Raw genomic sequence first — 42,846 nt, 5'->3', positions numbered from 1 at the left:
AATCCAGCCAGCATCTTGAATCACAAATCAGACCAATCCGGAATCCCTTTCGATTCCGTCAAAGCGTGACCCGCTCTAGTCTCAAACGTTTGCGATTCGCCACTGACGGGGATCGACGCTCGCTGCCGATCGCCGATCTGTCAAAATCACTGTATCGACGAACAGGAAGCCGCGTGTCGCTCAGTTGGCTTGCCGCAATTATATGCCGAGCATCGTCTTGGCCTGGTTGAGCGCAGCCTCTGACCCTGCATGATCGCCGGCGGCGTGCAATTTCTCGCCTTGGGCGCGCAGTTCCTTGACCTTGGTCTTATCGGCCTCGGACAGCGTCGCGGTTGGCAACGCCGCGTCGATTGCGGCCATGATGGTCGGGCATGAATTTGCAAAGGCTGTCGCAGGAACGACCGCCAGGAAAACCGCAAGCGAAATTGATCGTAACATGGACGTTTCTCCCTCGCCGGCACACGCCGCATCGGCGCCCGGCGTGGGGATGGTACAGCTAATGCCCGGACGTGCCAATCACGACGATGCCGCTGGGTTGAGGCAGGCTGCGTCCGGTCGCCGCCGACGTCGTCACGTCAAGTCGACCGCCAGTTTTCGCGGCAATCGTCAGATCGCCGCAAAATCCTTCGACCAGAGCGGATCAGGTGGGCTGAACGGATTTGACATTGCCGTCCGTATCCACAAGGCAGCTTGTCTTTTTGCCGCTGGCATCGAGTTCGACCTGATAGGTTTTGGAATCGATCTTGCTCGATGAAACCGGAAGTATTTTGGTGCTATCGGCGCCACTCGCCTTGGCCACCGCGTCGGCGCAAAGCAGCTGGAGGTCCGCCGGGGCCGTCTCGACCTGGGTCCTGGACATCTGGTCCTGAGGCGGCGGCGGCGGCGCGCTGACGCAAGCGCTCAGGCCCCCCGCCAAGAATCCAATTGCTATTGCCCGGATCGAAATTCTCACTGCAGGTTTTGCCGACATTGCTTGTCCCTCTCCGAATGCCGCTTCACACACCCCGGCTTTACACACCCTTGTAAAGTGCCGCCCCCTGCATGAGAACGATGACCTTGGCGCCAACCTTGACGCGCGACGCCAGATCGGTGATGTCGTCGTTCCGCATTCGGATACACCCTGATGACACGTCGAGCCCGATCGTCCACGGCTCCGGCGTGCCGTGTATCCGGTAGATCGTGTCCTGGTCGCGCTCATACAGATAGAGCGCCCTGGCGCCGAGCGGGTTGTCGGGCCCTCCCGGCATGCCTCCCGCATGTTTGACCGCATTCGGGTCGCGAGCGATCATTTCGGCCGGAGGCGTCCAGGTCGGCCATTCCGCCATGCGGCCGACGCGCACGATTCCGGCCCATCCAAAGCCTTCCCGGCCCACCCCGATGCCGTAGCGCATGGCGCGCTGACCCGGCTGCACAAGGTAGAGAAAATGCTGGTTGCCATCGATGATGATCGTACCAGGCACTTCCGCCGTGCGGAACTTGACCATCTGCGGGCGAAACGCCTCTGGCACTTCATTATGCGCGGCATAGTATTTGCGCGCCCTGGTGCGGTCGTAGTCCACCCATTTGCGGGTTTTCGGATCGAAAACCTGTGTTCCGGCAGCCAGCGCCGCCACCGCGACAAGACCGAGCGCTACCGCGACAATTGCCGTCAGGGAGCGACGCTGGAGAGCGGCGCGTCCCGCGATCGTCAGCTTTCCAGTCATGGATTTGCCCACCCTTGCACTCGAGCGCCCTGCGCGGCAACCCATTGTTTGGCGTACTCGTAAGGATCCTGGCGCTCCACCTGGAGCGCATAACTCATCTTGGTAGCGTCCTCGGGCTTGAGGTCGACCCGTTCCAGGAACTCTACCACCTTCGGATATTTCTTGCGCAGCGAGGTGGCGTAAGCGATGTGGAAATGTGCCGTATCCCATGACACCGGCGCGCTTGACTTCGAGACCCAGAGCGGGTCCTCGGAAGGCAGCACGATCTTCCACTTTGCCGGGTCAAAAGGCGGCTCGGTAAGCCGGACAATTTCGTGCAGTTTAAACACGTGATGCGGCGCATAGCAGGCAAACACCATCGGATGAGCCGTGGCAACCGCGGCATCGACAGCGGCCATTCCGACATCCTCCGGCGTCTCCAGCAATGTCATTGTCTCGGCGTAGCCATAGCTGTTGGCGCGGACACGCTCGATCGCCGTCGAGGACCAACCCTCGGCGCCAATCCAGAGTTCTCCGCGTCCGTCCCGATCAGTGTCCAACGCTGCGGTTTTGCGCGGGTCGGCGAGATCCGAAATGTCGCGAATGCCGAATTTGTCGGCAGTTTCGCGGGTAGCGCATATGCCTTGCCATGCCGGCACACCGATGGGGCTGATGGCTACCGTGCCGGCGCCGTCGACATACTTCTTCACCAGATTGTCCAGGTTGGGCAACCAGATTTCGGGATGAATATCCACCTCGCCCGAATCGAGGCCGGCAAAGGCAATAAGCGTCCCCATCTCGCGCACATCGGCATCGAGCCCGAAATGTTGCTTCAGGCTGACCTTGAGAATGTTTGCCGTCGCCTGGCCCGACGGCCAGTTCGGCATCGCAATGACGAGATCAGCCGCGTGGACCGGGACGTTTACCGCCAGCATCAATGCCGCCAGCGACATTCTCCGCAGGCACCGCCGAAATCGGTTGTGCATTTTCTTCCCCCTCGCTTCGGTGCCGAAACGAACCGGGACGGGAACAACTCGTCACGGCAAGCACCGGGTTGTGACACCAGCCCCATCTTCTGACGGCAACTGCTGAAGGTGCGGCAGTGCATTCGCCAAGGAGAGCGCCGTCACATGCCGCCCCGCACGCTACTCGATGACATTCCGTATGGGAAGATGCTCACAACGCGGCCGCCGCGCGCCAACCTCAAGATGTCTGCAGGAATGCGCCTTACGAACCAGGGGGCGTATCAGGACGCCTTGTTGGGTGAGGTCATTCGCAAGGCGACAGCACCTTTGTGTAGCAGCCGATGACCCGGAAACCTAAGGTTTCCAGGAAATCAAGAGCTTACAAAGGGATTGGTGCCCAGAAGAGGACTCGAACCTCCACTCCTTGCGGAACACGGACCTGAACCGTGCGCGTCTACCAATTCCGCCATCTGGGCTGGTGCGGGCTCTTTAGGCGGGCAAACGGTGAGTGTCAACGCGCTTTTTTGAAAGGTGCCCCGCCGGCTCAGCCCTCCAGCACTTCCTTGGATGCCACCGTCGAATCGGCGTTGAGCTTGTAGATGACCGGCACGCCGGTGCCGAGCTCCAGTCTGACGATCTCCTCGCCCGACTTGCCGTCCAGCGCCATGATCAGCGCGCGCAGCGAATTGCCGTGCGCCGCCACCAGCACTGTGCCGCCGCGCAGCACATGCGGCTGCAGGTCGTGCAGATAATAGGGCCAGACGCGCGCGCCGGTGTCCTTCAGGCTTTCGCCGCCGGGCGGCGGCACGTCGTAGGAGCGGCGCCAGACATGCACCTGCTCCTCGCCCCATTTCTGGCGCGCGTCGTCCTTGTTGAGGCCGGAGAGGTCGCCATAGTCGCGCTCGTTCAGCGCCTGGTCGCGGATGGTCTCGAGATCGCTCTGGCCGACCGCGTCGAGAATGTGCTGGCAGGTCTTCTGCGCCCTGATCAGCGACGAGGTGAAGGCGATGTCGAATTTCATGCCGCGCGCCTTCAGCTTTTGGCCCGCCTGCTTGGCCTCGGCGTGGCCCAGTTCGGTCAGGTCGACATCGCGCCAGCCGGTGAAAAGGTTCTTCAGGTTCCATTCGCTCTGGCCATGGCGCACGAGCACGAGAGTTCCCGACATTTTTGCTCCTTCAGTTTGTGGATCAGATCGTCTCAGGCGAGTCCGAGCACGTCGCGCATCGAATACAGTCCCGGCTTCCTGCCGCGCGCCCAAAGTGCTGCCTTGACCGCGCCGCGGGCGAAGATCGCCCGGTCCTCGGCATGATGGGCGAGCGTGATGCGCTCGCCGGTGCCGGCCAGCACCACGGAGTGGTCGCCGACCACCGAGCCGCCGCGCAGCGTGGCGAAGCCGATCGAGCCGGTCTTGCGCACGCCGGTATGGCCGTCGCGCGACCGCACGCTGTTCCCGCCAAGGTCGATGCCGCGCCCAGCGGCGGCGGCTTCACCGAGCAGCAGCGCCGTGCCCGACGGCGCGTCGACCTTGTGCCGGTGGTGCATTTCCAGGATCTCGATATCGAAATCGTCGGCATCGAGCGCGCGCGCCGCCTGCTCCACCAGCACCGCCAGTAGATTCACGCCGAGGCTCATATTGCCTGACTTGACGATCGTCGCGTGGCGCGCCGCAGCAGTGATCCTGGCATTGTCGTCGTCCGAGCAGCCGGTGGTGCCGATGACATGGGCGATGCGCGCCTGCGCCGCGTAGCCGGCGAATTCGACGGTCGCCGCCGGGCTGGTGAAATCGAGGACGCCGTCGGACCTGGCGAAGGCCGGCAGCGGATCGTCGCCGATCACGACGCCGATAGTGCCGATGCCGGCCAGCTCGCCGGCATCCTTGCCGAGATGGGGCGAGCCGGCCCGCTCGATCGCGCCGGCGACGCGGGCGCCCGGATTGGTGTGGATGGCGCGGATCAGCGCCTGGCCCATGCGGCCGGCTGCGCCGACCACCACCAGGCCCATTTCACTGACGGGGTCGTTTGTGGCCGTACCGCTCATAAATTTCTCCCAATCGCTTTTTTCGCGCGCCGCAGCAGAGTTTGGATTGGCTTGCCGTCGTCGACAAGCCCCAGCCCCTTGTTGCCCTGCACCCGGTGGAACCGGGCATAGACGCTGTGCGGGTCGGCCATCAGCGAGGCATGCGTGCCTTGCTCGACCAGCCGGCCCTGTTCCAGCACGATGATATGATCGGCATTGACCACGGTCGACAGCCGGTGCGCAATGACGATGGTCGTGCGCCCCGCCATGATCTGGGTCAGCGCCTGCTGGACGCGCGCTTCCGCTTCGTTGTCGAGCGCCGAGGTCGCCTCGTCGAGCAGCAGGATCGGCGCCTGCCGCACGATGGCGCGGGCGATCGACAGGCGCTGGCGCTGGCCGCCCGACAACGTCAGGCCGCCTTCGCCGACAGGGGTGTCATAGCCCTGCGGCTGCTGGCGGATGAAGCCATCAGCCTCGGCCTGTTGCGCGGCCAGCTCGATCTCGGCGTCGCTGGCGCTCAGCCGCCCGTAGCGAATGTTGTCGCGAATGGAGCCTTCGAACAGATAGGGCTGCTGCGAGACATAGGCGATCGAGCTGCGCAGCGACTGCTTGGTGATCTCTAAAATGTCCTGGCCGTCGACCTCGATGCTGCCCGCATCGACATCATAGAAACGCTGCAACAGCGCCACCAGCGTCGACTTGCCGGCGCCCGAGGCGCCGACGATGGCCGTCATCTTGCCGGCGGCGGCAACGAAGCTGAGATCCTGCAGCACCGGCGCGCCGGCGACATAACCGAATGACACATTGTTGAAGCGCACCTCGCCCCGGGTGATCTTCGCTTCGGCCGCCCCGGGTGCGTCGCCTTGCTGCGGCTCGAGATCGAGCAGCTCGTAAATCATGCGCGCGTTGACCAGCGCCCTTTCCATGCCGACCTGCATGCGCGCCAGCCGCCGGGCCGGGTCGTAGGCGAGCAGCAATGCGGTGATAAAGGCAAAGACGGCGCCCGGCGGCTGGCCGCCGACGGCTGCCCGGTAGCCGGAATAGGCGATGACGCCGGCAACGGCGAAGCCGGCCAGCATTTCGGAGATCGGCGTCAGCCGCTCCGACACGCGGGCGATGCGGTTTGCCCTCTGCTCGGCACTGTCGACAAGACCGCTGATGCGGCGCGACAGCTCGTCCTCCAGCGTAAAGGCCTTGACGATGGCGATGCCTTGCGTTGCCTCCTGCATGGCGCCGATTAGCCGCGAGTTGATCTGCACCGCTTCGCGCGTTGCGCGCCTTATTCTGCGGGTCAGGTAGATCACCGTGTAGATCAGCGGCGGCCCGATCAGCAGCGACATCAGGGACAGCATCGGATCCTGCCAGATCATGACGCCGATCAGCGCGATCAGCGATACGGCGTCACGTGCCACGGAGGTCAGCGTCATCGACAGCAGATCGCGGATGCCGTTGACGTTCTCGTTGATCTGGGCGGCCAGCCGGCCCGAGCGCGTGTCGTTGAAGAAACCGATGCCGAGCTTCATCAGATGAGCGAAGATGCGGCGTTGGTAGCGGGCCACCAGATTGTTGCCGATCCTAGCCAGCGTTACCGCCTGGCCGTAGGTGGCCAGCCCGCGCAGCATGAAGGCGCTCAGGATCGATACGCAGATCAGCGCGATGAGATCGCCGCGCTGCTCGTAGAAGATCTGGTCGACGACATCCTTCATGATCCAGGCGGTGAAGGCGGTCGTGGCCGCAACCGTCACCAGGCACAGAACGGCCAGAACATAATACCAGCGATAGTCGTGGCTGTTCTCGGCGATGATGCGGCGGATCACCGCCACGATCTCGCCGGGCCGGGCTTTGGTTTGGTGGTTTGGCGACTGGTTCAAGTCGGGATCGTTCCAGTGATGTCGGTTCGGCTTCGCGGCCGGACCAATTCGGCAATCCTCTTAGCGCCCCGGTGGCGGCTTGCCTATGGCCGAGGCCGCCAAAACTTCCCCGGGGGCTTAGGCCTGCCAGCGCCGCCCTGCCGTCTGGACGCCGAACAGCGACGGGTTTCTGGCATAGGCCGCGAGCCCGGAAAGCGCTGCCAGCGGATGGGTGATCACATAGACGGGCATGGTACGCATCAGCTCGCTGTGCGGCGCCTTGTCCTCAAAGGCGGCGCGGAAATTGCCGGTTTTCAGCGCCGGCAGGATTTTCTGCGCGATGCCGCCGGTCAGGAAGACGCCGCCGCGGCTCATGAACACCAGCGCAAGGTCGCCGGCGGTGCGCCCGAGGCAGGTGACGAACATCGACAGCGCTTCCTCGGCCACCGGATCTGACTTCGCCAGTGCCGCGGCGGTGACCTCGGCCGGCGTGGTGAACGGCGTCGGCTTGCCGTCCGCCTTGGCCACCGCCCGGTAGGCATTGACCAGGCCGCGTCCGGACAGGATCTGCTCGCCGGAGATTCTGCCCTCGAGCTTCTCGATATGCGGAAAGACCTGGAAATCGCGCGGCGTGCGCGGCCCGATATCCATGTGTCCCCCCTCGCCGGGTACCGGTATCCAGTGGTTCAGCGCATGGACCAGGCCGGCGACGCCAAGCCCGGTTCCGGGGCCGAGCACCACCCGTCCCGCATTGGGCTCCGGCGCATCGCCGCCGATCTTTTCCATATGCTCTTCGCCGAGCGCCACGACGGCCAGCGCCTGCGCCTCGAAATCATTGAGCACCACGACGTCGCTGAGGCCGAGGCTGGCAAACATCTTTCTCGGCTTGACGATCCATGGGCAGTTGGTGAGCGGGGTCTCGTCGCTGTCGACTGGGCCGGCCACCGCCAGCACGGCGGAGTTGGGCCGGACCGACGAGCGGTCGAGCACCGCCGCCTGGATCGCCTCGTCGATGGTGTTGAAATTGGCGGTCTGGACGATCTGCGGTTCGGTGGGTTCCGAGTTCGCGTCGAGCACGATCGAAAAGCGCGCGTTGGTGCCGCCGATGTCGCCGATCAGGACCGGAAACTGCAGCGCTGTCTCGTCGTCGCCTGGCATGCTCTCGTCCGTCCCGGTTCCCAGTGGCGTTCCGCCGTTCCTTCGTTGACTAGCGCATGACCCGGGAAAGGGAAATCAGTTTTCGAAATGCGGCGCCCTAGGATTCAGAGCAAGATGCGGTGAGATTTGGCCTAAACGGGCGCGGACAACCCGGATCGTTGCACCCTTCGACCACCACTGTAACGGCGCAGACCCTGGGATCAATGCCGTCACGTAAGAGCGCCGCTGCGTTTGAGAGCACCCTCGACCGCCTTTCCCCAATATCGCCTCAGTTCCCCGGCCGCGGCCGGGGCAGCGGAATGCCGATCTCGGGCGTTGCCGCGAAGGCGTTGATCGAGGCCGGGAGCGCTGCCGCGCCGCTTGCGGATGCCCGCGCCGGCGCCGGGGCCTTCGTGAGAACGGGTGCCGTCGCGACCGGCACGCCGTCGCCATAATAGGTGACCGCCTCCGCCGAAGCCGGATCTGGCCCGTCGAGCACTGCCTGGCATTCCGCAGGCAGGCTCGCCATCGTCATCAGGTCGCGTGCTTTCGGCCTGTCCGGGTTCTTGTTGGGGCGCCATGGTTCCTCGGTGAACCACCAGGCCAGCGACTGGTCGCAGCCGTCGCCTGGCGCCGTGTTTTCCTGTGCTTTGCATTTGGGCGAGCCGGGCTGGCAGCCGATGCGGATGTGGAAGTGATAGTCGTGGCCCCAGAACGGCCTGACCTTGCGCAGCCATGCGCGGTCGCCTTTCACCGTGTCACAGAGCTTCTTCTTGATGCCGGGATTGACCAGGATTCGCTCGACTTCCGCATAGCTTGCCGCGCGCTTCAGGAGCCGCGTATGCGCCGGTACCCAGAGCTCATCCTTCACCAGGTGGGTCTTTTCGTCGACAAGCAAGGTGGCGCTCATGTTTTCGCGCTGCTCGATCGAAAGCTTGCGGTCGGGCATTGGCGTCAGCCAGATGTCGGCGTCGAGGCCAATCTGGTGCGAGGCATGGCCGGTCAGCATCGGGCCGCCGCGCGGCTGCGAAATGTCGCCGACCAAAAGGCCGGGCCAGCCATCGGCCGCGGCGTCGCGCGACAGTTTCTCGATCAGCGCGATCATCGTCGGATGGCCCCAGCGGCGGTTGCGCGAAGGCCGCATCACCTCCCATTTCGGACCGTTCAGGGGAATGGCGACGCCGCCGGCAAAGCAGCCCTTGGAATAAAAACCGATCGACTGCGGCGCGGCCACGGCCGGCAGCTTTTTGGCGCCGAACAGGTTTTTTGCCAGTTCCTCGGCTGCTGCAGGTCGCGCTGCAAGCCCCGCTATGGCGAGAACGGCGAGTGCTGCTGTCAGCAGCAGCGTTCTGCCGGGCAATGATCGCATCAACGTTTTCATGAGGCAGAACCCCTCTGCGAATTAAGTCGAATCATATCACGCCCGGCGCGACGTTTCGATCACGACCGCTTCATCGGGCTGCGCGCCTCGCCGTCACGCCAGTTGCCGTCAGCCCACATACGGTCGAAGGCCGACCGGTAGTCGGGAAAGCGAAAGCGATAGCCGGCCGCCTTGATCGCAGTGTTGGCGACACGCTTGTTCTCGCCATAGAAGGACCGCGCCATGGGCGAAAGTTGGGCGGTCTCGAACGGAATTTCCGGCGGCGGCTCGATACCCATCAGCCCTGCGGCATAGGTGACGACGTCCTGCGGCGGCGCCGGCACGTCGTCGGTGACGTTGAAGATGCCGCCGCGATTGTCCTGGAGCAGATGCCAGAGCGCCCCCGCAATGTCGTCGCAATGGATGCGGTTGAACACCTGGCCGGGCTTGATTAGCCGCCGCGCAGTGCCGTTGTCCAGATTGACCAAGGCATTGCGGCCCGGCCCGTAAATGCCGGAAAGCCGCAGGATCGCCACCGGCCGGCCGATGTCCCGACCCAGTTTCAGCCAGTCCTGCTCGGCGGCGACACGCATCATCGAACGCTTCGACACCGGCCGGCATTCGGCGGTCTCGTCCACCCAGTCGCCGCCATGGTCGCCATAGACGCCGACGGTGGAGAGATAGGCGATCCATTGGAGCGCCGGCATCTTCGCCGCGATTGTCTCGCGCGCTGCATTCAGCACAGGGTCGCCGGCTTCGTCCGGCGCCACCGAGACGACAAGATGGGTGGTTTTCTCGAGCGCATCGCCGATTTCGGGTGTCAGCGTGCCATCGAAAAGCAGCGGCTGGATTCCGGCTTGCCGCAGCGCTTCGAATTTTTCCGCTGCGCGTGTTGTCCCAAAGATCGTGCCGGCATCCTTGTTGGCGCGTGCAAATGCCTTGCCCGAATAGCCGGCGCCAAAAATGAAGATCTGCTTTTCGCTCATGCATGCGTCTCGATTTGATTTGCCAGCGCCATTCGCCATTCGCGTTGCACGGCCTCGTCGCGTTCTGCTTTCACCGCAGCGGTGGCCCATTTGGCAAATTCCTGAGCCGGCACAAGCCGTGACAGCGCCCATACCGCCGCGCCGCGCACCAGGGGCGAGGCGTCATCGAGCAGGGCACGCACGGCGTTGCCGAGCGAGGGTTCGCCGGAATTGCCGGCGGCGATCAGCACATTGCGGACAAAGCGGTCGCGACCGATGCGCTTGATCGGCGAACCGCTAAAGAACGACCGGAAGGCCGCGTCGTCGAGCGCCAAGAGATCGGCGAGCGGCGGCTCGCGCAAATCGTCGCGAGCGGCAAGTTTCACCTCGGACGCCGCCCGGGCAAACTTGTTCCACGGGCAGGCGGCGAGGCAATCGTCGCAGCCATAGATGCGGTTGCCGATCTTTTCCCGGAACTCGTGCGGGATCGGCCCCTTGTTCTCGATGGTGAGGTAGGAGATGCAGCGTCGCGCATCGAGCCGGTAGGAAGCCGGAAAGGCGTCGGTCGGACAGACGTCGAGACAGGCGCGGCAGGAGCCGCAATGGTCGTCCTCGGGCGTATCGGGTGCAAGCTCGGCCGTCGTGAAGATGGTGCCGAGGAACAGCCAGGAGCCGTGCTCGCGGCTGACCAGATTGGTGTGCTTGCCTTGCCAGCCGAGGCCGGCGGCTTCTGCCAGCGGCTTTTCCATCACCGGAGCGGTGTCGACGAACACTTTTACGTCGCCGCCGGCGCGCACCACGATCTTGCCGGCGATCTCTTTCAGCCGGCCTTTCATCACGTCGTGGTAATCGCGATTCTGCGCATAGACGGAGATCGCGCCGCGGTCGCGCTTTGCCAGCACTGCGCGCGGGTCGTGGTCGGGGCCATAGTTCATGGCCAGCACGATGATCGAGCGAACCTCAGGCCAAAGTGCCGTCGGCTGGCCGCGGCGTTCGAGCGTCTCGGCGATCCAGCCCATAGAGCCGTGGAAGCCGTCGGCGACAAATTCGGCCAGCCGCGCGGGCGCCTGCGGGATGGCATTTGGCGTGGTGACGGCAACAGCATCGAAACCGGCGCGCCGTGCCTCGCGGTCGATCAGCGCGCGCAGGTTTTGCGCTCTAGAAATCGAGGTCCGCATAATGTGACACCGGCGACAGGCCGCGCACCCGGTCGGACAAAAGCGGCCGGAACGATGGCCGTGATTTCACCCGTGCATACCATTCGCGCGCGGCAGCGTGTTCGCGCCAGTCGATCTCGCCGAGATAGTCGAGCACGGACAGCGCAGCCGCAGCCGCGAGGTCGGCATAGGTGACCTTGTTGCCGGCCAGCCAATGGCGGGTGCCGGCCAGCCAGTTGGTGTATTTCATGTGCTGGCGGATATTGGCGCGGGCGGCGCGGATCGCCGCCGAATCGGGCGAACCGCCGCCCGCCGTTTCCGGCATGACCGGCTTCAGCACGCGCTCGCGCACCAGATGCCGGGTAACCTCGCCCTCGGCCTTGTTCAGATACCAGTCGGTCAGCCGGCGGATTTCCGCACGCTCCATCGGGTCTTCGGCGAACAGCCGCTTGTCGCGCTTCAAGACGCCGCGCGTCTCGTCGAGATATTCCGCGATGACGACCGCGCCGACAATCGGCACGTCGCCCTCGGCAAGCAGGATCGGCAGCGTGCCGGCCGGGTTCAGCGCCAGGAATTCCTTGCGCCGCATCCACGGCTTTTCCTCGATCAGCGCCAGCTCCTCGCCATACTCGCCGAAAGCGAGGCGAACGAAGCGGCAGGTGGCGAACATCGGGTGGTGGAAAAGCGTCAGCATGGTCCCGCGATAATAGAGCGCACTGGCAAATCGCCGGCTGCGCCGGTAAGTCTTGGCCGCCCCGAATTCAGGTGGCCGTCAGGGTGCTGCGACCTATAGGAGGAGTTCCGCGCCATGACAAGCAAGCCGTTCTTCAAAGCCCTCACTCGAACGCCGAGGTTTCCATGGAAAGCCAGACCATCGTCGAAGCGTTGCTGCTCGGCATGATCGAGGGCATGACCGAGTTCATTCCGGTCTCGTCGACTGGCCATATCCTGCTTGCCGGCCATTTTCTCGGCTTCCATTCGACCGGCAAGGCATTCGAGATCCTGATCCAGCTCGGCGCCATACTGGCTATCCTCAGCGTCTATTTCCATCGTCTATGGCAGATGCTGGTCGATCTGCCGCGTGATCGGGTGACGCGGCATTTCGTCCTCGGCATCCTCGTCGCCTTCCTGCCGGCCGCCGTCATCGGCGCCCTGGCGCATGGCTTCATCAAGACGGTACTGTTTGAATCGCCGAGGCTGATCTGCATCATGCTGATCATCGGCGGCGTGGTCCTGCTGTGGGTGGATCGCTTCAAGCCGAAGCCGCTCTACCATGACGTCGAGCGGTTTCCGCTCAGGCTCTATCTGCAGATCGGACTGTTCCAGTGCCTTTCGCTGATCCCCGGCACGTCGCGCTCCGGCTCGACGATCGTCGGCGCGCTGCTTCTGGGCGTCGACAAACGCGCGGCTGCAGAATTCTCCTTCTTCCTCGCCATGCCGACAATGGTCGGCGCCTTCGCCTTCGACCTCTTCAAGAACCGCAACGTGCTGACCAGCGCAGATCTGCCGGTCATCACCGCCGGTTTCATCGCCGCCTTCGTCGCGGCGCTTATCGTCGTGCGCTTCCTGCTCAACTACGTCTCGCGCCACGGCTATTCGCTGTTCGGCTGGTGGCGGCTGGTCATCGGCACCGTCGGGCTGGCGGCGCTGTTCGTCTGGGGGTAAGGCGGCACAGTCAGTTTGGAACGGTCGCCCTAGGGTCGGACCAATCACTCTGAACGACCGAGCTCAACCCTTCCTGGACGTTCACCCCACCACAATTCCGGAGGGAACGTCGCATCTGAGCAGACACCCGTGGTGTGGCATGGTACCGTTGCTAACAGGCGATATCTTGCAGGTGCGCCATGTCAGGGCACGAGCATTGGCAACTCGATGGCAGCGCGCCCGAGCTTTACCAGCGCTACCTGGTACCGGCGATCACTTCGATATGGGCAGCCGATCTTATCGATCGCGTGCAGCCAAAGCGCGGAGAAGCCGTACTCGACGTTGCTTGCGGAACTGGCGTGGTGACGCGCCTGGCTGCCGAACGGGTCACGACGGGACGTGTCATCGGGCTTGATTTGAATGAGGGTATGCTCACCGTCGCGCGGTCCGTGCCGCACACAGGTGTGCCAATTGAATGGCTGCAAGGCAGTGCCCTCGCACTCCCGGTTAATGACGGCGCGATCTACCTCGTTCTTTGCCAACTCGGTCTCCAGTTCTTCCCGGATCGAGCCTGCGCTGTCCGCGAGATGAAGCGGGTGCTGGTATCTTCGGGCAGGGTTGCGCTCAGCGTCTATAGCGCCATCGAACGCACACCCGGCGCAGAGGCGTTTGCAAGTGCTCTCGATGAGCGGCTAGGACCGGACGCCTCGAAGATCAAACGTGCCGAGCATATTTTTGCTGACGCGAATGAGGTCGGCGATCTGTTGAGGAAAGAGGGGCTGGATGACGTCGAACTCTACACCGTCACGAAAACGATTAGCTTTCCATCTGTTCTCGACTATGTACGTTTTCAGCTGATCGCTACACCCATGGCTGGCCTCTTGGCCGATTACCAGGCGTCCGAGCGCGACAGCGTGATAGAGGCGGTCGCCTCCGCCACTCGATTGCGCCTTGATCCGAGCATGATGGTCGATAGGCGCTTCTCGTTCCCACAGGAGGCGCATATCGCGATCGCAAGCAAACTCTGACGTAGATTTAGCTGCAGTTTCGGCTATTGGCACTGCTTGCCCGTTCCCGATGGACGAGGCGATGATAACATCCACCTATCTCGGCCATTTGCGGCAGGGCATGGTCTAGTCTCGCCCGTAGAAAACATTCTCGACATGCACCGGCCAGCGCCACGGCAGCACCGCGACCATGTCGAAACGCACCGACAATCGTCCATAGTCGGACTGTCGCGACAGCCAGAGATCGGCGGCGCTTTCGATGCGACGCTCCGATTCGTAGCGAACAGCCTCCATGGCTTCCATCAGTGTGCGGCGCGCCTTCACCTCGACGATCAGCACTAGGTCGCCGCGGCGGGCGATCAGGTCGATCTCGCCGAACCGCGTGCGGTGGCGGCGCGCCAGGATCCGATAGCCCTTCACCATCAATGCCGCAGCCGCCAGCCACTCGCTGTGGTGGCCGTGCCGATAGGCCCGTTGGCGGCTGGCGACCGGGCGTTCAGCCATCGCCGTCTTTCCCGCCCTTCCCGGCGTCCTTGCGTTCGGTGTCTTTGAGTTCAAGCAATCGCCGGTAAAGCGCCTGCTTCTGGCCGCCGGTCATCTTGGCCGCTTCCGCCGCCGCCTTGGAGGCCGGCATCTCGGCGGCAAGCGAAAGCAGCAGCCGGTCGATATCGGCCGGTTCGTCTGCCGCTGCTTCCGACGGGCCGACGCAGATGACGATCTCACCCTTCGGCGTGTCGGCCGCCGCGTAATGATCGGCGAGCGACTCTAAGGTGCCGGTCCGTATCTCCTCGAAGGTCTTGGTCAGCTCGCGGCCGATCGCGGCCTTGCGGGCGCCACCCAACGCCTCGACCATGGCACCGAGCGTTTCGGCCAGCCGGCGCGGCGATTCGAAGAAGATCAGCGTCGCCGGCACGGTCTTCAGCGCTTCCAGCCGCGTCAGCCGCTGGCCGGTCTTAATCGGCAGGAAGCCGGCGAACAGGAAGGCGTCGGAGGGTAGGCCGGAGGCCGTCAACGCCGCGAGTGGCGCCGACGGGCCGGGGATCGGCACGACGCGAATGCCCTGGTCGAGCGCTTCGCCGACCAGTCGGTAGCCGGGATCGGAGATCAGCGGCGTGCCGGCGTCCGAGATCAGCGCCACGCTCTGCCCGGCCAGCAAGGCTGCGATCAGTTTTGGGCCGGCCTCGCCGGCATTGTGCTCGTGATAGGCTGTGGTGCGGCGGCGAATCCCGTAGCGGTCGAGCAGCACGCGGCTGACACGCGTGTCCTCGCAGGCGACGATGTCGGCGGCGGCGAGCGTTTCAAGTGCGCGTAATGTGATGTCGGCGAGATTGCCGATCGGCGTCGCAACCAGGTAGAGCGCCGGCTCGAGCGGCCGGGCCGATATCTCGGTCTGGCCGATCACGTAGCTGCGTCTTGCCAACTCGCCGGTCACCGGTGTTCCCCGTCAGGCTCTGACCATGAATGCATTCTACCCTGTTTGGCACGGCTCACGCCCGGTGGCAAAACCCATGCCGAAGTAAGGCGGCGGCCATGCCTTTGCCACAGTACGGAACGAAACCGTGCCCGGCGGATTTATGCCTGATCTCGGGAGGAGCAGGATGGACAGCCTCAAGATACAGGACGTTTTCGAACCCTACTATGAAGGGCGCAAGCGCTTTGCCGCGCGAACGGACAAGAGCCTGCCTGCCAAAGCCGGCGCCAGCTTGGCTAAAAAGCCGCGAAAGCGTCGTCCGTCAAAGGCAACCAAGCTGAAAATCGAGCCCTCGACCGGCACCGGCAGCACGATGGAGCACTGACCAGACGATGCCCAATCGCTTCGACATTTTCATCACCCGCCTTGAAACCAAAAGCTCCCGCAACGGAGCGCCCCCACATCCGACCAGCGATCGATACCGCGCCCGCCCCGACAAGGGCGACGCCAAGCCGGCGCGCGACGGTGAGGCGGACGCCGAGAAAGGCCACGCCAAGCGCCGCCCCAAGCACGACGCCTGACTACCGCAACCTTCGCGATTGGCCGAGACACTTTCTCTCTAAAGCGTGGGGGGAAACGCTCGGCCACATCATTCAACCCAGATACTTCGAGACGCGCGCTTCCAGCAGACGCACCAGACCTGGGTCCATGGACTCATTAGTCGTCCGGAATGTCGAGGCAGATCACGCGCGCCTTCTTCAGGCTGGCCTTGAATTTCTTCTGCAGTTTGGCGCGGTGCGCCTTTCCATCACGAAGATGATGTCGGCCCAGGAGACGAGGTCGTGCGTCAACGGGGTGTCGGCATCGTGGTTGGTGCCGGCCGATGCGACTTCGATATCCCTAACGCTCCGTGTTAAGATTGCACCTGCGTGCGCGCTTGAGCGTACGGGAGAGGATCGTGTCGGCAACTTTAACCGCACTGGGCAACAGCGAGGCCTATAGGCTGGGAGATTTCAACCTGATTGGTCGTGGCGAACATGCCACCATACGCCTGGCCGACGGGGAAGTTTCGCGCCAGCATGCAACGATCCGGCGCGACGGCGCGAACTACTGGGTTGTTGACGTCGGCAGTGCCAATGGCAGTTATGTGAATGACGTGGCGCTCACAACCGCGCGTGTGCTGCACAGCGGCGATCGCGTCCAGTTCGGCAGATCGATTTTTCTTTTCGAACAGGGCACGACTGCCCCCGATCTGGATTCGCAAGCGGCGAACACAAAAACTCAATGGGGCAACCCGGCAGCCCCCAAGAGCCGGCCGGCCACCCTGTTCGTCGCTGATTTGAAGGGGTTTACCGGAATCAGCGCAAGGCTGTCCCCGGAACAGGTGGCGGCCCTCCTGGCCGAGTGGTATATGGACTGCAATATGATTTTGACGCACTACGGTGCCTCAATCGACAAATTCATTGGTGATTGTGTATTTGCTTACTGGCACGGGACGGCAGCGGATGTCTGTGTCTCTGCGGTTCAGGCTGCCCAGGCGCTCCGCGCTGCGGAAGACGCGGCTACGTCGCCAACCCGAGTACTGGTCAGGGAACAACAAGACATCGTACTCGACTGCCGCATTGGCCTTCATGTGGGTGAAGTTGCTATCGGCGCTTTGGGCAAAGGCATCAACACCGCGCTGGGCGATGCGGTCAATTTGGCCTTTCGTATTGAGGGATTGACGCGAAAACTGGACAAGCCGCTGTTGGTCAGCGCCCAGTTCGTCGAGCAGTGGCCCGAAGGTAGACAATATTTCAAGTCCTGCGGCTATCACGAGGTCAAAGGGCGCGCCGAGATGATCGAGGTATTCAGCCTAATATAGGCGCGCCAGCAGTTGGATTTTCGAAACGCAGCTCACACGCCTAACACCTATTCCCATGTTGACACCAATGCTTTTCCTGCTCAGGCTTTGCTAGGGCAGAGAGGCAGCCATGGGGCTCAGAAATCTTCAGACATTTCTATTTTTTCTGCTTCTGATGGTGCTGGGCCTTTCAGCGCCGCTAAGCGCTGCGGAAGGTAAGCGCCTTGCGTTGGTAGTCGGGAATTCTGCCTACACGGCGACAACGCCGTTGGCGAACGCCGCCGCCGACGCCCGTGCCTTTACAGCGTTCCTGAAGGAAAACGGCTTCGAGGTAGACAGTCTGATCAATGTCGACCGGGCCGGTTTCGCGAGAGGACTCTCTAATTTTTCAAAGAAGATCGGGCCAGCCGACACCGCCTTGTTCTACTTCGCTGGCCACGGGATGCAGCTGAAAGGCGAAAATTTTCTGCTCGGGCTCGATGCCGAGCTGCTGTCGGAGTTTGATGTCGACGCCGAAGCCATCGCGCTGAATTCCATTATAAGCATTATGGAGCGGAAAGCCTCGCTCTCGCTTCTTTTCGTCGATGCCTGTCGCAATAATCCGATCGCCGACCGGCTGAATGCAAGCGTCGAAGGCGTCACCCGCGGCGCTGCGTTGAAGGGGCTGGCGCCGGTGAGTTCCACCGGCTCGGGAACGATGATCGCCTTCTCCGCTTCGCCTGGCCAGGTCGCCTACGATGGAGTCGGTGAGAACTCGCCTTTCACGACGGCCTTAGTTGAACATCTGGCCAGCCCTTCGCTAGAGGTAGGTACGGCTTTCAAGCGTGTGATCCGCGATGTCCGGATAAAGACGAACAACGTCCAATCGCCGCAGATTGTCTCGAACATTGCCGCTGAATTTTACTTCAACGCCAGCGCGCCGGCGACCGCTGTCGCCGCATCCGATTTTCTCGCCCAGATAGATTTCGAAAAAGCCGAGCGCATTGCCACTGCACGCGGCTGGCAGCTTTACTTGGCCAAGCACCAATCCGGCTCTTTCTCCGACAGCGCGCGCGCTGCGCTGCGCCTGCTCGAAGGTGGCGGCGATGGCCTCGTGTCGCCGCAGGAAGCTGAAAGCCGTATGAGGCTGACGCAGTCTCAACGCAAGGAAATCCAGCTGACGCTTTCCGACCTCGGATATGACATAGGCGCGGTGGACGGGAATTTCGGTCAAAAGACTCGCAGGGCGATCTCTCGATACCAGAAGGCGCTGGGGCTCACCGAGACCGGATATATCAATAGCGTCGTCGCCAACAGGCTGGAACTGGTTGGCGTCACGAGCACGAATTCCGTCGTATCTGCCGACGAGGCGCGGCTCTTCGAACCCGAGGATTTGAAAGGGCTCGAAACCGATGAGCGCATTATTCGCGCCGCGCAATGCCTCAGGGGCAAAGAAATCATCTACGGCGAGTTTGGGAGCCGCCTCTATGTGGCGGTTTACGATCGCCACTCGTCTTGGCAGACCGCCAAATCTGCTGCCCAGCGGTGTAAAGCGCATCTGGCGTCGATCTCGTCAAAGGCGGAGAACGACTTTGTTTACGGACTGTTCGAGGCTGATGACCGGATGTTCGAAACTGGCTTCGACGGAAATGTGTCCTACAAGATGGGTCCGTGGATCGGCCTTGAGCAGGATCCGGGGGGACGCGAGCCTCGTGGCGGCTGGCGATGGCTGACCGGCGAGGCAATGACTTACAACAATTGGCTTCCCAACCACCCCAACGAGCACAAGCAGGGTGATGATTTTGCGATGTTTTATGCTCATCTGGACGGCAACCGGGACACGGCCGACCTCAAGGCGAGCACGTGGGACGATATGGGTCCGCAAAACAGCTCGCACGGCTACATTATTGAGTTTCGATAGGACGAGGTGGAAGATGGGAGCGCCAGCATACCTCTCTGCTGCCGCTTACCGGTTCTCACCGGCTTCAACACGGCTCGTGGCCGCTGAGCGACGCCAGATCGGCAACCTCTGCCGACACATCACTCGCAAATTGTAATTGGATCGCGGCAGAAGCCGCTGCCCCGGCGAGCCCCGGCGCTGCAAACGCGAGCTGGCCTGCTCGCGCTCGGAGTAGCGGCGGCACGCTTCTGTTCCGCTATTGGTCGTGGCCGGGTGTTCGGGTTGTTCGCATGGCGGGGTGCTTCTATCGAATTCGGCCGGGCAACCACCGGACACACGCGAGCTGTGCTTTCTTCCAATTTCTTCAAAGCAATTGTTGTCGGTTTCGCCATGTCGATCTCAGCGCCGGAGTATCGAGCGAAACGGCGCAACGCCTCCCGGGTTCTTCCACCCCAGATGCCCTCTGGGTTTCCCGGATTACACCCAACGCGGCCAAGCTCGCGCGTGAGTCGATAAATTGTCTGTGACAGTTCAGCTCCTGGCCTATGCTTTACCGCGCCAGGTCCGCCACCACGGCGTCGAGCACGATCATGCCGGCCGGGGTGGCGCGCAGGCGGGCATTGCCGATCGGCGCCACCAGCCCCTCGCCCTGCAGCATCGATAGCCGCGCCGTCGACAGGCTGCGCCCGGAAAACGCTTCGTAGCGCAAGAGATCGATGCCCTCGGCCAGCCTCAGCCCCATTAAGAGGAACTCGTCGGCCTCTTCCGAGCGCGTCAGGGTCTCGCCGCCGGTGACGCCATGGCCCTTGGCCTCGACCAGATTGGCCCAGGTTTCCGGCATTCTTTCGGCGATCGTCACCACGCGGCGGCCATTCTCGACGAAGCGGCCATGCGCGCCGGGACCGACGCCGACATATTCGCCATAGCGCCAATAGGTGAGATTGTGCCGGCTTTCGGCGCCTGATCTGGCGTGGTTGGAAATCTCGTAGGCCGGCAGCCCATGTGCGGCGGTGATCTCCTGCGTCAGCGCATAGAGATCGGCGGCATGGTCATTGTCGGGAATAGCGAATTTCTTGGCCGCATGCAGCGCGTGGAACGGCGTGCCTTCCTCGATGGTCAGCTGGTAGAGCGACAGATGGTCGGCGGCGCGGCCGATAGCCTGTTCGAGCTCCGCCTGCCACGCCTCAGGTGTCTGGCCGGGCCGTGCGTAGATCAGGTCGAAGGACAGCCGCGGAAAGATCTCACGCGCCAGGCCGATCGCCTGCAGCGCTTCATCGACATTGTGCAAGCGGCCGAGGAAGCGCAGATCCTTGTCGTTCAGCGCCTGGACGCCGAGCGACACGCGGTTGACGCCTGCGGCCCGGTAGCCGCGAAAGCGCACGGACTCGACCGAGGAGGGGTTGGCTTCCAGCGTCACCTCGATGCCGGCGGGCACCGTCCAGTTCTTCGCCACGGCGTCCAGCACCGTCGCCACGGTTTCCGGCTTCATCAGCGATGGCGTGCCGCCGCCGAGGAAAATGCTGGTCACCTCGCGCGGTCCGGTGCGGTGGCGCATTGTCGCAAGCTCGGTCTCGAAGGCGCGCGCAAAACGCTCCTGGTCGACCGTCTGGTGGCGGACATGGCTGTTGAAGTCGCAATAGGGGCACTTGGCCGCGCAGAACGGCCAGTGGATGTAGACGCCGAAGCCGGGGCTGCGGTCGAGCAGCATGGTCATTTCACGGCCGATCGTGCCAAATCCAGTCTGGCTTGCGCGAATTTCTGGAAGGCGCGGGCGCGATGCGACAATGCCGTCGGCTGACCGGGCTTCCAGCCATGTTTTTCCTCTGCGGTCATCTCGCCGAAGGTCTTTTCGAAACCGTCCGGCACGAACACCGGGTCGTAGCCGAAGCCGAGTTCGCCGCGCGGCGGCCATACCAGCGTGCCCTCGACCTCGCCGCGGAAATATTCGGCCGCGCCGTCGGGAAAGGCCAGGCAGATGACGGCGACGAAGCGGCCCTTACGCTGCGCAGGCGCAACCGCGCCGACTTCCTGCAACGCCACTTCCGCTCGCTGCATCGCCATGCCGAAATCGCGGGACCCGTCCGGCGCCTCGGCCCAATTGGCGGTATAGACGCCGGGCGCCCCGCCCAGAGCATCGACACACAGGCCGGAATCGTCCGACAATGCGGGCAGGCCTGTCGCCTTGGCGGCGGCAAAAGCCTTGAGATAGGCGTTCTCCTCGAAGGTGGTGCCGGTCTCGTCCGGCTCCGGCAGGCCGTATTCCTTGGCCGACTTCGCTTCTATGCCGAATGGCGCCATCAGATCGGCGAACTCGCGCAGTTTGCCGGCATTGTGGCTGGCTACGACAATTCTGTGCCCATCAAGCGAATGCATCAGAGGCCCCAGATTCTTGGCTCGGCGAATTCGATCGAATTGCCGGAAGGGTCGCGAATATAGATCGAGCGGCCGCCTTGCGGCCATTCGAACTCGCTTTCGATGGCAATCTTCTTCGCTGCCAGATGCGCTCTCCAGCGCACGATCTCGTCCGCGCTTGCTGCAAAGCAGAGATGGCCGTCGCCGACAGCGCCGTGCGGCGGCACTTTCAGCCTGGCATCAGGCGCCGGCGGCACCTTGGTCGCCTCGGCGTTGAAGACGAGCAGCACGCCGTCGCCGCAACGGAAGAAAAGATGCCTGCCGTCGACCTTGCCCAGCAGATCGAGCCCAAGCACGCCGGAATAGAATTCTTCCGCGGCATTGAGGTCGGTCACGTAGAGGGCTGATTCGAGGATGGCGGAAGGAGTCATGACAGGGTTAAGCTACAGCCATCTGTTGCAGGCTGACCAGTCGCTGGATGCCTTTCTTGGCCAATTCCATTAGCGCCGTGAACTGCTCTTCTGAGAAAGGCTCGCCCTCGGCCGTGCCCTGGATCTCGACGATGCCGCCCTTGCCGGTCATGACGAAGTTGGCGTCGGTGCCGGCCGAGGAATCCTCGAGATAGTCGAGATCGATGACCGGCTGGCCGTCATGGATGCCGCAGGAGATAGCCGCGACATGATCCTTCAGCACCTTGGCGACGCTGGCCATCTGCCGGGCTTCCATCCAGCGCAGGCAATCGTAAAGCGCCACCCAACCGCCGGTGATCGAGGCTGTGCGCGTGCCGCCATCGGCCTGAATCACGTCGCAGTCGACGGTGATCTGCTGCTCGCCGAGCGCCTGCAGATCGACCACGGCGCGCAGCGAACGGCCGATCAGCCGCTGGATTTCCAGCGTGCGGCCGCCTTGCTTGCCGGCCGAAGCTTCGCGGCGCATGCGCTCGCCGGTCGAGCGCGGCAGCATGCCGTATTCCGCCGTCACCCAGCCCTTGCCGGAATTGCGCATCCAGCCCGGCACCTTTTCCTCGAGGCTGGCCGTGCACAGCACATGCGTGTCGCCGAACTTCACCAGGCACGAACCTTCCGCGTGCTTGGAGACGCCGCGTTCGAAGGAGATGGCGCGCATTTCGTCGAATTGGCGTTTGGAAGGGCGCATTCAGGCTTTTATCCTATTTTTCGGAATCGTGGCCGGCTTGTAGCCGCACGCGACGAGAGGCGCAAAGGAAAATGGACCAGTTGCGCCGGCGTGGCCGAAGTCTATATCTTTGGGCCGGAGGTGTTTGGCTCGAAATGACCAAGGCAGTCGATCCCAATTCCCAGTCGGCGGCAGTGCTCCAGTCCCCTGCGCTTCAATCGCTCGACATGCGCTCGCGCGACATCTTTCGGCGCATTGTCGATTCCTATCTGAAGGACGGCGAGCCGGTCGGCTCACGTAGCCTGTCGCGTATCCTGCCGTCTTCGCTGTCGCCCGCCACCATCCGCAACGTGATGAGTGATCTCGAGCATCTCGGCCTGATCTATGCGCCGCATATCTCGGCCGGCCGACTGCCGACCCAGGCCGGCCTGCGCTTCTTCGTCGATGCTTTCATGGAGCTTGGCGATCTCTCCGACGAGGAGCGCCGCACCATCGAGGCGCAGGTGCGCGCCTCCGGCTCTGGCGCGACGCTGGAGCACATGCTCATCGAGGCCAGCCAGATGCTGTCCGGCATGTCGCGCGGCGCCGGCCTCGTGCTTGCCGCCAAGAACGAGGTGGCGCTCAAGCACATCGAATTCATCCAACTCGAGCCGACCAAGGCGCTGGCCGTGCTGGTGTCGCAGAACGGCGACGTCGAAAATCGCGTCGTCGACCTGCCGGCCGGCATCACCGTCTCGCAATTGCATGAAGCCTCGAACTTCCTCAATGCCCACATCCGTGGCCGCACGCTGGCCGAGGCGCGGATCGAGATCGCCCGCATCAAGGAAGAGACCAAGGCCGCCCTCGACACGCTGTCGCAGGATCTGGTGGAGAAGGGCCTTGCGGTCTGGGCGGGCGCCGAGAGCGGCCTGCCGGCGCGTCTCATCGTGCGCGGCCGCGCCAACCTGCTGGAAAATGTCACCGCGCAGGCCGACATCGAGCTGCTGCGGCATTTGTTCGAGGATCTGGAGACGCAGAACGGGCTGATCCAGCTTCTCGACCTCGCCGAGGAAGGCTCCGGCGTGCGCATCTTCATCGGCTCGGAAAACAAGCTGTTTTCGCTGTCGGGCTCGTCGCTGGTCGTGGCGCCCTATCGCGACAAGGACGCCCGCGTCATCGGCGCGCTCGGCGTCATCGGCCCGACCCGGCTGAACTACGCACGCATCGTGCCGATGGTCGACTATACCGCGCAGCTTATTTCGCGCATGCTGCGGTAATACATGTCGCCCAAAACCAAAGCGCGTCGCCCGTATCCCTTCAAACGCGACACGCTTTCGGGGACCAAGGAGAAAAAAATGGCGCTGGAATCATTCAAAGCCCAGATCAGCCTATTGCTCGAGCAGATGATCAACCAGCCCGAGGATCAGCATGAAGTGCAGGAACAACTGCGCGAAAAGCTGAGGGAGATGCGCGCCATGGGCCTGCCGCTGCCGGCCGATCTCGTCGCGCTGGAAAAGCGCCTCGACGACGATTTCTACGCAGCCGGAAACTGAGCCCGAAAAACCATACGGTCGATTTGCCGGCGCGTCACTTACGGCAAAGCCCGTCTTGATCGGCGCGTTCGCCTGGCCGGCGGCGCTGGTGCAATCGAAACCGTCCCTCAGGGAGTACACGCCTGCCCACCTTTGTGCGACAAGGCCCCAGTCTTAAAAGGCTCAGTCTAAAAGGTCGATCCCGTTTTTTGGGGTCATGCGCTAAGGCCGAAACCATGACCCTCACCGGATTCCTCGCTTATAGCGCGGCCCTCGGCATCGCCGCTGCCATCCCCGGCCCGGGGCTCACCGCCCTTATTGCGCGTGCGCTTGGGTCGGGCTTTCGCTCGGCGCTCGCCATGTCCTTCGGGCTGATGCTCGGCGATCTCACCTACCTCACCGCCGTGGTGCTCGGCCTCGCGCTCGTCGCGCAGACCTTCGGCATGGCCTTCCTGGCGATCAAATGGCTGGGCGTCGCCTATCTCGGTTTCCTGGGCTGGCGCTTTTGGACGAGCGGCATCGCGCCCGAAATGGTGGCGGCGAAGAAAGGCAGGGGCGGGCTGGTGTCGAGCTTTATTGCCGGGCTCGCCGTCACGCTCGGCAATCCGAAGACGATGATCTTCTATCTCGCCATCACGCCGACCATCGTCGATCTGAAGACCATTACGCTCGCCGACTACGGCATCCTCGTCGCGCTGACGCTCGTCGTGTTGCTGGTGGTGCTGGTGCCCTATCTGGCGCTGGCGGCCAAGGCGCGCGGGCTTTTGAAGTCGCCGCGCGCGCTGAGGGCGCTGAACCGCACCGCCGCCGCCTTCATGGTCGGGGCGGCGGCTGCGATCGCCGCCCGGCAATAGGCCAGTTTTGGCCACGCCTGAATGCTTTTCCCGGGCGAGGGTGTTTTCAGAATGCGTTCCAGTCGGATATTTTCAAACGGCAGACTATCTTGCGCGGCCGAAGGCTTTATCCTGCCTTGTCGAGACTTATGCCCATCTGACTCTTGCCCGCCTAACTCTTGGGAGCGAAACCAATGAACAAGCCCGCCACCACCGAGCACGCGCCGGGCCGCGGCCGCATCTACAATTCGATCACCGAGACGATCGGCGACACGCCGCTGGTACGGCTCGACAAATTCGCCAATGAAAAGGGCGTCGTTGCCAATCTGCTGGCCAAGCTCGAATTCTTCAACCCGATCGCCTCGGTCAAGGACCGCATCGGCGTCTCGATGATCGAGGCGCTGGAGGCATCGGGCAGGATTGCACCCGGCAGGACGACGCTGATCGAGCCGACCTCGGGCAACACCGGCATCGCGCTCGCCTTTGCTGCTGCCGCCAAGGGCTACAAACTGATCCTGACGATGCCGGAAACCATGTCGGTCGAGCGCCGCAAGATGCTGGCGCTGCTCGGCGCCGAACTGGTGCTGACCGAAGGGCCGAAAGGCATGAAGGGCGCCATCGCCAAGGCCGACGAGCTGGCCGCGACGCTGCCCGACGCCATTATTCCGCAGCAGTTCGAAAATCCGGCCAACCCGGAGATCCACCGCCGCACCACGGCCGAGGAAATCTGGAACGACACCCATGGCGAGGTCGACATCTTCGTGGCCGGCATCGGCACCGGTGGCACCATCACCGGCGTCGGCCAGGTGCTGAAGCAGCGCAAGCCCTCCGTGCATGTCGTCGCCGTCGAGCCGGAAGCCTCGCCGGTGCTGTCGGGCGGCCAGCCCGGTCCGCACAAGATCCAGGGCATCGGCGCCGGCTTCGCGCCGAAGATACTCGACACGACGATCTACGACGAGATCGTCAAGGTCTCCAACGAGGATTCGGTCGCCAATGCGCGGCTCGTCGCGCGCCTCGAAGGCGTGCCGGTCGGCATCTCGTCGGGCGCTGCCCTGCAGGCGGCGATCGTCGTCGGCTCGCGGCCGGAGAACAATGGCAAGAACCTCGTGGTGGTCGTCCCGTCCTTCGCCGAGCGCTATCTGTCGACAATCCTGTTCGAAGGGCTGGGGGCTTAGGTCCCTCGACGGAGGTAGGTGGGCTTCAGCTAATCTCGAAAGTTGCGCTAGTCCACCTAAGGAGCGACAGGCTCCAGCCGTGCGCCGAGGACCCAGATGGCAGCGCTGGACCGCTGAAAAAACACCTGTGGCGGCCGTGGCTCGCTTGAGTGGAGCGGCGCTTCCGGTTCAGATCGTCGCCGGCCTTGCACCGGCTGGCGGAGGATTTCATGTACAAGCTCTATACCCGTGCCAATACCGGCGGCGTTGTCGTCGAGGCGGCGCTGATACTGGCGGGTGCGCCTTTCGACCAGATCGATGTTCCGAAGTCGAACCCGCCCGACCAGGCCTTCCTCGACATCAGCCCCTTGAACCAGGTGCCAGTCCTGATCTTGCCGGACGGAAGTTCGATGACCGAATCGGCGGCGATCTGCATCCTGCTTGCCGAGCGCCACCCGGAAGCGAACTTGGCGCCGGCAGCGAACTCGCCTGACCGCGCCGACTTCCTGCGCTGGATGACGTTCATGTCGTCGGTCATCTATCAGGCTGACCTGCGGTTCTTCTATGCTCATCGCTACACAGCCGATCCCGGCGGCGTGGACGCAGTCAAGCAGGCGGCGATCTCGGAATTGGATCGCGGCTTGGCCATTCTCGATGCTGCCCTCGAAGGCCGCGACTGGCTGGTCGGCGACCAGCTCTCGCTGGCCGACATCTATCTCGTCATGCTGGTGGCCTGGCATCCCGAGGTCGGAAAAGTCCGCACCGCCTGGCCGAACATCGAACGCCTGTGGGCCAAATTGCGGGAGCACCAGGTGATGAGGAAGCTGAACGCCTCCCACGCCATGTGGCCGGCCTGAACCGATCGCCTTGTCTCAGTCTGCTTCCGCGCGGCCGAGCCCCGCCCGTCGTTCCTGTAGGAACCGGCGCACAGCCGGGTCGCGTTCGAGGCCGATCGCCCGGTCATAGGCTGCGGCCGCTTCCCGGGTTTTGTCGATCCTGGCCAGAAGGCCCGCGCGCGCGGCCCAATAAGGCTGATAATCATGCAGCCGTTTGTCGTCGCCAAGCTCATCAAGTGCACTCAATCCCGCCGCGGCGCCGTCGGCCTCGGCAATGGCCACCGCGCGGTTGATCGAAATCACCGGCGAGCCGGCAACCATCGACAGCGCGTCGTAGAGATGTTTGATCGCAATCCAGTCGGTCCGGCCGGTCAGCCGCCGGGTCGTATGGGCGGATTGCACGGCCGCCTCGAGCTGGTAGCGACCGACAACGCCCTTGGCCGCGGCGCGCCTGAGCAGCGTCTCCGCTTCGTCGATCAAGGCGCCGTCCCACAGCGCAAGCTCCTGCTCGGCCAATGGCACATAGTCTCCGGCGGCGTTGCGCCGCGCCGCACGCCGCGCCTCGGCAAACAGCATCAGCGCCAGCAGGCCGAGCGCTTCCGGCTCATCCGGCATCAACGACGCCACCAGCCGGCCGAGCCAGATGCCTTCGGTCGCGAGATTGCGCCGCCGGGTTTCGGTGCCGGCCGGGTCGGACCAGCCTTCGGCGAACGCGGCGTAGATCGCTTCCAGCACCGCATCCAGCCGCTCGCCGAGCTCGGCCCGCTCCGGCACACGGAACGGAATGCCGGTCTCGCGGATGCGGTTTTTGGCGCGCACCAGGCGCTGGCCCATCGTTGCCGGCGACACCAGGAATGCAGAGGCGATCGTCGCGGCGTCGAAGCCCAGAATCGCTTGCAGAATCAGCGGCGCGCGCACGCCGGCCTCGATCGCCGGATGGGCGCAGGCAAACATCAGCCGCAGCCGTTCGTCGGGCAGGTCTTCATCGGCCATGCGGGCCTCGATCTCCTCGGCGATCAACCTGAGATGGTCGCGGCCCGCCTCGCTGGTCAGCCGCCGCCGGATCGCGTCGACGCTACGTTTTCGTGCCACCGCCAGCAGCCAGGCTTCCGGCTTCTCAGGCACGCCGGTTTGCGGCCAGCGTTCGAGCGCCGCCGCAAAGGCGTCGGCCAGCGCGTCCTCGGCGCCGGCCACATCGCGGATGCGCGCGGCCAGATAGGCGACCAGCTTGCCGTAGCTTTGGCGGGCGGCTGCATCCGCCGCCGCCCGTGCGATCTCCGGACGACTGTCCATCACATGGTCATTTCTCAGATAAGTACTCCGTCATTTCCCAGATCGGTCGCACCTCGACCGTGCCAGTGCTGGCTGCTGGACAACGTGCAGCCCATTCGATGGCCGTGTCGATGTCCGCCGCCTCGATCATGTAGAAGCCGGCAAGTTGCTCCTTGGTATCGGCATACGGGCCGTCGAGCACGTTGGTCTTGCCGTTAGCCATCCGTACAGAGGTGGCCGCCTGGGTCGGTCTCAGCCGGTCGCCGGCCAGCCATACGCCTGATTTCTTCAACGCTTCGGTATAAGCGCCATAGGCCGCGAGGGTCTGCTCGGTGCTCTCGCGTGGCGCATTCGCCATTGCGGCTTCGTTTCCGTAGATCAAAAGCATGTATCGCATGGTCTTCTCTCGTGGTTTCGAAGGCCGCGTCGTTGCCGGCCGAACCAATGTCGCGCGTCCTCGCCCGAATTCGACAGGCGCTGCAAAAATCTTTCGGCCCGGATGGCATCTCGCGCAAGCCTGCATGTCCAGCGGCATCGACCGTTGGTCTAATCGGCGCAATTGCGGGTTGGCATTTCCCGCCCGCTGTCTAAACTCGCCTCGGGTCGTGCCGTGGCAAATATTTCAGGGAGGAAAACACATGCTCAATTTCAGGACGAAGTTTGTTGCCGCCGGCGCGCTGGCGCTGTCGCTGGGCATTGGCGCGGTTTCGGCCAAGGCGCAGGAATTCATCAACGTGCTGACCGGCGGCACCTCGGGCGTCTATTATCCGCTCGGTGTCGCGCTGTCGGAAATCTACGGGAAGGGCATCGAAGGCGCCCGCACCCAGGTGCAGGCGACGAAAGCTTCGGTCGAGAATCTCAACCTGCTGCAGCAGGGCAAAGGCGAGATCGCCTTCGCGCTCGGCGATGCCGTCAAACTGGCCGCCGAGGGCAATACCGAAGCCGGCTACCCGGGCAAGCTCGACAAGCTGCGCGGCATCGCCGCCATCTATCCCAACTACATCCAGATCGTTGCCAGCAAGGAATCCGGCATCAAGACGCTTGCCGACCTCAAGGGCAAGAGCCTGTCTGTCGGCGCGCCGGCCTCCGGCACCGAGCTCAACGCCCGCGCCATCTTCGCGGCCGCCGGGCTGAAATACGAAGACCTTGGACGGGTCGAGTATCTGCCCTTCGCCGAATCGGTCGAGCTCATCAAGAACCGCCAGCTCGACGCCACGCTGCAATCGGCCGGCCTCGGCGTCGCATCGATCCGCGACCTCGCCACCTCGGTGCCGATCAACGTCGTTGCAGTACCGGCGGAGGACGTCGCCAAGATCGGCTCGCCCTATCTTTCGGTAGCCATTCCCAAGGGCACCTATGAAGGCCAGACCGAGGATGTCGCGACCGCCGCCGTCGGTAATTTCCTCATCACCCATGCCGACGTCTCCGACGAGACCGCCTATCAGATGACCAAGCTGCTGTTCGAAAATCTCGACCAGCTCGCCGCCGCCCACGCCGCCGCCAAGGCGATCGACATGACCAAGGCGCTCGACGGCATGCCGGTGCCGCTGCATCCCGGCGCCGAGCGGTACTACAAGGAAAAGGGGCTGGTGAAGTAGGGCACTCCCTCCCCCTCGAGGGGAGGGTGGCCCGCAGGGCCGGGAGGGGTCCTCGGTGACGCACTCCGTCTTTTCAGTCAAAGGTCGAGGCAGTTGAGGTTACCCCACCCGTCCATCCGCCTTCGGCGGCTGTCCACCCTCCCCTCAAGGGGGAGGGGAACGCCCCGCCAGGAACCCCGCCAATGACCGACGCCCCGACCGTTCTTTCCCCCACCGCCGAAGCCCCGGTCGAAGGCCTGCCGTCGGGTTTCGGCGAAGGCATCGCCGGCAAGGCCGCCTTTCTCATCGCCATCGCCTTTTCTATCTTCCAGATCTACATCGCCGCCTATGGCAGCCTTCCGAGCCAGGTGGTGCGCGCCATGCATGTCGGCTTCTTGCTGCTGCTCGGCTTTGCCCTGATCGCCAATCTGCGCGCCACAAGCACACCGGCGAAAGCAGCGTTCTGGGCGCTCGGCGTGCTCGGCTTTGCCACCGGCCTCTACAATTGGGTGTTCTATACCGACCTCATCCGCCGCTCCGGCTTCCTCACCACGCCGGACCTGATCATCGGCACGGTGCTGGTCGTGCTGGTCTTCGAGGCGGCACGGCGGCTGATGGGGCTGCCGCTTGCCCTGATCGCTCTGATCTTTCTCGCCTACGCTTTCTTCGGCAATCACCTGCCGCCGCCCTTCATCCATCGCGGCTATGATTTCGCCCAGCTCATCGACACCTTCGCCTTTGGCACCGAAGGCATATACGGCACGCCGGTCTACGTCTCGGCCGCCTATATCTTCATCTTCGTCGTCTTCGCTGCCTTTCTCGAACGCGCCGGCATGATCGCACTGTTCAACGATTTCGCCCTTGGCCTGGTCGGCTCGTGGCGCGGCGGCCCGGCCCAGGTCTGCGTTCTGTCCTCGGCGTTGATGGGCACCATTTCCGGCTCTGGCGTCGCCAATGTGGTGGCCTCCGGCCAGTTCACCATCCCGCTGATGAAGCGCTTCGGCTTCCGTTCGGCTTTCGCCGGCGCCGTCGAGGCAACCTCGTCAATGGGCGGCCAGATCATGCCGCCGGTGATGGGCGCCGTCGCCTTCATCATGGCCGAGACGCTGAACATTCCCTATGCCGAGGTGGTCAAGGCGGCGATCATCCCGGCGCTGCTCTATTTCGGCGCCTGCTTCTGGCAGGTGTACCTGGAAGCCGGCAAGGCCGGCCTACAGGGCATGGCCAAGGCGGACCTGCCCAATCCGTGGGACGCGGTGAGAAGACATTGGCCGCTGGTGCTGCCGCTGGCCGCGCTTATCTATCTGCTGTTTGCCGGCTATACGCCGATCTTTGCCGGCACCATGGGTCTGGCGCTGACCATCGTGCTCATCCTCGGCACGCCGCTGGCGGCGTTGATCGGGCCGCTTGCCTTCCGCATCGTCTTCTGGCTGGCGTTGGGACTTGCCGCCGCCTCTTTCATGAAATTCGGCGTCAATATCCTCAGTCTTGTGATCGCCGGGCTAATTGTCGCCTGCGTCACCTTCAAGGGCGGTCGCGAGACGCTGCAGATATGCGTAGATTCGCTTGCCGAGGGAGCAAAGAACGCGCTGCCGGTCGGCATCGCCTGCGCCATCGTTGGCGTTGTCATCGGCACTTTGACGCTCACCGGCATCGCCTCGACTTTCATCGGCTGGATCATCTCCATCGGCGAGAACAATCTGTTCCTGTCACTGGTGCTGACCATGCTGACCTGCCTGGTGCTCGGCATGGGCATACCGACGATCCCCAACTACATCATCACCTCGTCGCTGGTCGGACCGGCATTGCTGTCGCTCGGCGTGCCGCTGGTGGTCAGCCATATGTTCGTCTTCTATTTCGGCATCATGGCCGACCTCACACCGCCGGTGGCGCTGGCGGCCTTCGCCGCCGCGCCCATGGCCAAGGAGAGCGGCCTCAAGATCGGCATCCAAGCCACCAAGCTTGCCGTCGCCGGCTTCGTCGTGCCGTTCATGGCGGTCTACACCCCGGCGCTGATGTTGCAGGACCCCGGCCCGATCGCCGCCCAGTTCGGCTATCCCGTCGAGGTCGCCTATGTCGTCGCCAAGGCTTGCGTGGGCATTGCCCTGTGGGGCGCAGCCACCGTCGGGTTCCTCGCCCGGCGCATGGCCTGGTGGGAACGTCTCGTCGCCTTCGCCGCCGGCGTGCTGCTGGTTGCGGCGCTGCCAGTCACCGACGAAGCTGGCTGGGCGCTCTCTGTCGCCTGGATCGGCTGGCATTGCTGGCGTGCGCGGCAGGCCACCGGCACCGCATGAGCCTCTGTATCCTCGCCGCCGGCAAGACGGTGACGCTCACTGTGGCTGCGTTCACGCTCGCCTGGACGCATTCGGTGGAAAAGACGCGTTGGCAGGAAGACTGGAAAGTGATGCCTTCCGGCTTGCAGATCGCCGAGGCGCGGATCAAGGGCTCGGGCGCCGGCATGGAGCCGCCGGAAGGCTCGGTGCTGCGGGACGGTTGGTGGGTCTATAAACCCAAGATGGCGCCGCAGCGGCGCCTTGTGCTCGCGGCCTCTGGCGCGACGGGCTGGACGCTGTGCACGATTCAGGGCTGCCGCGAACTCGCCAGGGCGGCAGGCGACGCGATCTTGCTGGAGCCTTGCGAAGCTTCGAGCCAGCCGCGATAACGGATGATTCCGGCAAAGAGGGGTGCCGATCCGACCGCGGTATCGGGCAGGATAGAACCTTTGCAGTGGCCGGCCTAGCCAATCAGCCGCCCTTTCAACTCGGCGGACGGGATCTCGCAGCTCTCTTTCCTGCCGAACAGCGCGTAACGATTCTTCGCAACGCGATCGTAGAGCCAGTCGCGAAGCGGGCGCGGCAGCAGGAGTAAAGATCTCGCCGCCCGCCACGGCCAGCCCAGTTCCGCCATCACGGCAATGAAACTGTCCAGCCGCGTGAAGGCGGCACCGTCGATGAGGGCCAGATTGGTCTCGTAGCTGTCCGTCCGCAGCCCGTATTTTCGGAACAGCGCTTCGCCGAGCGGCGACTGCGCCGTGGCGAAACGGAAGCGGCTTTTGCGGTCGAGCCTGACCACCATGCGCACAAAGCCAGAGCACAGCACGCAGACGCCGTCGAACACGATCAGAGGCTGGCTTGCATCGAAGGCTGGCTTTTCGGGAGGATGGTCTGGCTGGGCGGTCACACGAGTCCCGGCTTCTTGGTGTCAAACGACACTAAGCTTGCCGGCGGCGAGATCAAAGCCCCTGAATCTCAAAGCCCTAGAATCTCAGAACCTTGGCGTTGTCGCACGCCGCCTGTCGGCGAGCCCAGGACGTTCCGCGCGATAGGTCGTCGCACGGTGATCGGCGGCCGGCCTGCAGATCCGGCTGTCGTGACGGCCTTCCATGGTCGTCATCAGTGCGCGCTGATGCCGAGCGTGTGGCCGCGGCGTGCGCAAGCGGGGCCGGGGCCGCGCATGTAATAGCGCTCCGGCCGGTAGGTCGGCGCGACGAATTCGCGGATGGCGGCAGCGTAGCCGATGAGGTGCGTCAAGAAGTTCATTGTCCCTGTCCCTGTCCCGATTTCGGATGTCCCTTCCGAATTGCGGGCATCATAGCGTCGAGGCGTGAATAGTCGGTGAACACGATGTTAATCTTTGGTCAAAAAGGCCTTGGTTCGTGGCTGGAATGCGGCTGATTCGGGGTCTTTCCATGCAGTTCGTCGGCATTCCGGCTAGTGTGACTTTTGCATCACATATGTTTCGTTTGGATGTCGCTGCGGCGCGCTTGTGTTTCAACTTTGGCCGGCGCCGCGAAATTTCCGTGCGTGCTCGGGGAAAGCCAGGAACCCGTCCGATAGCCGCACGTTGACGCTAAAAGCCGGGACCAACCCGGCCCACCAGGCAGCGGCTTCCGTGCGGAACCGCCGCCAGGACCCCGCACAGCTAGAACAATGGAAAGGCAAAGCCATGGGTTTCTTTTCGAAAGACATCAAGACCCTGGACGACCTCTTCGTCCACACGCTTCGCGACATCTATTACGCCGAAAAACAGATCGAGAAGTCGCTGCCGAAGATGATCGACAAGGCGACCGATCCGCAGCTGAAAGCCGGCCTGGAGAAGCACCTCGGCCAGACCAAAGGCCAGATCGAGCGGGTCGAGAAGGTGTTCGAACTGCATGGCGTGAAGGCCAAGACGGTCAACTGTCCGGCTATCGACGGCATTCTCGAGGAAGCCGATGAAGTCAGCGGCGACATCGACGACAAGGACGTTCTCGACGCCGCCCTGATCGCATCCGCGCAAGCGGTCGAGCACTACGAGATAACCCGTTACGGCACCCTGATCGCCTGGGCCAAGCAGCTTGGCCGTACCGACTGTGCCAATGTCCTGGCCAACAACATCAAGGAAGAGCAGGCGACCGACCGCAAGCTTACCGAGATTGCGGAAGCCAAGGTCAACCTTCAGGCCGCGGAATAGCACCCGCGATCGAGGCAAGGCCGGACAACCCGGCTTTGCCTCACTTTCCGTACCTGGACGTCGACCGTATAATGCGCCACGCCTCGTTCCAGATTGCGCGAGGACAAACCGGCGGAGGAAGTCGTGCAGGAAAAGCCGAAGGCACCCGCAGGCAAGGCCGACACCAAGGCAAAGCCTGCCGGGGGCAAGGGCGAGACCTCTGTCAAATCCGCCGGGAGGGCAAAAACCGTCGTAAAACTTTCTCATCCCGACAAGCTTCTGTGGCCGCAGGAGAAGGTCTCTAAGCAGGGGCTGCTCGATCATTACGCTTTGGTCTGGCCGCGCATGCAACAATACGTTGTCAATCGGCCGCTCAGCCTTGTACGGGCGCCGGACGGCGTCGGCGGCCAACGCTTCTTCCAAAAGCATGCGTCCGCAGGCATGCACGAAAAAATCGCCAGGATGAAGGATCCGATGGACGGCGAGGAGATATTGTTCATCCGCGATTTCGATGGTGTCGCTGCCTTAGTCCAGCTCGGCGTGGTCGAGATCCATATCTGGGGCTGCACCATCGACGAACTGGACAAGCCGGACCAGATCATCTTCGATCTCGATCCCGACGAAGGCGTCGACGTGAAAGCGGTGCGCGCGGCGGCGCTCCAAATCCGGGGCCAGCTCGATGAGCTGTCATTGCCGCATTTCGTCAAGACCTCCGGCGGCAAGGGCTATCATGTCGTCGTGCCGCTGAAACCGTCGGCGGATTGGGATGAGGTGAAGGACTTCGCTCACGATTTCGCCCGCGCCCTCGAGCAGGCCGCCCCTGATCGGTATACAGCGACGCTGTCGAAGAAGGCGCGCACCGGCAAGATCTTCGTCGACTATCTGCGCAATGGCCGCGGCTCGACCACGGTGGCACCGTATTCGTCGCGGGCCAAGAAAGGCGCTACGGTCTCGATGCCGGCGACCTGGGCGGAGATCGAGGCCGGGTTGGCGCCGAACGCCTTTCCGGTCGGCGACAAGACGACGCTGAAGCAGTTGGCGAAAGCCGATCCCTGGGCGGATTTTTTCAAGCAGGGCAAGCCGCTCAAGGGCGGCTGATCATCTTTCAGCCGAGAAAAACCGTCTCGAAGGCCTGCTTGCCCATCGGCGAAAAGATCACCGCGCGGCTGTCCTTTTCGCGCCGCGCCCATTTTTCCAAAAGGATCTTGTCGAGAATGGCCGCGCCCAGCGTGCCGGCCAGATGCGAGCGCCGCACGCTCCAGTCGAGGCAGGCCCGACACACGGGTCGCCGCGCCTTGCTCTCGACATCGATGCCGATCTCGGCGAAATGCGCGGCGGCTGACGGCCCAAGCCTGATCTCCTTATCGTCGCGGATGAGGACTTTTTTGCCGACAAGACGATCCAGCATCGCCACTGCCTGTTCTCCGGCGAGGTGGTCGTAGCAAACCCGCGCCGCGCGCATGGCCGCATCACGCGGACCCGGCCGCACCCGTTGCGGCCCGACCGCAGCGGCGACGCCGGTGATCGCCTCGATCATGCCCGCCACCTGCGGTCCGGCGAGGCCGTAGTAGCGATGCCGCCCCTGGCTTGCCAGCGTCAGCAGCCCGCCCTCCATCAGTTTCGACAGATGCGAGCTGGCAGTCGGCAGCGAAACGCCGGCCTCGAGCGCCAGTTCGCTCGCCGTCAGTGCCGTGCCGCCCATTAGCGCGGTCAGCATGTTTGCTCGCGCCGGATCGCCGACCAGGCTGGCGATGCGGGCTATATCTGGTCCTTCACGCATAGTTCGTTCCCCATCGAAGCATTGTCGTCAGATAACCACTATCCTCCGCTGAGATCAAGGAGACAACGATGACCGCAAGAACCATTCCCCACACCGTGCTTGTCAGGCGCTTCGGCCGTCGGCCGTTTCCGTTCATTATCTTGCGCAGGTTGCATCTGCGGCTCCTGGCGCGGTGGTACGACCGCCATCTGCAGCGCCTCGACCTCGCCGAGATTGACGAGCACCTCTTGCGCGATGTTGGCCTGACGCCAGAAGACGTTCGCCGCGAATGCGCGAAGTGCTTCTGGCAAGCGTGACCACCAGAGAAATTGCCTAGCACATCGGTCCGCCGAACGTTTCGACCCCACTCGAACTGTCGCTGCAACAAACAAATCCAGCAAGGAGACAAAAGATGACCATCACCTGCTTCATCCGTTACGAGATCGACCCGTTCGGCAAGGCGGCATTCGAGGAATATGCCCGCAACTGGGGCGAGGCCATCCCGCGCTGCGGCGCCGATCTGATCGGCTATTTTGCGCCGCATGAGGGCTCGGCCACCACCGCCTACGCCGCTTACAATATCGACAGCCTGGCGGCTTACGAAGCCTACCGCATCAGGCTCGCCGCCGATCCGGTCGGCCGGGCGAATTACGAATTCGCCCGGCGTGAAAGATTCATCCTGAAGGAGGATCGGACGTTTCTGAAACTCGCGTCCGGGCCGCACGCACCGAAGCATGATGCCCAGAAGTTGCAGACTTTTCAGACCGAGATCATGCCTGAAGGAAAGGTGAAACTATGATCGCCGTCATTTTCGAAGTCGAGCCGGCAGCGGGCAAGCGCGACGCCTATCTCGGCCTCGCAGCCGACCTGCGTCCGCTGCTCGACGGCATAGACGGGTTTCTCACCATCGAGCGCTTTCAGAGCCTCACCGACCCGAACCGCATCCTGTCGCTGTCGTTCTGGCGCGACGAGGAGGCGGTGAAGGCCTGGCGCAACACGGAGAAACATAGGCAGGCGCAGAAGGCCGGCCGTGGCGGGATCTTTGCCGGCTATCGTCTGCGCATCGCCCATGTCGTGCGCGACTACGGCCTGACCGAACGCGCCGAGGCGCCTGAGGACAGCCGGGCGGTGAATGGGTAGCGCTTTCTAGGCATTCCCGATCAGCACTCCAGCCGCAAACACCAGCGCGCCGCCCAGCACCACCTGGAAGGCGGCGCGCCAGAATGGCGTCTGCATGTAACGGTTCTGCACAAAGGCGATCGCCCACAGCTCGAAGAACACCACCACGACCGCGAGAATTGTCGCGGTCCAGAAATAAGGAATGAGGTAGGGCAAGGCGTGACCGAGACCGCCCAGCGCCGTCATGACGCCTGTGGTAATGCCGCGTTTAACCGGCGAGCCGCGCCCCGACAGCTTGCCGTCGTCGGAGGCGACCTCGGTGAAGCCCATCGAGATGCCGGCGCCGATCGAGGCGGCAAGCCCGACCAGGAAGGTCTGGAACGTGTCGTGCGTGGCGAAGGCGGCGGCGAAGATCGGCGCCAGCGTCGACACCGATCCGTCCATCAGACCGGCCAGTCCCGGCTGCACATAGGTCAGGATGAACTGGCGCTGCTCGGCCGCGGCTTCCTCATCCTTCACCGCACCCGGCACATGCTTTTTCTCCAGCCGCTGCGCCAACGTCTCGTGGCCCTGTTCGGCGACCGCCAGATCGTCGAGCAGCTTTCGCGTCGAGGCATCGCTGGTGCGTTTCGCTGCCTCGACATAAAACAGATAGGCTTGCCGCTCCATCGTTTCAGCCTGTTGGCGCACATGCTCGATGCCGAGCGGCCTGACCAGCCAGTCGGGCCTGCGCTCGTAATAGCCCTTCACATGCTCGCGCCGGATGAGCGGAATGCGTTCGCCGAAACGTTCGCGGTGAAGCTCGATTAGCGAGTCGCGATGGCCGTCCTCTTCCTCGGCCATCTCCTCGAACACTTTGGCCGAATGCGGAAAGCTACCCGCCAGCCCGTCGGCATAGGCGCGGTAGATGCGCCCGTCATCCTCCTCGGAAGAGATGGCGAGCGCCAGGATCTCTTGCTCCGAGAGCGACTCGAAAGGACGGCGGCCAAAACCGAAAACACGAGAAAGCATGAGAAATTCACCCCAGTTTAGAATAATTCTAAACTAGGGTTTGGTGCGCTCTTGGTCAATCGCGCCCGTCGGCCGGACGTTCAAAATTAGCGACTCCGGGATTCTTCCGCCACCTCTTCTTCATTGGCGAATGTTCACCTATATAGCCGAACTTAAGCCAAGAGAAAGGAAACCGTAAATGCCGGCAAAATTGCCCACCCATGCATTTGACCCGAAACCCGTTCTCGACCTCATCGCCAGCATCGAGGGGGACCTGCAGCGCCTTAAAGGCTTGGTCGAGCAGCAGGTCGAAAAATTCGATCCGGCCAATCCGCACAACAAAGCGCCCGACGGCAAGCTGACAGAGGAGGGCGTCGAGTGCTGCTACCGCATGTTCGACGAGGGCAAATCGCGCTATTCGGTTGCCCAGCAGATGAAGATCTCCTTCGCCGCCGCCACCCATCGCTTCAACACTTGGCGCAAGATGGGCGGCGCCAAACGGAAAAGGACGCTTTTGGGGTGAGAACCCGGTTCGTCGCAGGCGAATTGAAAAGGTCCAGCGGACCTTTCAAAGGATTCGAACCCGGGGAGCTGCCGCCGGCAGCGGCCTCCGGCTGAGGCAATCAGCTACCAGACCGGGGCAATTGACAGCCATTCGTCAATTGAAGAACGCCCGAAGCCATAGCGGAGGGCCGGAGCGGCCAGTTCGCCGCAGGCCCAAGGCCCCATGGCCGTCGCGATATTTTGGAGCCTCCCAAGCAGTCCATGCAGGCGCGACGGCGTGGTGGCGTGGTGGCGCTGGTGATGCGCGGATTGACTCGACGCGTTATCGGTTCAGACCTCGAGTTCGAGCGGCGAGGCTTTGAGGGATTTGAGCTTCAGCCTGCCGGGGTTGTGCTGTTTGGCCTCGGCGAGGAGAGCCTCGACCGCCTTCAAATGAGCGATGTTCTTGTCGAGCTCGGTGGAGCGCGTGCCCTTCTTCGCAATGTAGGCGGCCTGCTGCTTGTCGAGATAGTGGGTGCTGCAGTTGAGCCATATGGTGAAGGGCTGGCCGGCTTCCGCGTTCGGGGAGAGCTTGTCGGCAACGCCCAGCCGGGAATCGAGCAGCACCTCGAGGACACGCAGGTCGGGGTTTTTGTCCTTGCCGTTGGCGCAGATCAGGTAGTGATCGGCGGTGATGCGCCTGGCGAAGGCGCGGTGCAGATTGTGCTCGGAACCGTGGTGCTGGAGCTTCAGCACGTCGACATGCAGCCCGGCGCCATCGGCGAGGCGGCCGTGATGGGTGAGGCCGGCGAGGATATCGTCGGCATGGCCATCGCCGGTCATGATGACGCGGGTGACACCGCCGCTAGCCTTCGGCTCCTCGAGCAGCAGCATGAGCGAGGCGAGGTTGGGCTCGGTGACGTCCTTGCGGTGGCCCAGTTCGTCGTCGATGGACACGCCGAAGCCGGGCGGGATCGGACCGTCGTTTTCTTCCAGCCACTCCTCGAGGTCCTGCAGCGAGCCCGCCTTCTTAGGGTTGTTGAGCCAGTTCTTCCAGTATTTGCGGAGGACTTCGAGATCCTTTTCGAACGGGCCGATGACGCGGATGGCGAGGGAGCTGTTGGCCGCGAGGCTGATCACCTCGTGGCCGCGGACCATGGCGAGGAGCTTGCCGAACTCGCCATTAAGAGGGATGTTCAACTGGTCGGCGGCGATGCGGCGGGACACCTTGATCGCCTCGGGGATCGAGTTGGCGATGCTGCGGAAGGCGTCGGCGAGCCGAAGCAGTGACGGGTTGGCCGAACTGGACAGCGTGTTAGCGCGGGCGGCGAGGACAGTGCCGATCGCCTCGGACTCAGCCACCATGAGCTTGAAGGCGTTGTGCCAGATACGCTTGACCTTGGGCGGTCTCCTGAACGGTGGCTTGCCGGAGGACTGGCCGTTGGCGTGCTTGTGGTCGAAAACGCGCCATTGCACTGTGTCCTCGAGCAGCTGCAGCACGCCGGCGATGTGATCCTGATCGACGTGCGAGACATAGACGAGGTCTAGTTGCTTGCCGGTGTCCTCGGCCCATTTGCCGAGATAGCCGCGCACCTCGGAGGCATAGGAGGCGGGCATACCGCCATCGGCGAGGATGGTGACGGCACCGGCCTCGATCAGCAGGCAATCGCCCTTGTCGGAGGGGAGCAGGGTGATTTTCATTATGCGGCCTCGGGCGGCGGGCGCCGGGTTGCAGGCCTGGCGGCACGGCGACTGGCAGGACGGCCCGGCGGGGCCGCGGCGGTGACGGTGGGTGCGGTAGCGGGCGGCGTGGTTTTCTTCAGCTCGGTACGGGTCAGCGCGTGGGAGGCTTCGGCGACGCAGGCGGCAGGAGAGATGACACCGAAGCCGAGGTCGTTCGTCCACTGGTAGGTGGCGCCGGGGAGCGGCCGGGCGGTGGCCTTAATGATGCCGAGGATCTGGGCAGCGGTGAGCGTCGGCTCGGCCGCCAGCATCAGGCCGATGACGCCAGCCACATAGGGGCTCGCCATGCTGGTGCCGGTCATTTCGATCCACGGGTCATCCGGACCGCCGAAGCCGTTGGCCGCGACGATGCCGGTGCCGGGCGCAGTGATGTCGGGCTTCAGCCGGCCGTCACGGGTCGGACCCTGGCTCGAGGTGATGTGAGCGCGGCGCTTCAGTTCATCGAGATTGGCGACGGAGACGATGCGTTGGCCGCAGGCGAGGGCGCTGACCGAGGAGGTGTCGACATGCGAGGCCTCGGTGAAGAACGACGGCCAGAAGTAGCTGCCGTCGCCCAAGTCGGCCGGGTCGTCGCGCTCGATCCAAGCATGGAAGGCGCCGTCGCGGATGACGAGGCCGTGCAGCCGGACCTGCCAGACGCCGGCGGGGATGCCGATGATCAGGTTGCTGCCGAAGAACGGCGTCAGGTAGGTGGCGATGTAGTTGGCGCCGTTGGTCGGGTGGTGCAACTCGTTGTAGACGCTGATCAGTGTGCGGTCGGGCAACTGGTGGTTCTCGAGAAACTCACCGGGCTGGATCGGGCCGATCCAGTCGCCATCAGGCGGGCGGATGCTGATGGCGAGGCGATCCTGCGGCTCGTACCAGATCTCGAGCTCGTTCTCCGATGCATCCTTGATCTTGTCGCCGACGACCTGCCACTCGAGGATGTGGTCGAGGCCCTGGGCATCGATTTTGCCGCTCGCATGAATGCGGCCCATCATGTAGCCGAGATCGTCCGGAGCCTCGGGTCGTTCCTGGCCGGCGTTGCCGGCGGCAATGCAGATCGAACGGCCGGGCTCGGATAGCAACGCGTCGATCCAGCGGTCGAGGATGCTTGAACCGTCATGGGCGTGGCCGTTGGTCCCGAGGCTGATGTTGATCGAGATGGGGCGCTCACCGGCGAGATCGAGCAGGTAGTAGACGGCGTCGAGCAGGCAGGTGGAATCGTAGAACGAGGTGCGCCGGTCGATTTCGTCTTCCGGCAGCGCGATCAGCACCGCGGCGATTTCAGCTGCGCTGCAGAGACCGCTATTGCCGGCGGCGATGGAGGCGACATGGGTGCCGTGCGAGCCCACCACCATCTGCGATTGCGGCTCGAGATCGTGCGGCGAGACGTGAATCTTGGCGGCATCCGTCAGTGCGGTTTGCATGTCGGCGGCGGAGATCACCCGACCGCGCTTGAGGCCCTTGCGATTGCGGCCGACCTTGGCACCCTGATCCCAGATGCTGACAAACCGCGATTTGCCGCCGACGAGGAAATCGGTATGGGCCCAGTCGAAGCCTTCGACATCGATGATGCCGATCAGCATGCCCTTGCCGTCGCCGAGTTGGGCCGGAGCGACGCCCGGGACCCGGCGGGCTGGAGCGGTGCCGCCGGCGCTGCCCTTGATCGGACGCGGCAGCTTCAGGGCATCGGCCGGTTCGATAAAGATGGTGCCGGCGTCGCGCGCGAGATCGTACACTTCATCGAGGGTCATCCGGCGGGTCGCCATCCCGCGCAAGGTCTGCTGGCCAGCCACCGGTGGCAGTGAATCGGTGGAGCGGACGAAAACGCTGACCTCGACGGCCGCCCGCTGCGCCTGCACGTCGACCCCGTGCTTCTTGGCGGTGCCGCTGACCGGGGCGTCCTCGGGTGCGATAGCGGTAGCGAGCGGTGGAGTGGAGGCCGCAAGCTCCTCGGTGGTCACGCGCAGCGCCGCCTGCACTTCAGATTTCGCGGAACTGACGTCTGCGTCACAATTTGCGAACATCCGCAATTTCGGATGCTGGTTCCGCAGCACAACGTTCTGCCAGCTGTCACTCATCGCATCCGCCCTGTCGAATATTTTGAGGACGACAGACTCTTCTGAGGCGGAGGATGTCAGTTAATGTTGTCACAAGCAACAGAGTGGCGTGTATTTATCGTTGTAGTTGCAAACCGCGTACAGAACAGCGGGTTACTGGTAGGCGCCGATCAATAACATCGATCATGAACCACAAGTGAGGTTCATGATGGCGCCGCTGACTGCGCGTGCGCGATTGGAGGTGGCGAAGGCGGCGGCCTTGGCGAGTTCGGCGTGCGGCCGGGTAGGCACTGGACCCGGGGCTAATGAAGCGCTTCAACCACATTGCGCGCCAAGCGCTTCTTGCCCGCCACAAAACCATGTCCGCCACGAAGTTGTCAGAGTGACCGGCTGCTGATGGGCACACCCCCCTTTCCTGCCCAAAGGCGAATTGTAACGGTCACATTTTTACAGTGGTGCGCGGCCTGGTTTTCCGTGCACCATGGGCGATCTCATTCTGCAGGACCTCCCCATGACCACCCCTCCCGGCATCGCCGATATCCGCGCCGCAGCATTGCGATTGTCCGGCTTGATAGTCGAAACGCCGCTGATCGAATCGCCGGAGCTGAACAAGCGCTTCGGTGCCAGAATCCTGTTCAAGCCGGAGACGCTGCAGCGCACCGGCTCTTTCAAGTTCCGCGGCGCCTATAACAAA

At 63.4% G+C, this 42,846-nt stretch carries 47 protein-coding genes, 1 tRNA gene and 2 pseudogenes (1 of these 50 running past the window's edge); 22 read left to right on the top strand and 28 right to left on the bottom strand.

Annotation, left to right across the window (positions count from 1 at the left end):
- Nucleotides 1–198: 198 nt before the first annotated feature.
- On the bottom strand, nt 199–438 hold the full coding sequence (locus tag CIT31_RS05115; protein ID WP_095517683.1) for a hypothetical protein: 240 nt from the start codon (nt 436–438) through the stop codon (nt 199–201).
- On the opposite strand from CIT31_RS05115, the gene CIT31_RS34090 reads away from it, so the two are divergent.
- Nucleotides 359–754 (top strand): hypothetical protein, encoded by a 396-nt coding sequence (locus CIT31_RS34090; RefSeq protein ID WP_165778330.1) that lies wholly within the window; start codon nt 359–361, stop codon nt 752–754. The two genes, CIT31_RS05115 and CIT31_RS34090, sit on opposite strands and share 80 nt — an antisense overlap.
- Here the strand turns inward: CIT31_RS34090 and CIT31_RS34930 are convergent.
- The 12 genes from CIT31_RS34930 to CIT31_RS05050 all read right to left on the bottom strand — a co-directional run bounded on the left by CIT31_RS34930 (nt 641) and on the right by CIT31_RS05050 (nt 11,826).
- Nucleotides 641–970 carry a hypothetical protein gene (locus CIT31_RS34930; protein ID WP_095517682.1) on the bottom strand — a complete coding sequence of 110 codons (330 nt, stop codon included), beginning with the start codon at nt 968–970 and terminating at the stop codon, nt 641–643. The two genes, CIT31_RS34090 and CIT31_RS34930, sit on opposite strands and share 114 nt — an antisense overlap.
- Before the next feature lie 40 nt (nt 971–1,010).
- Entirely contained in the window at nt 1,011–1,703 is a 693-nt protein-coding gene (locus tag CIT31_RS05105) for a L,D-transpeptidase (RefSeq protein WP_165778346.1), read from the bottom strand.
- On the bottom strand, nt 1,700–2,617 hold the full coding sequence (locus CIT31_RS05100) for an ABC transporter substrate-binding protein (protein WP_245316104.1): 918 nt from the start codon (nt 2,615–2,617) through the stop codon (nt 1,700–1,702). Before CIT31_RS05100 ends, CIT31_RS05105 begins: the two co-directional genes overlap by 4 nt.
- 421 nt (nt 2,618–3,038) lie before the next feature.
- Nucleotides 3,039–3,123, bottom strand: a tRNA-Leu gene (locus CIT31_RS05090).
- Between the two features lie 68 nt (nt 3,124–3,191).
- On the bottom strand, nt 3,192–3,812 hold the full coding sequence (locus CIT31_RS05085; RefSeq protein ID WP_095517678.1) for a 2,3-bisphosphoglycerate-dependent phosphoglycerate mutase: 621 nt from the start codon (nt 3,810–3,812) through the stop codon (nt 3,192–3,194).
- Between the two features lie 32 nt (nt 3,813–3,844).
- Nucleotides 3,845–4,684 carry a 4-hydroxy-tetrahydrodipicolinate reductase gene (dapB, locus tag CIT31_RS05080; protein WP_095517677.1) on the bottom strand — a complete coding sequence of 280 codons (840 nt, stop codon included), beginning with the start codon at nt 4,682–4,684 and terminating at the stop codon, nt 3,845–3,847.
- Nucleotides 4,681–6,534: an ABC transporter ATP-binding protein gene (locus tag CIT31_RS05075; protein WP_095517676.1), complete on the bottom strand. Its 1,854-nt coding sequence runs from the start codon at nt 6,532–6,534 to the stop codon at nt 4,681–4,683. The genes dapB and CIT31_RS05075 overlap by 4 nt, the downstream gene beginning before the upstream one ends.
- Nucleotides 6,535–6,651: 117 nt before the next feature.
- Complete coding sequence (locus CIT31_RS05070) at nt 6,652–7,671, bottom strand: glucokinase (protein WP_095517675.1); 1,020 nt, start codon at nt 7,669–7,671, stop codon at nt 6,652–6,654.
- A 268-nt stretch (nt 7,672–7,939) separates the two neighbouring features.
- On the bottom strand, nt 7,940–9,031 hold the full coding sequence (gene mepA / locus CIT31_RS05065) for a penicillin-insensitive murein endopeptidase (RefSeq protein ID WP_095517674.1): 1,092 nt from the start codon (nt 9,029–9,031) through the stop codon (nt 7,940–7,942).
- Between the two features lie 59 nt (nt 9,032–9,090).
- Complete coding sequence (locus CIT31_RS05060) at nt 9,091–9,996, bottom strand: SDR family oxidoreductase (RefSeq protein ID WP_095517673.1); 906 nt, start codon at nt 9,994–9,996, stop codon at nt 9,091–9,093.
- A complete protein-coding gene (gene queG / locus CIT31_RS05055; protein ID WP_095517672.1) occupies nt 9,993–11,153 on the bottom strand; it encodes a tRNA epoxyqueuosine(34) reductase QueG in 1,161 nt (386 codons plus the stop codon). Before queG ends, CIT31_RS05060 begins: the two co-directional genes overlap by 4 nt.
- Entirely contained in the window at nt 11,134–11,826 is a 693-nt protein-coding gene (locus CIT31_RS05050) for a glutathione S-transferase family protein (protein ID WP_029347960.1), read from the bottom strand. Before CIT31_RS05050 ends, queG begins: the two co-directional genes overlap by 20 nt.
- Before the next feature lie 164 nt (nt 11,827–11,990).
- On the opposite strand from CIT31_RS05050, the gene CIT31_RS05045 reads away from it, so the two are divergent.
- Together CIT31_RS05045 and CIT31_RS05040 are read left to right on the top strand one after the other, a co-directional pair.
- Nucleotides 11,991–12,797 carry an undecaprenyl-diphosphate phosphatase gene (locus tag CIT31_RS05045; RefSeq protein WP_095517671.1) on the top strand — a complete coding sequence of 269 codons (807 nt, stop codon included), beginning with the start codon at nt 11,991–11,993 and terminating at the stop codon, nt 12,795–12,797.
- Nucleotides 12,798–12,976: 179 nt separating this feature from the next.
- Nucleotides 12,977–13,804: a class I SAM-dependent methyltransferase gene (locus CIT31_RS05040; protein ID WP_095517670.1), complete on the top strand. Its 828-nt coding sequence runs from the start codon at nt 12,977–12,979 to the stop codon at nt 13,802–13,804.
- Nucleotides 13,805–13,909: 105 nt separating this feature from the next.
- Here the strand turns inward: CIT31_RS05040 and CIT31_RS05035 are convergent, their stop codons facing one another.
- Entirely contained in the window at nt 13,910–14,287 is a 378-nt protein-coding gene (locus CIT31_RS05035; protein WP_095517669.1) for a YraN family protein, read from the bottom strand.
- A complete protein-coding gene (gene rsmI / locus CIT31_RS05030) occupies nt 14,280–15,215 on the bottom strand; it encodes a 16S rRNA (cytidine(1402)-2'-O)-methyltransferase (RefSeq protein WP_095517668.1) in 936 nt (311 codons plus the stop codon). The genes CIT31_RS05035 and rsmI overlap by 8 nt, the downstream gene beginning before the upstream one ends.
- A gap of 166 nt (nt 15,216–15,381) precedes the next feature.
- On the opposite strand from rsmI, the gene CIT31_RS05025 reads away from it, so the two are divergent.
- Nucleotides 15,382–15,579 carry a hypothetical protein gene (locus tag CIT31_RS05025; RefSeq protein ID WP_095517667.1) on the top strand — a complete coding sequence of 66 codons (198 nt, stop codon included), beginning with the start codon at nt 15,382–15,384 and terminating at the stop codon, nt 15,577–15,579.
- Between the two features lie 7 nt (nt 15,580–15,586).
- Nucleotides 15,587–15,775, top strand: coding sequence for a hypothetical protein (locus tag CIT31_RS05020; protein WP_095517666.1), 189 nt, complete (start codon nt 15,587–15,589; stop codon nt 15,773–15,775).
- A 72-nt stretch (nt 15,776–15,847) separates the two neighbouring features.
- Here the strand turns inward: CIT31_RS05020 and CIT31_RS34925 are convergent.
- Nucleotides 15,848–16,096, bottom strand: a pseudogene (locus tag CIT31_RS34925) (low molecular weight protein tyrosine phosphatase family protein); the annotation flags it as partial.
- A gap of 56 nt (nt 16,097–16,152) precedes the next feature.
- On the opposite strand from CIT31_RS34925, the gene CIT31_RS05010 reads away from it, so the two are divergent.
- Together CIT31_RS05010 and CIT31_RS05005 are read left to right on the top strand one after the other, a co-directional pair.
- The gene (locus CIT31_RS05010) at nt 16,153–17,058 is read left to right on the top strand and encodes an adenylate/guanylate cyclase domain-containing protein (RefSeq protein ID WP_165778345.1); all 906 of its coding nucleotides are present in this window, start codon (nt 16,153–16,155) and stop codon (nt 17,056–17,058) included.
- A 109-nt stretch (nt 17,059–17,167) separates the two neighbouring features.
- Nucleotides 17,168–18,937, top strand: a complete 1,770-nt coding sequence (locus CIT31_RS05005) for a caspase family protein (RefSeq protein ID WP_095517664.1) — start codon at nt 17,168–17,170, stop codon at nt 18,935–18,937.
- Nucleotides 18,938–19,466: 529 nt separating this feature from the next.
- Here CIT31_RS05005 and hemW read toward each other — a convergent pair.
- From hemW to rph, 4 genes are read right to left on the bottom strand one after another with little or no spacing between them, the layout of a single operon-like run.
- On the bottom strand, nt 19,467–20,630 hold the full coding sequence (hemW, locus tag CIT31_RS05000; RefSeq protein ID WP_095517663.1) for a radical SAM family heme chaperone HemW: 1,164 nt from the start codon (nt 20,628–20,630) through the stop codon (nt 19,467–19,469).
- Complete coding sequence (rdgB, locus tag CIT31_RS04995; RefSeq protein ID WP_095517662.1) at nt 20,627–21,289, bottom strand: RdgB/HAM1 family non-canonical purine NTP pyrophosphatase; 663 nt, start codon at nt 21,287–21,289, stop codon at nt 20,627–20,629. Before rdgB ends, hemW begins: the two co-directional genes overlap by 4 nt.
- Nucleotides 21,289–21,699: a VOC family protein gene (locus CIT31_RS04990; protein ID WP_095517661.1), complete on the bottom strand. Its 411-nt coding sequence runs from the start codon at nt 21,697–21,699 to the stop codon at nt 21,289–21,291. The genes rdgB and CIT31_RS04990 overlap by 1 nt, the downstream gene beginning before the upstream one ends.
- A 7-nt stretch (nt 21,700–21,706) precedes the next feature.
- Nucleotides 21,707–22,423: a ribonuclease PH gene (gene rph, locus CIT31_RS04985; protein WP_029347945.1), complete on the bottom strand. Its 717-nt coding sequence runs from the start codon at nt 22,421–22,423 to the stop codon at nt 21,707–21,709.
- A gap of 134 nt (nt 22,424–22,557) precedes the next feature.
- Between rph and hrcA the strand changes: the two genes are divergently transcribed.
- From hrcA to CIT31_RS04960, 5 genes are all read left to right on the top strand, one after another.
- Entirely contained in the window at nt 22,558–23,658 is a 1,101-nt protein-coding gene (gene hrcA, locus CIT31_RS04980) for a heat-inducible transcriptional repressor HrcA (RefSeq protein ID WP_095517660.1), read from the top strand.
- A gap of 78 nt (nt 23,659–23,736) precedes the next feature.
- On the top strand, nt 23,737–23,934 hold the full coding sequence (locus CIT31_RS04975) for a hypothetical protein (RefSeq protein ID WP_029347942.1): 198 nt from the start codon (nt 23,737–23,739) through the stop codon (nt 23,932–23,934).
- A 215-nt stretch (nt 23,935–24,149) separates the two neighbouring features.
- Nucleotides 24,150–24,767: a LysE family translocator gene (locus CIT31_RS04970; protein WP_095517659.1), complete on the top strand. Its 618-nt coding sequence runs from the start codon at nt 24,150–24,152 to the stop codon at nt 24,765–24,767.
- Between the two features lie 173 nt (nt 24,768–24,940).
- The gene (gene cysK, locus CIT31_RS04965; protein ID WP_095517658.1) at nt 24,941–25,921 is read left to right on the top strand and encodes a cysteine synthase A; all 981 of its coding nucleotides are present in this window, start codon (nt 24,941–24,943) and stop codon (nt 25,919–25,921) included.
- Between the two features lie 209 nt (nt 25,922–26,130).
- Nucleotides 26,131–26,757: a glutathione S-transferase family protein gene (locus tag CIT31_RS04960; protein ID WP_095517657.1), complete on the top strand. Its 627-nt coding sequence runs from the start codon at nt 26,131–26,133 to the stop codon at nt 26,755–26,757.
- A 15-nt stretch (nt 26,758–26,772) separates the two neighbouring features.
- Here the strand turns inward: CIT31_RS04960 and CIT31_RS04955 are convergent, their stop codons facing one another.
- Nucleotides 26,773–28,029, bottom strand: coding sequence for an RNA polymerase sigma factor (locus CIT31_RS04955; RefSeq protein WP_095517656.1), 1,257 nt, complete (start codon nt 28,027–28,029; stop codon nt 26,773–26,775).
- Between the two features lie 7 nt (nt 28,030–28,036).
- Entirely contained in the window at nt 28,037–28,405 is a 369-nt protein-coding gene (locus CIT31_RS04950) for a YciI family protein (RefSeq protein ID WP_029347934.1), read from the bottom strand.
- 241 nt (nt 28,406–28,646) lie between these two features.
- On the opposite strand from CIT31_RS04950, the gene CIT31_RS04945 reads away from it, so the two are divergent.
- The 3 genes from CIT31_RS04945 (at nt 28,647) to CIT31_RS04935 (ending at nt 32,247) form a co-directional block, all read left to right on the top strand.
- Nucleotides 28,647–29,606 carry a TAXI family TRAP transporter solute-binding subunit gene (locus CIT31_RS04945; RefSeq protein WP_095517655.1) on the top strand — a complete coding sequence of 320 codons (960 nt, stop codon included), beginning with the start codon at nt 28,647–28,649 and terminating at the stop codon, nt 29,604–29,606.
- Nucleotides 29,607–29,788: 182 nt separating this feature from the next.
- Nucleotides 29,789–31,879, top strand: coding sequence for a TRAP transporter permease (locus CIT31_RS04940; RefSeq protein WP_095517654.1), 2,091 nt, complete (start codon nt 29,789–29,791; stop codon nt 31,877–31,879).
- Complete coding sequence (locus CIT31_RS04935; protein WP_095517653.1) at nt 31,876–32,247, top strand: DUF1850 domain-containing protein; 372 nt, start codon at nt 31,876–31,878, stop codon at nt 32,245–32,247. The genes CIT31_RS04940 and CIT31_RS04935 overlap by 4 nt, the downstream gene beginning before the upstream one ends.
- 74 nt (nt 32,248–32,321) lie before the next feature.
- On the opposite strand, the gene CIT31_RS04930 is transcribed toward CIT31_RS04935, so the two are convergent.
- Nucleotides 32,322–32,765, bottom strand: coding sequence for a thiol-disulfide oxidoreductase DCC family protein (locus CIT31_RS04930; RefSeq protein ID WP_065006453.1), 444 nt, complete (start codon nt 32,763–32,765; stop codon nt 32,322–32,324).
- Between the two features lie 212 nt (nt 32,766–32,977).
- Nucleotides 32,978–33,124, bottom strand: coding sequence for a hypothetical protein (locus CIT31_RS04925; protein ID WP_023801394.1), 147 nt, complete (start codon nt 33,122–33,124; stop codon nt 32,978–32,980).
- A gap of 406 nt (nt 33,125–33,530) precedes the next feature.
- Here CIT31_RS04925 and CIT31_RS04920 point away from each other — a divergent pair, with 406 nt between their 5' ends.
- Entirely contained in the window at nt 33,531–34,037 is a 507-nt protein-coding gene (locus CIT31_RS04920; protein ID WP_095517652.1) for a YciE/YciF ferroxidase family protein, read from the top strand.
- 59 nt (nt 34,038–34,096) lie between these two features.
- Nucleotides 34,097–35,114 (top strand): annotated as a pseudogene (gene ligD / locus CIT31_RS04915) (DNA ligase D); the annotation flags it as partial.
- A gap of 7 nt (nt 35,115–35,121) precedes the next feature.
- Here the strand turns inward: ligD and CIT31_RS04910 are convergent.
- A complete protein-coding gene (locus CIT31_RS04910; protein WP_095517651.1) occupies nt 35,122–35,796 on the bottom strand; it encodes an ArsR/SmtB family transcription factor in 675 nt (224 codons plus the stop codon).
- 68 nt (nt 35,797–35,864) lie between these two features.
- Here CIT31_RS04910 and CIT31_RS04905 point away from each other — a divergent pair, with 68 nt between their 5' ends.
- The 3 genes from CIT31_RS04905 (at nt 35,865) to CIT31_RS04895 (ending at nt 36,915) form a co-directional block, all read left to right on the top strand.
- Complete coding sequence (locus CIT31_RS04905; protein ID WP_095517650.1) at nt 35,865–36,092, top strand: DUF1127 domain-containing protein; 228 nt, start codon at nt 35,865–35,867, stop codon at nt 36,090–36,092.
- A 95-nt stretch (nt 36,093–36,187) separates the two neighbouring features.
- Nucleotides 36,188–36,574, top strand: a complete 387-nt coding sequence (locus CIT31_RS04900; protein ID WP_095517649.1) for an NIPSNAP family protein — start codon at nt 36,188–36,190, stop codon at nt 36,572–36,574.
- Nucleotides 36,571–36,915 carry an antibiotic biosynthesis monooxygenase family protein gene (locus CIT31_RS04895; protein WP_095517648.1) on the top strand — a complete coding sequence of 115 codons (345 nt, stop codon included), beginning with the start codon at nt 36,571–36,573 and terminating at the stop codon, nt 36,913–36,915. Before CIT31_RS04900 ends, CIT31_RS04895 begins: the two co-directional genes overlap by 4 nt.
- Before the next feature lie 6 nt (nt 36,916–36,921).
- Here CIT31_RS04895 and mbfA read toward each other — a convergent pair whose 3' ends face one another.
- Complete coding sequence (gene mbfA / locus CIT31_RS04890) at nt 36,922–37,905, bottom strand: iron exporter MbfA (protein WP_029347918.1); 984 nt, start codon at nt 37,903–37,905, stop codon at nt 36,922–36,924.
- A 178-nt stretch (nt 37,906–38,083) separates the two neighbouring features.
- Here mbfA and CIT31_RS04885 point away from each other — a divergent pair, with 178 nt between their 5' ends.
- Nucleotides 38,084–38,407 carry a hypothetical protein gene (locus tag CIT31_RS04885; RefSeq protein ID WP_029347916.1) on the top strand — a complete coding sequence of 108 codons (324 nt, stop codon included), beginning with the start codon at nt 38,084–38,086 and terminating at the stop codon, nt 38,405–38,407.
- Between the two features lie 311 nt (nt 38,408–38,718).
- Here CIT31_RS04885 and CIT31_RS04880 read toward each other — a convergent pair whose 3' ends face one another.
- Nucleotides 38,719–40,068, bottom strand: coding sequence for an MBL fold metallo-hydrolase (locus CIT31_RS04880; RefSeq protein WP_095517647.1), 1,350 nt, complete (start codon nt 40,066–40,068; stop codon nt 38,719–38,721).
- The gene (locus CIT31_RS04875) at nt 40,068–42,173 is read right to left on the bottom strand and encodes a S8 family serine peptidase (RefSeq protein WP_095517646.1); all 2,106 of its coding nucleotides are present in this window, start codon (nt 42,171–42,173) and stop codon (nt 40,068–40,070) included. The genes CIT31_RS04880 and CIT31_RS04875 overlap by 1 nt, the downstream gene beginning before the upstream one ends.
- A gap of 490 nt (nt 42,174–42,663) precedes the next feature.
- Here CIT31_RS04875 and CIT31_RS04870 point away from each other — a divergent pair, with 490 nt between their 5' ends.
- A protein-coding gene (locus CIT31_RS04870) for a threonine/serine dehydratase family protein (protein WP_065006550.1) crosses the window boundary here: on the top strand, nt 42,664–42,846 show its 5' end (the start). It continues 795 nt past the right edge of the window; the window shows 183 of its 978 coding nt (coding positions 1–183); its start codon is at nt 42,664–42,666; its stop codon lies off the right edge, out of view.

The sequence above is a fragment of the Mesorhizobium wenxiniae genome, from assembly GCF_002284535.1.
Classification (GTDB): domain Bacteria; phylum Pseudomonadota; class Alphaproteobacteria; order Rhizobiales; family Rhizobiaceae; genus Mesorhizobium; species Mesorhizobium wenxiniae.
Note: the sequence above shows the minus strand (reverse complement) of the source record. Positions and strands in the feature narration are given on the sequence as shown.

Bases quoted from the DNA above. Each gene is read 5' to 3' on its own strand.
- CIT31_RS34090 (WP_165778330.1), top strand. From the start codon at position 359: ATGATGGTCGGGCATGAATTTGCAAAGGCTGTCGCAGGAACGACCGCC.
- CIT31_RS05115 (WP_095517683.1), bottom strand. From the start codon at position 438: ATGTTACGATCAATTTCGCTTGCGGTTTTCCTGGCGGTCGTTCCTGCG.
- CIT31_RS34930 (WP_095517682.1), bottom strand. From the start codon at position 970: ATGTCGGCAAAACCTGCAGTGAGAATTTCGATCCGGGCAATAGCAATT.
- CIT31_RS05105 (WP_165778346.1), bottom strand. From the start codon at position 1,703: ATGACTGGAAAGCTGACGATCGCGGGACGCGCCGCTCTCCAGCGTCGC.
- CIT31_RS05100 (WP_245316104.1), bottom strand. From the start codon at position 2,617: ATGCTGGCGGTAAACGTCCCGGTCCACGCGGCTGATCTCGTCATTGCG.
- CIT31_RS05085 (WP_095517678.1), bottom strand. From the start codon at position 3,812: ATGTCGGGAACTCTCGTGCTCGTGCGCCATGGCCAGAGCGAATGGAAC.
- dapB (WP_095517677.1), bottom strand. From the start codon at position 4,684: ATGAGCGGTACGGCCACAAACGACCCCGTCAGTGAAATGGGCCTGGTG.
- CIT31_RS05070 (WP_095517675.1), bottom strand. From the start codon at position 7,671: ATGCCAGGCGACGACGAGACAGCGCTGCAGTTTCCGGTCCTGATCGGC.
- mepA (WP_095517674.1), bottom strand. From the start codon at position 9,031: ATGAAAACGTTGATGCGATCATTGCCCGGCAGAACGCTGCTGCTGACA.
- CIT31_RS05060 (WP_095517673.1), bottom strand. From the start codon at position 9,996: ATGAGCGAAAAGCAGATCTTCATTTTTGGCGCCGGCTATTCGGGCAAG.
- queG (WP_095517672.1), bottom strand. From the start codon at position 11,153: ATGCGGACCTCGATTTCTAGAGCGCAAAACCTGCGCGCGCTGATCGAC.
- CIT31_RS05050 (WP_029347960.1), bottom strand. From the start codon at position 11,826: ATGCTGACGCTTTTCCACCACCCGATGTTCGCCACCTGCCGCTTCGTT.
- CIT31_RS05045 (WP_095517671.1), top strand. From the start codon at position 11,991: ATGGAAAGCCAGACCATCGTCGAAGCGTTGCTGCTCGGCATGATCGAG.
- CIT31_RS05040 (WP_095517670.1), top strand. From the start codon at position 12,977: ATGTCAGGGCACGAGCATTGGCAACTCGATGGCAGCGCGCCCGAGCTT.
- CIT31_RS05035 (WP_095517669.1), bottom strand. From the start codon at position 14,287: ATGGCTGAACGCCCGGTCGCCAGCCGCCAACGGGCCTATCGGCACGGC.
- CIT31_RS05025 (WP_095517667.1), top strand. From the start codon at position 15,382: ATGGACAGCCTCAAGATACAGGACGTTTTCGAACCCTACTATGAAGGG.
- CIT31_RS05020 (WP_095517666.1), top strand. From the start codon at position 15,587: ATGCCCAATCGCTTCGACATTTTCATCACCCGCCTTGAAACCAAAAGC.
- CIT31_RS05005 (WP_095517664.1), top strand. From the start codon at position 17,168: ATGGGGCTCAGAAATCTTCAGACATTTCTATTTTTTCTGCTTCTGATG.
- hemW (WP_095517663.1), bottom strand. From the start codon at position 20,630: ATGACCATGCTGCTCGACCGCAGCCCCGGCTTCGGCGTCTACATCCAC.
- rdgB (WP_095517662.1), bottom strand. From the start codon at position 21,289: ATGCATTCGCTTGATGGGCACAGAATTGTCGTAGCCAGCCACAATGCC.
- CIT31_RS04990 (WP_095517661.1), bottom strand. From the start codon at position 21,699: ATGACTCCTTCCGCCATCCTCGAATCAGCCCTCTACGTGACCGACCTC.
- rph (WP_029347945.1), bottom strand. From the start codon at position 22,423: ATGCGCCCTTCCAAACGCCAATTCGACGAAATGCGCGCCATCTCCTTC.
- hrcA (WP_095517660.1), top strand. From the start codon at position 22,558: ATGACCAAGGCAGTCGATCCCAATTCCCAGTCGGCGGCAGTGCTCCAG.
- CIT31_RS04975 (WP_029347942.1), top strand. From the start codon at position 23,737: ATGGCGCTGGAATCATTCAAAGCCCAGATCAGCCTATTGCTCGAGCAG.
- CIT31_RS04970 (WP_095517659.1), top strand. From the start codon at position 24,150: ATGACCCTCACCGGATTCCTCGCTTATAGCGCGGCCCTCGGCATCGCC.
- cysK (WP_095517658.1), top strand. From the start codon at position 24,941: ATGAACAAGCCCGCCACCACCGAGCACGCGCCGGGCCGCGGCCGCATC.
- CIT31_RS04960 (WP_095517657.1), top strand. From the start codon at position 26,131: ATGTACAAGCTCTATACCCGTGCCAATACCGGCGGCGTTGTCGTCGAG.
- CIT31_RS04955 (WP_095517656.1), bottom strand. From the start codon at position 28,029: ATGGACAGTCGTCCGGAGATCGCACGGGCGGCGGCGGATGCAGCCGCC.
- CIT31_RS04950 (WP_029347934.1), bottom strand. From the start codon at position 28,405: ATGCGATACATGCTTTTGATCTACGGAAACGAAGCCGCAATGGCGAAT.
- CIT31_RS04945 (WP_095517655.1), top strand. From the start codon at position 28,647: ATGCTCAATTTCAGGACGAAGTTTGTTGCCGCCGGCGCGCTGGCGCTG.
- CIT31_RS04940 (WP_095517654.1), top strand. From the start codon at position 29,789: ATGACCGACGCCCCGACCGTTCTTTCCCCCACCGCCGAAGCCCCGGTC.
- CIT31_RS04935 (WP_095517653.1), top strand. From the start codon at position 31,876: ATGAGCCTCTGTATCCTCGCCGCCGGCAAGACGGTGACGCTCACTGTG.
- CIT31_RS04925 (WP_023801394.1), bottom strand. From the start codon at position 33,124: ATGAACTTCTTGACGCACCTCATCGGCTACGCTGCCGCCATCCGCGAA.
- CIT31_RS04920 (WP_095517652.1), top strand. From the start codon at position 33,531: ATGGGTTTCTTTTCGAAAGACATCAAGACCCTGGACGACCTCTTCGTC.
- CIT31_RS04910 (WP_095517651.1), bottom strand. From the start codon at position 35,796: ATGCGTGAAGGACCAGATATAGCCCGCATCGCCAGCCTGGTCGGCGAT.
- CIT31_RS04905 (WP_095517650.1), top strand. From the start codon at position 35,865: ATGACCGCAAGAACCATTCCCCACACCGTGCTTGTCAGGCGCTTCGGC.
- CIT31_RS04900 (WP_095517649.1), top strand. From the start codon at position 36,188: ATGACCATCACCTGCTTCATCCGTTACGAGATCGACCCGTTCGGCAAG.
- CIT31_RS04895 (WP_095517648.1), top strand. From the start codon at position 36,571: ATGATCGCCGTCATTTTCGAAGTCGAGCCGGCAGCGGGCAAGCGCGAC.
- mbfA (WP_029347918.1), bottom strand. From the start codon at position 37,905: ATGCTTTCTCGTGTTTTCGGTTTTGGCCGCCGTCCTTTCGAGTCGCTC.
- CIT31_RS04885 (WP_029347916.1), top strand. From the start codon at position 38,084: ATGCCGGCAAAATTGCCCACCCATGCATTTGACCCGAAACCCGTTCTC.
- CIT31_RS04880 (WP_095517647.1), bottom strand. From the start codon at position 40,068: ATGAAAATCACCCTGCTCCCCTCCGACAAGGGCGATTGCCTGCTGATC.
- CIT31_RS04875 (WP_095517646.1), bottom strand. From the start codon at position 42,173: ATGAGTGACAGCTGGCAGAACGTTGTGCTGCGGAACCAGCATCCGAAA.